General features: G+C 65.9%; 59 protein-coding genes (2 of these 59 running past the window's edge). 30 read left to right on the forward strand and 29 right to left on the reverse strand.

Annotated elements, in window-relative coordinates; translation table 11 throughout:
- The 10 genes from V6D91_RS05985 to V6D91_RS06030 all read left to right on the forward strand — a co-directional run.
- On the forward strand, positions 1-65 hold the 3' portion of the coding sequence (locus V6D91_RS05985) for a cytochrome ubiquinol oxidase subunit I (RefSeq protein WP_347318677.1). 1330 nt of this gene lie to the left of the window's left edge; the window shows 65 of its 1395 coding nt (coding positions 1331-1395); its start codon lies beyond the left edge, outside the window; it ends in the stop codon at positions 63-65.
- On the forward strand, positions 65-1294 hold the full coding sequence (locus V6D91_RS05990; protein WP_347318679.1) for a hypothetical protein: 1230 nt from the start codon (positions 65-67) through the stop codon (positions 1292-1294). Before V6D91_RS05985 ends, V6D91_RS05990 begins: the two co-directional genes overlap by 1 nt.
- A 21-nt stretch (positions 1295-1315) precedes the next feature.
- Positions 1316-1615 carry a cytochrome c gene (locus V6D91_RS05995; RefSeq protein WP_347318681.1) on the forward strand — a complete coding sequence of 100 codons (300 nt, stop codon included), beginning with the start codon at positions 1316-1318 and terminating at the stop codon, positions 1613-1615.
- Between the two features lie 292 nt (positions 1616-1907).
- Entirely contained in the window at positions 1908-2555 is a 648-nt protein-coding gene (pdxH, locus tag V6D91_RS06000) for a pyridoxamine 5'-phosphate oxidase (RefSeq protein WP_347318682.1), read from the forward strand.
- 23 nt (positions 2556-2578) lie between these two features.
- Positions 2579-3259 (forward strand): uracil-DNA glycosylase, encoded by a 681-nt coding sequence (gene ung / locus V6D91_RS06005; protein WP_347318684.1) that lies wholly within the window; start codon positions 2579-2581, stop codon positions 3257-3259.
- Between the two features lie 66 nt (positions 3260-3325).
- Positions 3326-4162 (forward strand): TOBE domain-containing protein, encoded by an 837-nt coding sequence (locus tag V6D91_RS06010; RefSeq protein ID WP_347318686.1) that lies wholly within the window; start codon positions 3326-3328, stop codon positions 4160-4162.
- Positions 4163-4185: 23 nt separating this feature from the next.
- Entirely contained in the window at positions 4186-4953 is a 768-nt protein-coding gene (gene modA / locus V6D91_RS06015) for a molybdate ABC transporter substrate-binding protein (RefSeq protein ID WP_347318688.1), read from the forward strand.
- A 3-nt stretch (positions 4954-4956) separates the two neighbouring features.
- Positions 4957-5649, forward strand: coding sequence for a molybdate ABC transporter permease subunit (gene modB, locus V6D91_RS06020; protein WP_347318690.1), 693 nt, complete (start codon positions 4957-4959; stop codon positions 5647-5649).
- 7 nt (positions 5650-5656) lie between these two features.
- Positions 5657-6772 carry a molybdenum ABC transporter ATP-binding protein gene (modC, locus tag V6D91_RS06025; RefSeq protein ID WP_347318692.1) on the forward strand — a complete coding sequence of 372 codons (1116 nt, stop codon included), beginning with the start codon at positions 5657-5659 and terminating at the stop codon, positions 6770-6772.
- Complete coding sequence (locus V6D91_RS06030; protein ID WP_347318694.1) at positions 6769-7563, forward strand: sulfite exporter TauE/SafE family protein; 795 nt, start codon at positions 6769-6771, stop codon at positions 7561-7563. The genes modC and V6D91_RS06030 overlap by 4 nt, the downstream gene beginning before the upstream one ends.
- Before the next feature lie 102 nt (positions 7564-7665).
- Here V6D91_RS06030 and soxX read toward each other — a convergent pair whose 3' ends face one another.
- From soxX to V6D91_RS06050, 4 genes are all read right to left on the reverse strand, one after another.
- Positions 7666-8334 carry a sulfur oxidation c-type cytochrome SoxX gene (gene soxX / locus V6D91_RS06035; protein WP_347318696.1) on the reverse strand — a complete coding sequence of 223 codons (669 nt, stop codon included), beginning with the start codon at positions 8332-8334 and terminating at the stop codon, positions 7666-7668.
- A 27-nt stretch (positions 8335-8361) separates the two neighbouring features.
- Positions 8362-9198, reverse strand: coding sequence for a sulfur oxidation c-type cytochrome SoxA (gene soxA, locus V6D91_RS06040; RefSeq protein ID WP_347318698.1), 837 nt, complete (start codon positions 9196-9198; stop codon positions 8362-8364).
- Positions 9199-9218: 20 nt separating this feature from the next.
- The gene (locus V6D91_RS06045) at positions 9219-10247 is read right to left on the reverse strand and encodes an MBL fold metallo-hydrolase (RefSeq protein ID WP_347318700.1); all 1029 of its coding nucleotides are present in this window, start codon (positions 10245-10247) and stop codon (positions 9219-9221) included.
- Positions 10248-10720: 473 nt separating this feature from the next.
- On the reverse strand, positions 10721-12085 hold the full coding sequence (locus tag V6D91_RS06050) for a sigma-54 dependent transcriptional regulator (protein WP_347318702.1): 1365 nt from the start codon (positions 12083-12085) through the stop codon (positions 10721-10723).
- A gap of 296 nt (positions 12086-12381) precedes the next feature.
- Between V6D91_RS06050 and glnA the strand changes: the two genes are divergently transcribed.
- The 6 genes from glnA (at position 12382) to V6D91_RS06080 (ending at position 19585) form a co-directional block, all read left to right on the forward strand.
- Positions 12382-13791 (forward strand): glutamate--ammonia ligase, encoded by a 1410-nt coding sequence (glnA, locus tag V6D91_RS06055; RefSeq protein WP_347318704.1) that lies wholly within the window; start codon positions 12382-12384, stop codon positions 13789-13791.
- Positions 13792-13870: 79 nt separating this feature from the next.
- Positions 13871-14482, forward strand: coding sequence for a DUF4124 domain-containing protein (locus tag V6D91_RS06060; protein ID WP_347318706.1), 612 nt, complete (start codon positions 13871-13873; stop codon positions 14480-14482).
- Between the two features lie 154 nt (positions 14483-14636).
- Positions 14637-15728, forward strand: coding sequence for a nitrogen regulation protein NR(II) (glnL, locus tag V6D91_RS06065; RefSeq protein ID WP_347318708.1), 1092 nt, complete (start codon positions 14637-14639; stop codon positions 15726-15728).
- Positions 15729-15742: 14 nt separating this feature from the next.
- On the forward strand, positions 15743-17233 hold the full coding sequence (glnG, locus tag V6D91_RS06070; RefSeq protein WP_347318934.1) for a nitrogen regulation protein NR(I): 1491 nt from the start codon (positions 15743-15745) through the stop codon (positions 17231-17233).
- A 196-nt stretch (positions 17234-17429) separates the two neighbouring features.
- A complete protein-coding gene (locus V6D91_RS06075; protein ID WP_347318710.1) occupies positions 17430-17663 on the forward strand; it encodes a hypothetical protein in 234 nt (77 codons plus the stop codon).
- Entirely contained in the window at positions 17660-19585 is a 1926-nt protein-coding gene (locus V6D91_RS06080; RefSeq protein ID WP_347318712.1) for a S8 family peptidase, read from the forward strand. Before V6D91_RS06075 ends, V6D91_RS06080 begins: the two co-directional genes overlap by 4 nt.
- A gap of 118 nt (positions 19586-19703) precedes the next feature.
- Here V6D91_RS06080 and rrtA read toward each other — a convergent pair whose 3' ends face one another.
- The gene (gene rrtA, locus V6D91_RS06085) at positions 19704-20315 is read right to left on the reverse strand and encodes a rhombosortase (RefSeq protein ID WP_347318714.1); all 612 of its coding nucleotides are present in this window, start codon (positions 20313-20315) and stop codon (positions 19704-19706) included.
- Positions 20308-22095, reverse strand: coding sequence for a long-chain fatty acid--CoA ligase (locus tag V6D91_RS06090; RefSeq protein ID WP_347318715.1), 1788 nt, complete (start codon positions 22093-22095; stop codon positions 20308-20310). The genes rrtA and V6D91_RS06090 overlap by 8 nt, the downstream gene beginning before the upstream one ends.
- A gap of 76 nt (positions 22096-22171) precedes the next feature.
- Between V6D91_RS06090 and V6D91_RS06095 the strand changes: the two genes are divergently transcribed.
- Complete coding sequence (locus V6D91_RS06095) at positions 22172-22909, forward strand: ParA family protein (RefSeq protein WP_347318716.1); 738 nt, start codon at positions 22172-22174, stop codon at positions 22907-22909.
- Positions 22910-23085: 176 nt separating this feature from the next.
- On the forward strand, positions 23086-24447 hold the full coding sequence (gene glmU, locus V6D91_RS06100; RefSeq protein WP_347318718.1) for a bifunctional UDP-N-acetylglucosamine diphosphorylase/glucosamine-1-phosphate N-acetyltransferase GlmU: 1362 nt from the start codon (positions 23086-23088) through the stop codon (positions 24445-24447).
- 522 nt (positions 24448-24969) lie between these two features.
- Here glmU and V6D91_RS06105 read toward each other — a convergent pair.
- From V6D91_RS06105 to V6D91_RS06135, 7 genes are all read right to left on the reverse strand, one after another.
- A complete protein-coding gene (locus tag V6D91_RS06105; RefSeq protein ID WP_347318720.1) occupies positions 24970-25611 on the reverse strand; it encodes a GspH/FimT family pseudopilin in 642 nt (213 codons plus the stop codon).
- Between the two features lie 72 nt (positions 25612-25683).
- Positions 25684-26091 (reverse strand): type IV pilin protein, encoded by a 408-nt coding sequence (locus tag V6D91_RS06110; protein WP_347318722.1) that lies wholly within the window; start codon positions 26089-26091, stop codon positions 25684-25686.
- A gap of 106 nt (positions 26092-26197) precedes the next feature.
- Positions 26198-28315 (reverse strand): hypothetical protein, encoded by a 2118-nt coding sequence (locus tag V6D91_RS06115; RefSeq protein WP_347318724.1) that lies wholly within the window; start codon positions 28313-28315, stop codon positions 26198-26200.
- A gap of 580 nt (positions 28316-28895) precedes the next feature.
- Positions 28896-29447 (reverse strand): PilX N-terminal domain-containing pilus assembly protein, encoded by a 552-nt coding sequence (locus V6D91_RS06120; protein ID WP_347318726.1) that lies wholly within the window; start codon positions 29445-29447, stop codon positions 28896-28898.
- A 138-nt stretch (positions 29448-29585) separates the two neighbouring features.
- A complete protein-coding gene (locus V6D91_RS06125) occupies positions 29586-30587 on the reverse strand; it encodes a PilW family protein (protein ID WP_347318728.1) in 1002 nt (333 codons plus the stop codon).
- A 14-nt stretch (positions 30588-30601) separates the two neighbouring features.
- Positions 30602-31045: a type IV pilus modification protein PilV gene (gene pilV, locus V6D91_RS06130; protein WP_347318730.1), complete on the reverse strand. Its 444-nt coding sequence runs from the start codon at positions 31043-31045 to the stop codon at positions 30602-30604.
- Positions 31035-31529 (reverse strand): GspH/FimT family pseudopilin, encoded by a 495-nt coding sequence (locus V6D91_RS06135; protein WP_347318732.1) that lies wholly within the window; start codon positions 31527-31529, stop codon positions 31035-31037. The genes pilV and V6D91_RS06135 overlap by 11 nt, the downstream gene beginning before the upstream one ends.
- Before the next feature lie 51 nt (positions 31530-31580).
- On the opposite strand from V6D91_RS06135, the gene V6D91_RS06140 reads away from it, so the two are divergent.
- The gene (locus tag V6D91_RS06140) at positions 31581-32693 is read left to right on the forward strand and encodes a histidine kinase (RefSeq protein ID WP_347318734.1); all 1113 of its coding nucleotides are present in this window, start codon (positions 31581-31583) and stop codon (positions 32691-32693) included.
- Here V6D91_RS06140 and V6D91_RS06145 read toward each other — a convergent pair.
- Positions 32674-32898, reverse strand: coding sequence for a hypothetical protein (locus V6D91_RS06145; RefSeq protein WP_347318736.1), 225 nt, complete (start codon positions 32896-32898; stop codon positions 32674-32676). The two genes, V6D91_RS06140 and V6D91_RS06145, sit on opposite strands and share 20 nt — an antisense overlap.
- Before the next feature lie 37 nt (positions 32899-32935).
- Here V6D91_RS06145 and V6D91_RS06150 point away from each other — a divergent pair, with 37 nt between their 5' ends.
- The 3 genes from V6D91_RS06150 to tsaA are packed head-to-tail and all read left to right on the forward strand — an operon-like array spanning position 32936 to position 34841.
- The gene (locus V6D91_RS06150) at positions 32936-33649 is read left to right on the forward strand and encodes a LytTR family DNA-binding domain-containing protein (RefSeq protein ID WP_347318738.1); all 714 of its coding nucleotides are present in this window, start codon (positions 32936-32938) and stop codon (positions 33647-33649) included.
- Positions 33649-34113, forward strand: a complete 465-nt coding sequence (gene trmL / locus V6D91_RS06155; protein ID WP_347318740.1) for a tRNA (uridine(34)/cytosine(34)/5-carboxymethylaminomethyluridine(34)-2'-O)-methyltransferase TrmL — start codon at positions 33649-33651, stop codon at positions 34111-34113. Before V6D91_RS06150 ends, trmL begins: the two co-directional genes overlap by 1 nt.
- A complete protein-coding gene (tsaA, locus tag V6D91_RS06160) occupies positions 34110-34841 on the forward strand; it encodes a tRNA (N6-threonylcarbamoyladenosine(37)-N6)-methyltransferase TrmO (RefSeq protein ID WP_347318742.1) in 732 nt (243 codons plus the stop codon). Before trmL ends, tsaA begins: the two co-directional genes overlap by 4 nt.
- On the opposite strand, the gene V6D91_RS06165 is transcribed toward tsaA, so the two are convergent.
- The 8 genes from V6D91_RS06165 to V6D91_RS06200 all read right to left on the reverse strand — a co-directional run bounded on the left by V6D91_RS06165 (position 34828) and on the right by V6D91_RS06200 (position 39827).
- On the reverse strand, positions 34828-36450 hold the full coding sequence (locus V6D91_RS06165; protein WP_347318744.1) for a phosphoethanolamine transferase: 1623 nt from the start codon (positions 36448-36450) through the stop codon (positions 34828-34830). The genes tsaA and V6D91_RS06165 overlap by 14 nt on opposite strands.
- Positions 36451-36519: 69 nt before the next feature.
- Positions 36520-37557, reverse strand: coding sequence for an NAD(P)H-dependent glycerol-3-phosphate dehydrogenase (locus tag V6D91_RS06170; RefSeq protein WP_347318746.1), 1038 nt, complete (start codon positions 37555-37557; stop codon positions 36520-36522).
- 30 nt (positions 37558-37587) lie between these two features.
- A complete protein-coding gene (gene secB / locus V6D91_RS06175; protein ID WP_347318748.1) occupies positions 37588-38067 on the reverse strand; it encodes a protein-export chaperone SecB in 480 nt (159 codons plus the stop codon).
- Positions 38068-38088: 21 nt separating this feature from the next.
- Positions 38089-38529, reverse strand: a complete 441-nt coding sequence (gene trxC / locus V6D91_RS06180; RefSeq protein WP_347318750.1) for a thioredoxin TrxC — start codon at positions 38527-38529, stop codon at positions 38089-38091.
- Entirely contained in the window at positions 38522-38824 is a 303-nt protein-coding gene (gene grxC / locus V6D91_RS06185; protein WP_347318752.1) for a glutaredoxin 3, read from the reverse strand. The genes trxC and grxC overlap by 8 nt, the downstream gene beginning before the upstream one ends.
- A 5-nt stretch (positions 38825-38829) precedes the next feature.
- Positions 38830-39252: a rhodanese-like domain-containing protein gene (locus tag V6D91_RS06190; protein ID WP_347318754.1), complete on the reverse strand. Its 423-nt coding sequence runs from the start codon at positions 39250-39252 to the stop codon at positions 38830-38832.
- 6 nt (positions 39253-39258) lie between these two features.
- Positions 39259-39471, reverse strand: coding sequence for a DUF2892 domain-containing protein (locus V6D91_RS06195; protein ID WP_347318756.1), 213 nt, complete (start codon positions 39469-39471; stop codon positions 39259-39261).
- 23 nt (positions 39472-39494) lie between these two features.
- Entirely contained in the window at positions 39495-39827 is a 333-nt protein-coding gene (locus V6D91_RS06200) for a metalloregulator ArsR/SmtB family transcription factor (RefSeq protein WP_347318758.1), read from the reverse strand.
- 48 nt (positions 39828-39875) lie between these two features.
- On the opposite strand from V6D91_RS06200, the gene V6D91_RS06205 reads away from it, so the two are divergent.
- From V6D91_RS06205 to V6D91_RS06215, 3 genes are all read left to right on the forward strand, one after another.
- Complete coding sequence (locus V6D91_RS06205; protein ID WP_347318760.1) at positions 39876-41111, forward strand: peptidoglycan DD-metalloendopeptidase family protein; 1236 nt, start codon at positions 39876-39878, stop codon at positions 41109-41111.
- A gap of 88 nt (positions 41112-41199) precedes the next feature.
- Positions 41200-42525, forward strand: coding sequence for a S41 family peptidase (locus V6D91_RS06210; RefSeq protein WP_347318763.1), 1326 nt, complete (start codon positions 41200-41202; stop codon positions 42523-42525).
- Positions 42526-42535: 10 nt separating this feature from the next.
- Positions 42536-43084, forward strand: a complete 549-nt coding sequence (locus V6D91_RS06215) for a DJ-1 family glyoxalase III (RefSeq protein WP_347318765.1) — start codon at positions 42536-42538, stop codon at positions 43082-43084.
- Between the two features lie 66 nt (positions 43085-43150).
- Here the strand turns inward: V6D91_RS06215 and V6D91_RS06220 are convergent, their stop codons facing one another.
- From V6D91_RS06220 to V6D91_RS06235, 4 genes are all read right to left on the reverse strand, one after another.
- Positions 43151-44341, reverse strand: coding sequence for an ammonium transporter (locus tag V6D91_RS06220; protein ID WP_347318767.1), 1191 nt, complete (start codon positions 44339-44341; stop codon positions 43151-43153).
- A gap of 220 nt (positions 44342-44561) precedes the next feature.
- Positions 44562-45920 (reverse strand): ammonium transporter, encoded by a 1359-nt coding sequence (locus V6D91_RS06225; RefSeq protein WP_347318769.1) that lies wholly within the window; start codon positions 45918-45920, stop codon positions 44562-44564.
- A 12-nt stretch (positions 45921-45932) separates the two neighbouring features.
- Entirely contained in the window at positions 45933-46271 is a 339-nt protein-coding gene (locus tag V6D91_RS06230; RefSeq protein WP_347318771.1) for a P-II family nitrogen regulator, read from the reverse strand.
- A gap of 13 nt (positions 46272-46284) precedes the next feature.
- Positions 46285-47064, reverse strand: coding sequence for a TorF family putative porin (locus tag V6D91_RS06235; RefSeq protein ID WP_347318773.1), 780 nt, complete (start codon positions 47062-47064; stop codon positions 46285-46287).
- 413 nt (positions 47065-47477) lie between these two features.
- Between V6D91_RS06235 and V6D91_RS06240 the strand changes: the two genes are divergently transcribed.
- The 5 genes from V6D91_RS06240 (at position 47478) to V6D91_RS06260 (ending at position 51804) form a co-directional block, all read left to right on the forward strand.
- Positions 47478-47738, forward strand: coding sequence for an accessory factor UbiK family protein (locus tag V6D91_RS06240; protein ID WP_347318775.1), 261 nt, complete (start codon positions 47478-47480; stop codon positions 47736-47738).
- A gap of 108 nt (positions 47739-47846) precedes the next feature.
- Entirely contained in the window at positions 47847-49334 is a 1488-nt protein-coding gene (locus V6D91_RS06245; protein ID WP_347318777.1) for a YifB family Mg chelatase-like AAA ATPase, read from the forward strand.
- Positions 49335-49471: 137 nt separating this feature from the next.
- Positions 49472-50254, forward strand: a complete 783-nt coding sequence (locus V6D91_RS06250; protein WP_347318778.1) for an N-acyl homoserine lactonase family protein — start codon at positions 49472-49474, stop codon at positions 50252-50254.
- On the forward strand, positions 50251-50892 hold the full coding sequence (locus tag V6D91_RS06255; protein ID WP_347318780.1) for a hypothetical protein: 642 nt from the start codon (positions 50251-50253) through the stop codon (positions 50890-50892). Before V6D91_RS06250 ends, V6D91_RS06255 begins: the two co-directional genes overlap by 4 nt.
- 33 nt (positions 50893-50925) lie before the next feature.
- Positions 50926-51804, forward strand: a complete 879-nt coding sequence (locus V6D91_RS06260; protein WP_347318782.1) for a DMT family transporter — start codon at positions 50926-50928, stop codon at positions 51802-51804.
- Between the two features lie 60 nt (positions 51805-51864).
- On the opposite strand, the gene glnT is transcribed toward V6D91_RS06260, so the two are convergent.
- The 3 genes in view from glnT to V6D91_RS06275 are tightly spaced (at most 27 nt apart) and all read right to left on the reverse strand, a layout consistent with a single transcriptional unit that may run on beyond the window.
- On the reverse strand, positions 51865-53229 hold the full coding sequence (gene glnT / locus V6D91_RS06265) for a type III glutamate--ammonia ligase (RefSeq protein WP_347318783.1): 1365 nt from the start codon (positions 53227-53229) through the stop codon (positions 51865-51867).
- A gap of 27 nt (positions 53230-53256) precedes the next feature.
- Positions 53257-54045 carry a creatininase family protein gene (locus V6D91_RS06270; RefSeq protein ID WP_347318785.1) on the reverse strand — a complete coding sequence of 263 codons (789 nt, stop codon included), beginning with the start codon at positions 54043-54045 and terminating at the stop codon, positions 53257-53259.
- Positions 54020-54399: the end of an ABC transporter ATP-binding protein gene (locus tag V6D91_RS06275; protein WP_347318787.1), read on the reverse strand. The gene runs 421 nt beyond the window's last position; only the last 380 of its 801 coding nucleotides appear in the window; its start codon lies off the right edge, out of view — the gene reads right to left on this strand; it ends in the stop codon at positions 54020-54022. Before V6D91_RS06275 ends, V6D91_RS06270 begins: the two co-directional genes overlap by 26 nt.

The raw sequence follows: 54399 nt of genomic DNA on the forward strand, positions 1-54399 counted from the left end.
CGCTCTCCAAAGGGGCCGCGCCCATGCTCGCCGCCCATGACGCCCTGCAACAAGGAGCACACTGATGGATGCCGCTACGACCGCAGCCATGCTGCACGCACTGCGCGATCCGACGGGCGTGCCGTCGCATCCGCTGATCTTCCAGGTGCTGATGGTATTCACCTGGATTCCGCACATCCTGTTTGTCAACCTCACTCTGGGCTCCGCGCTGATGGCCTTGTACGCCTTCATGCGCCGCAATGAGCCCCACTGGCAGCGTCTGTCCGAGGCCATGACCAAGGTTGCCAAGGTAGGCGTCTCCCTGCTGGTGGTGCTGGGCGTTGCACCCTTGCTGTTTACTCAGACCATCTACGACCCGCAGTGGTACGCCTCCAATGTCCTGTCGGCCGCCTGGGTGATTGGCTTTATCTTCACCCTGACTGTGGGGTACCTCGCCTGGTTCACCTTCTACTTCAAGAACCACGGTGAACATGCCCCCGCCTGGGCGGGGTGGCTGGGGGCCTTCGGCCTGGCCATGTTCCTGCTGGATGGTTTCATCATGCATGTCCTCTCCTACCAGGGGTTGCTGCCCGACCAGTGGTTCAACTGGTACGTGCCGCACGGACAGGTCGACATGTCGGGTACGGTGATCCACGCCTGGCAGGCGCCGCGTTTCGGCTTCTACCTGGCCATGAGCGCGACCCTGTTCGGCATTTTCCTGATGGCCTACGCAGACTACTTCCGTTCCCGCCCGGATCGTCCGGCCGACTACCTGGCCTTCGCCCGCCGCATGGGGGCACGTATTGCCGTCGTCGGCGCGGGGGCGCAGCTTGTCCTGCTGCTCTGGTGGCTGCTGGATGTGCCATCCCATCTCGGCATGTGGGCTCATCCGATGAGCTGGGCCCTGATGGCCTTCATCGCGGTCTTGGCTGCGGCCGTGTGGCTGGCGCGCACCGGTGAGCCCGGGGCGGGCTACCGGTTGATGGCCATGGGGGTGGGGATGGCGGCGTTGGTGGCCATCTTCCGCGAGGCGCTGCGCATGGCCTATCTCCAGCCCTTCGCCTACAGCGCCATTGAGTACAAGGTGCTGTGGGATGTGCCCCCCTTCGTCATGTTCTTGCTCACCCTCGTCGGTGTGGGGGGGCTGATGGGGGGCTTCATCATCACTGCGGCTTACAAGTCCGGGCGGGTGCAGGGCATGTACGAGGCGGATGCAACCCTGCGGCGTCTGGCCGTCGGGTCACTGACATCCACCATCGTCTGGGTTGCCGCCTTCATTGGCACGGGCATCTGGATCTGGCTGCGCAATCACTGAAAACCACACGAGGATCCCATAATGAAACGATGGATCATCATCTCCACCATGCTGATGGTGCCTGCTATGCATACGCTGGCCGCTGATGTAGCGGCAGGGGAAAAGAAGGCTGCGGTATGTTTTGCCTGTCACGGCAAGGACGGACATGCTTCGATGAAGAACTATCCCAATCTTGCAGGACAGAACCGTGAATATCTCGTCATCGCCTTGAGGGGCTATCGTGACGGCACGCGCACCGATCCGGTCATGGTGCCCATGGCCAAGGCGCTTACGGATACGGACATGGAGAACATTGCGGCTTATTTTGCGCGCTTTAAGTGACCATCGCGCACTTTCTGATGTGGAAGCCCAGCCTAGTGCTGGGCTTCTTTCTTTCAGCTTCCGCCCTGCCAGAATGTTGAAAAAGGGCTTCCTGCCCTTTTTCAACTCGCCTCGTCGCAGCACATGTCCGCGACGGGGTCCGAAGATCAATCACTTAGCGTGATTGATCTTCGCGCAAGCCTTCCATGGCTTGCTAGCGGCGGCGGGCAAAGAAACACAAATCGGTTGTTTGTACCCGTGCACGATGGTGATTGGCGGTAACATCGGCATATATCCGAAGTGAGGCGCTCCTATGGATTTTGAAATCGACCACCGCAGCACCCGGCGCGAGTTCCTGCACGGCGAGCTGCACCGCCGCGATTTGTTGCCCGAGCCGCACGCCATGCTGGCGTGTTGGCTGAAGGATGCCGAGGCGGCTGGCAATTTCGATCCCACCGCCATGGCCCTCGCCACGGCTACACCGGACGGCCGGCCATCGTTGCGCTGGGTCTTGCTCAAGCACTTTGATGCCCGCGGGCTGTGCTTCTACACCGACCGGCGCAGCCGGAAGGGCGGGGAGCTTGCCGCCAACCCGCGGGCCTCGGTTGCCTTCTACTGGCCGGAGAACGACCGCCAGGTGCGGGTCGAAGGAAGGGTCGAGCTGCTGGGCGACGAGGCGGACGAGGCCTACTTCAATCAGCGCCCGCCCGGCAGCCGTCTCGCTGCTGCCGCCTCGCACCAGAGCCAGCCGATCGAGAGTCGCGCTGTGCTGGAGGCGCGCATTGAGGCGCTGAAGCGGGAATACCCTGCGGGCGATGTGCCGCGCAACCCCGACTGGGGGGGCTTCCGTCTGGTGCCGGAGGTGTACGAATTCTGGCAGGGGCGGGAGAGCCGCCTGCATGACCGCTTCACCTACACCCGTACTGCGGATGGCTGGGCCATCCAGCGCCTGATGCCGTGAGCATGGTCATCCCGGAGTGGCTCATGAACCCCGACCGCATCCAGCTCGAACCCTCATGGAAGGCTGCCCTGGCGGACGAGTTCGCGCAGGATTACATGACCGACCTGCGCGCCTTCCTGCTCGCCGAGCTGAAGGCTGGCAAGCGCATTCACCCGAATCCGGACGAGTGGTTCAATGCCTTCAACCACACCCCCTTGGATAAGGTGCGCGTGGTGATCCTCGGGCAGGATCCCTACCCCACGCCGGGGCATGCGCATGGCCTGTGCTTCTCGGTCCGGCCTGAGGTCCGGCCGCTGCCCAAGTCGCTGCAAAACATTTTCAAGGAGCTGGAGGATGACCTGGGGATTCGCAATACCTGTGGCAGTCTGATTCCCTGGGCTGACCAGGGTGTGCTGTTGCTCAATGCCGTGCTCACGGTGGAGAGCGGCAGGTCCGCGAGCCATCACGGCAAGGGCTGGGAGCGCTTCACCGACCGTGCCGTGCAGGTGCTCAACGGCCAGGAGCGGCCGCTGGCTTTCGTCCTCTGGGGGCGCCCAGCGCAGCAGAAGGGGGCGCACATCGACCGCTCGCGCCATCGGGTGCTCGAGGCCCCGCACCCCTCGCCCCTGTCCGTTCATCGCGGCTTCTTCGGCAGTCGGCCTTTTTCCAAGATCAACGCCTTCCTTGAGGGGCAGGGGCAAGCGCCGATTGACTGGCGGACTTGAGCATTCGCCCGTATGAGCACCCACTAAAATTCTGTTGCAACCAAGATTTACCTAGGTATATTTCGCATGTCGTCATCACCCGAACAACATATCGCCTCCCTGGCCGAGGCCTTCGCTGCGCCGCTGGTGCTGCAGCTCGGCGGCGGTGAGGTCTCCGCCCGTCGTCTGGCGCTGCTTTCCGCGGTGGCCGAGGCCGGTTCGATCAGCGGTGCGGCGCGCAAGGTCGGCATGACCTACAAGGCCGCCTGGGATGCGATCGAGGCGATGAACAACCTCGCCGGACAGCCACTGGTGCAGAGCCAGCACGGTGGCAAGCACGGTGGAGGGGCGCGCCTGACGCCCTTGGGCGAGCGCATCCTGGCGACCCAGCGGCGTCTCGAGCGCGCCCTTGGGGCGGTGCTCGAACAGTTCCGGGGGGAGGACGGCGGACTGGAAACCATGGGCGAGAGCCTGTCGATGCTAAGGAGCCTGTACATGAAGACCAGCGCACGCAACGCACTGCGTGGCACCGTCGAGGAGGTCCGCCACGGGGCAGTGAACAGCGAGGTCACGCTCCGTCTGCAGGGCGAGGATTGCCTGCATGTCATTGTCACCAAGGAATCGGCGCAAGCCCTGGGGCTTGGGCCTGGCAAGGCGGCTACCGCCATCATCAAGGCGTCCTGGGTGATCCTGGCGGCGGCCGATGAGGGGGTGCGCGTCTCCGCCCGTAACCGCCTCTGCGGCACCGTCAAACGGGTGCAGGAGGGCGCGGTGAATGCGGAGGTGGTGTTGGAGCTGCCGGGGGGGAACACGCTGGCCGCCATCATCACCGAGGCCAGTCTCGAGGATCTCGGTTTCAAGGTCGGCGATCGTGCCTGTGCCCTGATCAAGGCCAGCCACATCATCCTGGCCGTGGACGATTAACCCTTCAAAACGAGTTCAAAACCATGCGTATGCTCAAAACCCTGGCCCTGGTTGCAGGGCTTGGTCTCTCCTCCCTTGCCATGGCCGACGAGGCCAAGATCGCCGCCGCCGCCGACCTCAAATTCGCCTTCGATGAGCTGAAGGTGCTGTTTGAGAAAAAACATCCCGAGCACAAGCTCGAGATGATCATGGGCAGCTCAGGCAAGTTCAAACACCAGATCGAAAACGGCGCACCGTTTGACGTCTATTTCTCGGCGGATGTCGAATTCCCGAAGGCCCTGGTGGAGAGCGGCCATGCCGTGGCCCCCGTCACGACCTACGCCTTCGGCCGCGTGGTGCTGTGGAGCGCGAAGCATGACGCCACCAAGTTGACCCTGGAGGATCTGCCCAAGGATACCTTCCGCAAGGTCGCCATCGCGGCCCCGGATCACGCACCCTATGGTCTGCGCGCCAAGGAGGCCCTGCAGCATGCCAAGGTTTGGGACAAGGTCGAGGGCAAGATGGTGTACGGCGAGAACATCGCCCATACCGCCCAGCTGATCGAAACCCAGGCGGCGGACATCGGCATCATTGCCCTCTCGCTTGCGGTCAACGACAAGCTCAAGAGCAAGGGGGGGTATTACCTCATCCCGGATAACTTCCACGAGCCGCTGGAGCAGGCCTACGCCGTGACCAAGCACGGCGAGAACAACAAGGCCGCGCACGCCTTCGCCGAGTTCATGCGCACCGAGGATGCACGCAAGGTCATGCGCCATTACGGCTTCCTGCTGCCGGGCGAGAAGGTGGAGTAAGTCATGCTGGGACTGACCCCGGGTGAATGGCAGGCGATCGGGCTGACGGCCAAGCTCGCCGGCCTGACGACGGTCATCCTCCTGCTGCTGTCCGCCCCCCTGGCGTGGTGGATGGCGCATACGCAGAGCCGGATGGGCAATGTGGTGGCGGCCCTGGTGTCGCTGCCCTTGGTGTTGCCGCCCACGGTGATCGGCTTCTACCTGCTCATCGTCCTCGGCCCGCAAGGCTTCGTGGGCGGCTCGCTGGAGAAGCTCGGGCTGCATCATCTGGCCTTCAGTTTCTGGGGCATCCTGATCGGTTCGGTCATCTACTCCCTGCCCTTCGCGGTGCAGCCCCTGCGCGACGCCTTTGCCGCCATTGGCAGCCGCTATCTGGATGCAGCCTCCACTCTTCGCGCCTCCGCGCTGGATCGGTTCTTCACCGTGGTGATGCCTCTGGCGCGCAGCGGCATCCTCACCGCCGTAGTCATCACCTTCGCCCATACCGTGGGGGAGTTCGGCGTGATTGCCATGCTCGGCGGCAGCATCGCCGGGGAGACCCGGGTGGTGTCGATCGCCATCTATGACCATACGCAGGCGATGGAATATGAGCAGGCGCACCGCTTGTCCGCCATCCTGCTCGGCTTTTCCTTCCTGACCCTGTTCTTGTTCTATGCCATCAATCAGCGGGTCTTAAGCCCGCTCAAGCCAAACTGATCACGCCATGCTCAAGGGAAACCTCACGCTCCGGCAGGGCAGCTTCTTGCTCGAATCGGGCCCGTTCGAGATCGAAACAGCGGGCATCACCGCGCTGTTCGGGCGCTCAGGCTCGGGCAAGAGCACGCTGTTGCGTGCCATCACCGGGCTTGATCGGCACACGCGCGGCACGCTTTCATTCAACGGTGAGCGTTGGCAGGATGGTGCGTGGCAGTTGCCCACGCCCAAGCGCGACATCGGCTTTGTGTTCCAGGACGCCGCGCTGTTTCCGCACCTGACGGTGCGCGGCAATCTCGAATACGCCCTCAAGCGAGTGCCCAAATCGCCCTTCTCCCTTGAGGGGAGAGGGGCAGGGGGAGAGGGTGAGAAACGTCCGCTCCTGACCTCCTTGCACGAGGTGGCCGAGCGGGTGGGGATTGCCCACAAGCTTGATCAGTCGGTCACCACCCTCTCGGGGGGGGAGCGCCAGCGGGTGGCCATCGCCCGCGCCCTGCTCGCCAAGCCGCGCCTGATGTGCATGGACGAACCTCTCTCCGCCCTCGACTGGCGCGCCAAGGCCGAGCTGTTGCCACTGATCGATGAGCTTGCGCATGAGACCGGCATCCCCGTGCTCTTCATCACCCATGCCCCCATCGAGGTGGAGCGGTTGGCTTCACGGGTGGTGTTCATGGCCCAGGGGCACATCGAGCGTATCGAAACCCTCCGCGAGGCGCTCGCCCGCCCCGATTCGCCGCTGTTCGACGAGGAAGGGCCGGTCTCCGTGCTGGAAGGATGCATGGGCGAGGTCAATCAGGATGGCCTGACCCCCTTTGGTCATGAGCATTGGCATGTCTTTCTGGCCGACCCTGCGGCACGGCATAGCTCGGCCACCCGCCTGCGCATCCTGGCGCGGGATGTCTCCCTGGCACTCGAGGATCCGCAAGGTCTGAGCATCCTCAACCATCTGCCGATGACCATCGAACGGGTGGATGAGGCTCATGATGGCCGTGTCACCGTCGCAGGGCGCCTGCGCGATGGGCAGATGCTCTTGGCGGAGATCACCGCGGTGTCCGCGCGCCGCATGAAGCTGACCGTCGGGCAGCCCGTGTATGCCTTGATCAAGTCCGTGGCGTTGATGGAGTGAGCGCGCAACGCCATGGCCTTGGACTGGCCTCGGGTGGGCTGATCGGCGCGCTCGGTGGCTTGGTCGGGCTCGGTGGAGCCGAGTTCCGTCTCCCTCTGCTCAAGGGCATGTTCCGCCTGGCGACCCTGGAGGCGGTCATCTTCAACAAGGCGATGAGCCTCCTGGTGGTGGCCACCGCCTTGCTGGCGCGCTCAGGAAGCATTCCGTGGGCCGAGGTGGGGGGGCATGGCACGATCATCCTCAACCTGCTCGCGGGCAGCCTGTTTGGCGCCTGGTTCGCGGCAGGGCGTGCCATCCGCCTGCCCGAGAAGGTGCTCAATACCATCATCATGCTGCTGCTGGTGGGGCTGGCGATCCTGCTGATCGTTGAGCACCTCCATCCGCTGACCCCCGTGGGGCAGGCGTTGCTGACCAACCCCTGGGCGCAGGCGGCGCTGGGCGTGGGGGCGGGCTTCTTCATTGGCGTGGTTGCGGCCTTGCTCGGGGTGGCAGGGGGCGAGTTATTGATCCCCACCATCGTCCTGCTGTGGGGTGTGGATATCAAACTCGCAGGCAGTCTGAGTCTTGCCGTAAGTTTGCCGACCATGATCGTCGGCTTCATGCGCTACCGCGAGGCCGCGGCGTTTGGGGTCCTCGGTCGCGAGCGGGGGCTGTTTTTGTTCATGGCCTTGGGCTCCATGCTCGGAGCCACGCTCGGCGGATGGTCGCTGGGCTGGGTGCCCACGGACTGGCTCGTGCTGGGGCTGGCGGTGATTTTGCTGGTGTCGGCGGTCAAGGTGTTCAAGCACTGATCCCAGCCAGATGGCGGGATGTCCTGGAGGATAGGCTCGCTTGGCTGAAAGCGCCGCATCCCACGGATGCGGCACGGATTGGCATGAGGGCGCTGACCAACCTTACTTGGTGGTGACGGGGGGATTGTTGACCGGTGAATCCGGGTCGAGCAGGAAGGCCACCACGTCGGCCACTTGCTCCGGGGTGATCAGGTGTTTCGGCCCGCCGTAGCGTGGCATCAGTGAGCAGGGGTTGGTGGCCTTGCTGTTGTAGACCTTGTCATAGGTGTATTTCACCATGGCGTCGGTCTTCGGGCGGAGCTTGCCGTAGTTGGTCAAAGGCGGTCCCATGTTGCCGGCCTGCGGGAAGTTCGGGTCGATGGCGTGGCAGGCATAGCAGTTGGCGCCGTTGGGGTGCTTGGGGTTGTCGGCGTCGGCGAAGCCGGGGTAGCCGATGCGTCCGCCGTGAGCGTCCTCCACCACGATCTTCCCTTTCTTCCAGTCGCCGTAGAGTTTGCCGTCCTTGGGGTAAACGATGGTCTTCTGTTCGCGCTCAAGAATGGCCTTGGTTTGCTCGGCACTGGGGCGGTTCTTGGTGGCGTTGCAGACCTCCAGGGTTTCGTCCCGCAAGCGGTCGAACTCCTTCGGGTCATTGAGGTAGAAACTGCGTTTGGCGGCCTCGAGGAATTCCTTTTCGCTGATCTTGTCACCCCAGTCGGGCGTGGGGTCGGCGTGGGCCGTGCCAGCCATGGCCAGCGCAAGGGCAAGGGTCAGGTAGTGTTTCTTGTTCATGCGTGTCTCCATGCGTGACGTGTTCGATCAGGCGCGGGGCTTGATGCCCGGAACCTGGATCTTCTCCTCGCTCTGGCTGGCGAAGTTGAGCATGTAGAGGGTCAGGGCGGCGTCGATCTCCGAGCCGGTCTTCAGCCACGGCAGGCGCATGGCCAGCACGCAGCGCTCGTTGCGCCACCACTGGCCGCGCACGTTGGAGTCCTTGAGCACGTAGGCCGGGAAGGCGGTCATCACCTTGCCGGCCGTCTTGATGTCGGTCATGTCAGGCAGGTCGACGCCACGCAGCTGCTTCCCTTGGGTGTTGGCATGACAGTCGGCGCACGCGAGGTCCATGGCCCCTTGCCGGCGCCAGAACATCTTCTTGCCGAGCTCCAGGGCGTGCTGTTCCTGGGCGTTGCGCGGCTTGACGTCAAACTTCATGCCATTTGACTGCGCGGCGATGTAGGTGGCGATCTTGGTCAAATCGTCCGGCCGGCTGTCCTCCTCGGCCGCATTGAGGTAGGTCATCTTCACCGCTTCCTCGGGCTTGATGCCTTGCAGCTTTTCCATGCAGGTCAAAATGCGTCCCTCAAGCGTTTCGACTTTGTTGGTGTCTTTGAAATAGCGCGGAAGTTGGGCGTAGGCACCCTTCAATACGCCGGGCCCCAGGCCAAAGTCGCATTGCTCCAGACTGGCCTTCTTGGGGCCGCGCTTTTCGAAAAACAGCTTTTTGCCGTCATCGATCCAGAATTCGCCGGGGTTGTCACCCGCCAGTGCGTCTCGGTAGGCCGCGAATTTGTCGTCGCTGGCCAAGACCTGGGTTGCGGCGAGCGCACCGGCGAACAGCGAGATGCCAAGGGCCAGGCGCTTGGTTGTTGTTTTCATGAGGCTCCTCCTGGGGGAACTTAGAAAGCCTTTTGCTCGGCTTCGACGTAGGCGATGCTGGTGAACTTGCCGATGCTCTCGTTGAAGCCGACCGTATCGTTGGCGTACTTCTTCACATGCGGATCGGCGAGCACCATGGCCTTGGCCTCTTCGATGTCCTTGCCGCTTTGCACCGCCTTGAGGGCGTTTTCATAGATCCCTCCGAGCAGTTCACGGTTTTTGACCAGCAGGTTGCGGTCGGGCTTGCCGTGGGCGGGCACCCAGAGGCTGCCGACGGCGTTCTTCTCCAAGCCGTCATAGACCTTGAAGGTGCCGGTGAAGGAGCCGTCCTCCATATTGGCGATGCGCTTGTCCATGGCGACATCGCCCACGTGAACGGTCTTGTCGCCGACGATTTCGACCATGATGTCCACCGGGGTGTGGGCCTGGCCGTAGTGGTGAACACGCAAGGTCACGCCGCCAAAGTTGAGTTCCTGGCCATGCTGGACGGGGTGGTCCGGTGGGGTGATGCGGGTGCCTTCGATCATGCCTTCGGTGGCGCCCATCATCTGCTGGAGCCATTGCGGTCCCGTGGCGGTCTTGATCGATGCGATGCAGTTCGGGTGGGCGTAGATCGGGGCCTCTGGGAAGGCCGTCTTGAAGGCGTCGTTGCCCAGCCAGTGGTCGCCGTGGAAATGGGTGTTGAAGACGGCGAGCACGGGCTTGTCGGTCATCTTACGGATGGCGCGGATGGCCATTTCGCCGATCTGTACCGAGGTGCCGCTGTCGATCACCACCACGCCCTTGGGGGTCATGACGAAGCTGACGTTGGCGAAAAAGCCCTGGTTTTCCTTGTTGGGGAAACCGCCCCGGGCATAGAGCACGTAGAGGTGCTCGCTCACCTGGACGGGCTTCTGGTCAGGGACGGCGGGGCCACGATCGGCGGCCAGGGCCGAGAGCGGGGTCAAGGCAGGCAGGACGGCGGCGCCTGCCGCGAGGCCGAACAGGCGACGCATGAGGTCGCGGCGGACGGCATCCACCAGTTCCTGTTGGCGAAGGTCATCGTTCATCGACAAATCTCCGTGTGGCTCGAAAAAAAGGCTGCCGTGCAGGCGGCAGCCCAAGATCCCCGGATGCAGTATCCGGGGTGGAGGACCACGCCTGGCGAGGTGCTGTGCGACACATCGCCGGGCGTTTTCGCAGGTCAGGACGACCTGATGCGGGGGGCAGGAGCGGAAGCCTCCCGCATTCCGTCCGGAGACGCGTCCCCGGACGACCGAAAAGGGCATGTCCCTATGCGTTGTTTAACGCCCTGGCCTCATGCCTCAGGCGTCCCTTGGTGGTTGGGTGGGAAGGGAGATAGCAAACGCCGTGCCCGTTATGTTTTTCGGGATATAACGATGGTGGTTGGTTTTTTATGTTTTTGAATATTCTGAATTTTTGTGGGGAAGGTCTCGCCGGCGGAAGGGCTCAGGTAGCCGTCTGAACGCGATGCCTTATTGCAAAATGCAAGGGTGCTTGCGAAATGCAAGGAGGTGGGGGATCAGGTTTCGCGGGCGCTCTTCAGCTTGCGCCAGAGGGTTGAAGGGTCGATGCCGAGGCGTTCGGCAGCGAGGGTGCGGTTGCCGTTGCAGGCGGCGAGGGTTTTGCGGATCCACGCGCGTTCCACGTCGTGCAACGTCGCGGAGGAGGGCAACTCGATGGCGGTGGAGGTGTCGGCGCGGCGCTGCAGCGGGGGGTGAATGATCTCCGCCGGCAGGTCGCACAGTTCGATGCGTTCGCCGCGCGCCAGCACCAGCGCCCGCTGGATGATGTTTTCCAGTTCGCGTACGTTGCCGGGCCAGGGGTAGCGCTGCAGGGCTTCGAGCACGCCCGGTCCGCAGGCATGCACCTCCTTGCCGAGCGCAGGGGCCAGCCGGGTGAGGATGTGGGCGCCCAGCGCGGGGATGTCCTCCACCCGCTCGCGCAGCGGGGGCACATCGATGGGAAAGACATTCAGGCGGTAGAACAGGTCCTCCCGGAACGTACCGGCCTCGACCAGCGGTCTGAGGGGCTGGTTGCTGGCCGTGACGAGGCGCACGTCCACCTCGATGTCGCTCACGCCGCCCACGCGCATGAAGCGTTTTTCCTGGATGAAATGCAAGAGCCGCACCTGGACCTCGGGGGGCGCGCTGTTGATCTCGTCGAGAAAGAGTGTTCCGCGATGCGCGGCCTCCAGCAGGCCGATGCGCCTGCTCTGGGCGCCGGTGAAGGCCCCTTTCTCGTGACCGAATAGTTCGCTCTCGATCAAGGTCGGGGCGAGGGCGCCGCAGTTGATGGCCAGGAAGGGGCCATCGCTGCGTGGGCTGAGCGCATGAAGGTGGCGGGCGAGTACGCCTTTGCCGGTGCCCGTTTCGCCGGTGAGCAGGACGGGCAGGGGGGTGGGCGCAACGCGTTGGAGGAGGGCCATGGTCTGCCTCATGGCCAGGCTGAGGGCAATCGGTTCCTTGGGGGAGAGATGCTCGTCGTTGCTTCCTTGAGACAGGCGGCGGCGATGCAGGGCCTGTTCGGCTGCGCGCGCGAGCACCTGGCGCATCTCGTCAGGATTGGAGGGGTGCAGGAGCACATCGTAAACCCCCTGGCGAAAGGCCTCGGCGACCGCGGCCCCTTCCTCGCATCGGACCACGGCGATCGTGACCGCCCTGGCCTGGCGTGCGCGCAGACCTGCCTGCATCTCGGGGGGATAGATGTTTGGCAGGGGGTGCTCAATCAGGAGGATGTCGTCCATGGCCGGCTCAAGCCATGCCGTGTCCAATGCCTCAGGCGCATGGAAACAGGTGACGTTGGCGAATTCGGCCAGGATGGGGCGCAGCCGGAGAGCGGTTTCATGCCGGGCCACGAGGCAGGCAGAGAGGTGGGAGCGGGACATGGATTCGACGATGCTGCAAACTCGATATGTCCGATAGGATATAACGCTGAGCGGTGCTCGTGGATTGGGTCGCACCTGCACGTGGGGTTGGTCGTCGTGCGGTGGGCAAAAATGGTGCCCCATTTTGGTGCTTATGCTCCAAGATGGAGCGACCCCGGACTCAGGAGAGGTGAGAGGGTGGCATGAGTGAGCGCTTGGTGCATGGCATGCTTCATGCTTCAATTGCGAGCAGCGCCCGCAAGGGTAAACTTGGTTAGGTTTTCTACTTCTCTCGGCCACTCTGGAGGCAGATCCTCATGACCCCCGCTGACGTCATCAAGATGATGCAGGAACACGGCGTCAAGTTCGTTGACTTCCGTTTCACCGATACCCGTGGCAAGCAGCAGCATGTCACTTATCCCGCCTCCCGCGTCGACGAGGAAGCCTTCGAGAACGGCGTGATGTTCGACGGTTCGTCCATTGCCGGTTGGAAAGGCATCCAGGCCTCCGACATGATCCTCATGCCGGACCCGGCCACCGCGGTCATGGACCCGTTCTCCGAGGAGCCGACCCTGATCGTCGTCTGCGACGTCATCGAGCCGGACACCATGCAGGGCTACTCGCGTGACCCGCGCTCCATCGCCAAGCGCGCTGAGGCCTACCTCAAGAGCACCGGCGTTGCCGACACCGCCTTCTTCGGTCCGGAAAACGAATTCTTCATCTTCGACGACATCCGCTGGGCCCAGGACATGTCCGGCTGCTTCGTCAAGATCGACTCCTCCGAGGCCGCCTGGAACACCGGCAAGGAGTACCCGGACGGCAACATGGGCCATCGCCCGGGCGTCAAGGGCGGCTATTTCCCCGTCCCGCCGGTCGACCAGCTGCACGACATCCGTCAGGCCATGTGCCTAGTGCTGGAGGACATGGGCCTGAAGGTCGAGGTGCACCACCACGAAGTGGCCACCGCGGGTCAGTGCGAGATCGGCGTGGCTTTCAACACCCTGGTGCGCAAGGCCGACGAGGTTCAGACCCTCAAGTACGTGATCCAGAACGTGGCCCACACCTACGGCAAGACCGTGACCTTCATGCCCAAGCCGATGGTGGGCGACAACGGTTCCGGCATGCACGTGCACATGTCCCTGTCCAAGGACGGTAAGAACACCTTCAACGGCGACGGCTACGCTGGCCTGTCCGAGACCGCGCTGTACTACATCGGCGGCATCATCAAGCACACCCATGCCCTGAACGCCTTCTGCAACCCGTCCACCAATAGCTACAAGCGCCTGGTGCCGCACTTCGAGGCCCCGGTGAAGCTGGCCTACTCTGCCCGCAACCGCTCCGCCTCCATCCGCATCCCGTTCGTGTCGAGCCCGAAGGCCCGCCGCATCGAGGTGCGTTATCCGGACTCCACTGCCAACCCGTACCTCGCCTTCGCCGCCCTGCTGATGGCGGGCCTGGATGGCATCAAGAACAAGATCCACCCGGGCGAGGCCGCCACCAAGAACCTGTACGACCTGCCGCCCGAGGAGGAGAAGGCCATCCCGGAAGTCGCCTTCTCCCTGGAGCAGGCCCTGGAGGCCCTGGATAAGGACCGCGAGTTCCTCAAGCAGGGTGGCGTGTTCACCGATGAGCTGATCGACGCCTACATCGAGCTCAAGCAGGCCGAGGTCCAGCGCGTGCGCATGGTGCCGCACCCGGTCGAATTCGACCTGTACTACAGCCTGTAAGGCTTGCCCGACGGGCACCTCAAGGCCCCGCCCCGCGCGGGGCTTTTTCTTTCCTGCGGCATGGCCTAATGTAAGGTTTATGCGCACCTTCATCCTGTTGGCCCTTGCCCTTTCCATCCTCACCGCCCAGGCGGCCGAGGTGTACCGTTATGTCGATGAGAAGGGCAACACCGTGTTCACCGATCAGCCGCGCGCGGGTGCGCAGCGCATGGTGGTCGAGCCTGCCCCGGCGACCAGCGTGGTGGTGCCGGTCCTGCCCGCTGCTCCCCAGGCCCCGGCCAAGGCGCCCAGTAAACCCGGCACCGAAGCCTTCGCAGGGTATCTTGATCTGCGCATCACCCAACCCGCGCCCAACGAGGCCCTGGTCAACACCGGAGGTGATGTGGACGTGAGTCTCAATCTCCACCCCCCTCTGCGCGCCGATTTGGGGCACGGCCTGACCGTGCTGCTGGACGGCGCGCCGGTGGCGCAGAACAGCACCCGGATGAACCTCGTGCTCAATAACGTGGATCGCGGTGACCATGTGCTCGAGGCCTACGTCCAGGATGGAGCGGGAGCCGTGCTGATCCAGTCCGCTCCCGTGCGCTTCACCCTGCAGCGGCCGAGCCTGTTGCAGCCGGGACGCCAGGCGCCGGGGGCTCCGCTCAGTCCTATCCCGCCGCCGGTGCCGCAGCTTCGCCCCGCGCCCTGAGGGGGGTAGGGCCGCGCCCGCGTAGGAGCGACGCCCTCGTCGCGATGGGAGGCATCGGCCCGCGGGCGGGCCTCCTACAACCTAAGCCTTGACGGTGCGACGGGCCCTCTCGCCTAAAAACAGGGGCTGGCCTGACTCTTGCTTCGCTCTGGACATGAATCAGACTCCCGAATGCGCCCTCCTCGCGCGCCTGCTCGAACACCAGACGGTGGCCCTGCTTTGGCTGGATGCCGGCTTGCAGGTCGTCTACCTCAACCCTTCCGCCGAGAATCTGCTCGGGTTGAGTCTGCGTCAGGCCCGGGGCTTGCCGGTGCGCTCCATCCTGCCGGGTGAGGCGAGCCTGCCGGAGGTGCTGCGCCAGTCGTTCGAGAGCGGCCATCCCTGCACCTTCCGCGAGATGCCCCTGCACGCCGCGGGGCGTGACGTGATGGTCGACTGCGCGATCAGTCCGCTGATCGATCCGGATCTGGGCGAGGGGGTGCTGGTGGAGATGATGGACGTCGAGCGCCATCTGCGCATTGCCCGGGAGGAGCAGTTGCTGGCGCAGCAGCAGGCCACCCGTAGCCTGCTGCGCGGGCTGGCGCACGAGATCAAGAATCCGCTCGGTGGCTTGCGCGGCGCGGCGCAATTGCTGCATGGCGAACTCAAGCAGATGGAGCTGCGCGAGTACACCGCAGTGATCATGCGCGAGGCGGACCGCCTGCGCGCGCTGGTCGACCGCATGATCGGCCCGCGCGTGCTGCCGAAGAAACGGATGCTCAACCTCCATGAGCCGCTCGAGCACGTGCGGCGGCTGGTGAGCATGGAGATGCAGGATGGCCGCGTGCGCCTGGTCACCGACTACGACCCAAGCATCCCCGAACTGTACGCCGACCCCGATCTTTTGATCCAGGCCGTGCTCAACATCGTGCGCAATGCCATGCAGGCCCTGGCCGGTCAGGCCGATGCCCGCATCGTCATCCGCACCCGCGTGCTGCGTCAGTTCACCCTGGGCAATACCCGTCACCGGCTGGTGGCGCGCATCGACATCGAGGACAACGGTCCCGGCATTCCGCCGTCCCTGCAGGATACCCTGTTCCTGCCCATGGTCAGCGGCCGGCCGGGCGGGACCGGGCTTGGGCTTGCGATCAGCCAGTCGCTGATCGCCCAGCACGGCGGTCTGATCGAGTTCGCCAGCCACCCCGGCCGCACCCTGTTCTCCATCCTCCTGCCCATCGAACCATCCGCTTTGGAGAGTGCTCCATGAACAACGACGAAGGGATGGGCGTCAGCCCGCATCGCGATCCCCGAAGGGTGGAATCCAGGGAAGGATTCCGCAACGCCGCGCAAGAGGTCTGGATCGTTGACGATGATCCCTCCATCCGCTGGGTGCTCGAACGGGCGATGAGCAAGGTCGGCTGGCCGTCGCGCCTGTTCGAGTCGGGCGAGGAGGTGCTCGCGAGCCTGCGCCGCGAGCAGCCCGGGGTGCTGGTGAGCGACATCCGCATGCCGGGGATCGATGGCCTGGCGCTCATGCGTGAGGTGCGCGAGCGTTACCCGAGGCTTCCGGTCATCATCATGACCGCACACTCGGACCTCGATGCCGCAGTGAGTGCCTTCGAGAGCGGCGCGTTCGACTACCTGCCCAAGCCCTTCGACATCGACGAGGCGCTGACCCTTGTGCGTCGCGCATTGGACAGCCGTGCCGAGAGCGGCGGGGCGGGGGAGGTGGAGGCCGAGGAGCCGACCGGGATCATCGGCCAGTCGCCGGCCATGCAGGAGGTCTTCCGCGCCATCGGTCGCCTCTCGCGCTCCAGCATCACCGTGCTCATCACCGGTGAATCCGGCACCGGCAAGGAGCGGGTTGCGCAGGCCCTGCACCGGCACAGCCCCCGTGCCAACGGCCCGTTCATCGCCCTCAATACCGCCGCCATCCCCAAGGATCTACTCGAATCGGAGCTGTTCGGCCACGAACGTGGCGCGTTCACCGGCGCCCAGGCCCAGCGCCGCGGGCGCTTCGAACAGGCCGATGGCGGCACCCTGTTCCTCGACGAGATCGGCGATATGCCCTTCGACCTGCAGACCCGTCTCTTGCGCGTGCTGCAGGAGGGCGAGTTCTACCGCGTCGGCGGCCATACCCCGGTCAAGGTGGACGTGCGCATCATCGCCGCGACCCACCAGGACCTTGCCGCCCGCGTGCGCGACGGCCTGTTCCGCGAGGACCTGATGCACCGCCTCAACGTCATCCGCCTGGCCCTGCCGGCCCTGCGAGAGCGGCGCGAGGACATCCCTCTGCTGCTTGAGCACTTCCTCAAGCGGGCGGCGCGGGAGCTGGGCGAGCCGCCCAAGATGCTCACCCCGGAGGTGCTGGCCCTGCTCAAGGCCTACGACTGGCCCGGCAATGTGCGCCAGCTGGAGAACACCTGCCGCTGGCTGACCGTCATGGCCAGCGGGCGCGAGGTGTTGCCCTCCGACCTGCCGCCGGAAATCCTGCGCACGGGCGGGCAGCCGCCGGCCGTGGCAGGCGCAGCCCGGACCGTCCTGTCCGCACAGGTCCCGGAGGAGTGGCCCGCCTTGCTGCGTCGCTGGGCCGATGCCCGCCTCGCGTCCGGCCAGCGTGACCTGCTTGACGAGGCGCTGCCGATGTTCGAGCGGGTGATGATCGAGTCCGCCCTGGCCCAGACCCACGGCCTCAAGCAGGACGCCGCGATGCTCCTGGGGTGGGGGCGCAACACCCTGGCGCGGAAGATGAAGGAACTGGGGATGGAGTGAGGCTTGCAAGCCTGCCTGGGGAAGATGAATATCACCGCATCCAACCTGTGGTGACCCCGCCATGCCCACATTACGCCCCGTCCTCCTTGGCGCTCTGGCATTGCCGATTTTGAGCGGCTGCCTTGGCGGCGATTTCCCCTCCATGGCCACGCCGCCGGAGTCTGTCGCGGTGCATCCGCAGGCAACGGAGCAGTTCATGCTCAAGTTCAAAGATGGCCGTGACGAGGGCGCGGTGCGCGCGAGCCTCGCCAGGCTCTCGCAGGCAGCGGGGCTGGAGCTGGTCTACCTGCGCCCCATGGCCGGTCAGGCCCATGTCCTGCGTTTCCCCGCCGCAGCCACACCGGCGCAGGTCGAGGAGGCGCTGCGCGCCCTGCAGGCCTTGCCGGAGGTCGAATACGCCGAGTTGGATCAAAGGGTGACGCGCCCATGAAGACGTATCCGCTCACCCTCGCCCTGCTCGCTGCCGGAGTGGGCCCCCTTGCCCAAGCCGCCGCCCCCATGGCCGAGGCGATGGTCACCCAGCTGATCGTCCAGCCCGCGAGCTTCCATGCGGCGCACGCCGCGCGCCTGGATGCCGCAGGGCTAGCCCCCTTCATCCAGGCAGCCGGGGTGGTCATGGAGCATGCGCGTCCCCTGCCCGGGCAGGCGCAGGTGCTGAGGTTGCCTTACCCCATGCGTCCGGATGAGGCGCGGAGCCTGGCCGCGCGGCTGGTCGAGTCCGGCGTGGCGCGCATGGCGGAGCCGGATGTGCGCGTCTACCCGAGCCTGGTGCCCAATGACCCTCTGTTCCCCCGGCAATGGCATCTTGCTCCGCTTCGGACGGGGCGTCCGTATGGTCAGAACATATACAGCCTGAATTTGCCTATCGCTTGGGACAGGACGACCGGAGAGAGACGCACAGCCGTAGCGATCATTGATACTGGATTGGTCCCGCACTCGGATATCGGGGGCGGCGGACGTATTCTGCCGGGTTATGACTTCATCGCCGACCCGTTCAATGCCAATGACGGCGACGGGCGAGATGCGGATCCGACCGATCCGGGGGACTGGATCTCGGCCGATGACCGCAAGCTTCATCCCGAATGCGAGCTGTCGGACAGCTCCTGGCATGGCACCCATATCGCTGGCATCATCGGGGCATCGACCAACAATGCCTTGGGTGTAGCAGGCATCGACTGGAGTGCCAGGCTGTTGCCGGTGCGTGTGCTGGGCAAGTGTGGTGGCCTGCTGTCCGACATCATCGATGGCATCTACTGGGCGGCCGGCCTGCCTGTCGCCAATGTGCCCGCCAACACCAATGCCGCGCGCGTGCTTAACCTGAGCCTGAGCGGGAGCGGCGTATGCCCGCAAAGTCTGCAAAATGCACTTACTGCCGTCCAAGCCACGGGTAGCGTCGTGGTCGCAGCGGCCAGCAACAATGGCGGGAGCGCGGCTGGCTACTTTCCCGGCAATTGCAGCGGCGTGATCACCGTTGCCGCAACGGACAGCCAAGGTCAGCGTGCCAGTTACAGCAGCGCCGGCAACGTCGTCAGTCTAAGCGCGCCAGGCGGAGACAAGGAGGTGGACAGCGGTATCCTCTCCACTTACAACAGCGGCAAGACTCATCCTGCAGGGGAGATCTACGAGCCCTTGTATGGCACGAGCATGGCCGCTGCGCAGGTTTCGGGGGGTGTTGCCCTCATGCTTGCCGTCAATCCTGACCTGAGGGTTGAGCAGATTCTGACGGCCCTACGCGCCACGGCCACGCCCTTCCCGCAATATGGCACCAGCAAGGACTGCTCCATCGCGACCTGCGGTGCAGGCATCGTGCGGGCGGACTGGGCCTTGCTGGCCGCGCAGGGCGTGGATTTCGTGCCCGACTCGTTCAGCATTCCGCCCCGGAGCGATGTCCCCTTGGCAACCGCCGTCACCTCCGAGCCCATCGTCATCCGCGGCCTGGGGCATGCCACCCCCATCAGCGTCCAGAATGGCGAATACAGCCTGGGCTGCACGCAGAGCTTCACCCGCAACCCTGGGGAGGTGAGCGACGGGCAGAGTGTATGCGTGCGCCATACCTCGGCCGTGGCGTACAGCACCTCGGTGACAAGCACCCTGACGGTGGGCGGGGTGAGCGCCGGCTTTACCAGCACCACCCAGGCCGCTCCAGCACCGACCTCTGGCGGAGGCGGGGCGCTCGGGGCTTGGGCGCTGCTGGGGCTGGCGGGCTTGGCTCTTGGGCGGCGCATGCGCGCGGACAGCTGGCAGGGGGGCGTAGGAGGCCCGCCCTCCAGGCTGTGTCAAAAGCCTTTGACACAGCCTGGATTGGCGAGCCATGGATGGCTCGCGCGTGAATCAATCACGATAAGTGATTGATTCACGGAGCCCGTCGCGGGCGTGTACCGCGACGAGGCGAGTTTCAAAAGGGCAGGATAGCCCTTTTGAAACTCGCCTCGGGCCGATGAAACCGCATGTCGCGGCGAGGGCGCCGCTCCTACCCTCGCCCCACGGGCCCTGCGGCTTGCGATGACCGACGGAGCAGCCGCCAGGCCAGAGCGCTCACCACCCCACCGAAGGCGCCAAACTGGTGCGCAGCATGGATGACCGGCGCCCCAATAAGCTCCGCGGTTCCAGGATTTAGCTGACCTTCCAGCACCAGCTTTAGCAGTAGGCCCAGGGCAGCGGCAGCCCGCAGCCCAAGGCTTGCGCGCGTGGCCAGCATGATGCCAGCCGCGAACAGACCGTGCAGGACGCCGGAGGCCCCGGCGTACCAGCCCACCTCCGGGACAAGCCACCACAGGCCAAGGCCCACCACACAGGCGCTGCCCAACACCATCCCGAGCAGGGTCAACGGTGGCGATAGTTCCCGCGTCCACACCGCCATCACCCCGGCCAGTCCGAGCAGGTTGAGCACAAGATGCACCGCATTCAGGTGGACGAACTGGCCGCTCAGCAGACGCCAGACCTGCCCCTCCCCGATGGCCTGGCGGTCATAGCCCCAGAGGGCAGGCCCGCCGAGCGCCTGCAGTACGCACCAGAGCCCGCCGAGCAGGAGGACGGCCCACCACGGACGCAGAAGCGGCCGCCAGGCCCATGGCTCAGTCATGCCGGGCATAGAGGGCGTCGATCCCTTGGGCGTAGCGCGCCAGGAGGGCCGGCCGCTTGAGCTTGAGCGTGGGGGTGATGAGCCCCTCCTCCACCGTCCACGGCCGGTCGAACAGCAGGGCGCCGCGCAGCCTGGCATGGCCGGGGAAGGCGTACAGCGCCCGGTTGGCGCGGGCCAGCACGGCCTTTTCCAGCCGCCGGTCCTGGAGCACGTCGGGCGCAGTAGGGTCGAGGCCCGCGGCGCGGATCAGCGGCTCGCACGCTTCCGGGTTGAGCACGGCCAGCAGGATGAGATACGGCCGCCCTTCACCGACCACCATCACCTGCTCGAACAGCGGGTCGCCGAGCAGGGCCAGCTCCATGTCTGCGGGCGCTACCTTCTCGCCACTCGCCAGCACCAGGATGTCCTTGAGCCGGCCGGTGATGAAGATGTGCCCCGCCTCGTCGATCCGCGCCTGATCGCCGGTGCGCAGCCAACCATCTGCGGTGAACAGGGCACGGGTGGCGGCCGTGTTGTGCCAGTAGCCGAGCATCACGTTCGGGCCGCGCACCTGCAGCTCGTCCTGCTCGCCCAAGCGTACCTCCACCCCGGGCAGGGGCTGGCCCACGCTGGCCGGCAGATTGTCCTCCGGGCGGTTGACGCTGATTACCGGCGCGGTCTCGGTCAGGCCGTAGCCTTGCAACAGCGGCAGGCCAAGACCAAGAAACAGACGGGCGATCTCCGCCGGCAGCGGCGCCCCGCCGCAGATGGCCAGGCGCAGGCGGCCGCCAAGCCGCTCCAGCACCGGCCGGCCGACCACGCGTTGCAGCAACGGCTGCAGCAGCAGGGCCGGATGCCAGCCTGCGCGTCCCTGTCGGTGTTCAAAGGCCCGCCAGCCCACGTTCACCGCGGCATGGAACAGGCGCTGCGCCAGCCAGCCCTTGCGTGCCAGCCCGGCCTGAATGCGGCGCGCGACCCGCTCGTAGATGCGCGGCACGGAGATCAGCACGGTCGGACGCATCGCCCGCAGGTCCTCGCCGAGCTGCTGGATGGAGCGGGCAAAGGCCACCTCGGCCCCACAGAGCATGGGCAAGATGCAGCCCGCCGTGCGCTCCAGCATGTGGGAGAGCGGCAGGAAGGAGAGAAAGCGATCCTGCGGCCCGATATCGACCAGGCTCGCCGCCGCGCGGGCGTTTTCGAGGATATTGCGGTGGCTGAGCATGACCCCCTTCGGCCGGCCCGTGGTGCCGGAGGTGTAAACGATGCTGGCGAGGTCGTCGGCGGCCACGGCCAGGGCCGGGGGGGCTGTGCCTTCGGCCGCTGTGAGCCATGCCTCTAGGGGCACCACGCGGGGGTCCTCGCTGGCGAGCGGGCGGAGGGTGACGATGCGCTGCAGGGCCTCCAGTTCCTCCTCCGCCAGCAGCGGGCCCAGCCGTGACCACTGCTGACCGTCCTGCAACAGCAGGACGCGCGCCCCGGTTTCGCGCAGGATGAAGGCCACGTTGTCCGGGCGGTCATCCACGTACAACGGCACGCTGACCAGCCCGAGCGACTGCGCGGCGAGGTCGAAGGCGATCCAGTCCGGGCCATTGTCCAGCATCAGCGCTACGCGCTCACCCGGGGCAAGCCCTTCCTTGGCGAGTGCGGCGCGCAGACGGCTTACGCGCGTATCCATCACGCGCCAGCTCAGAGCGACCCAGTCCCCGCGCCCACGGTCAAACACCCAGTAGGCAGTCGCCTCTGGCGTCTTGGCAACGCGCGTCTGGAACAGCTCAACCAGGGTGGTGGGCGTGGTGGTCATGCTCGGCCTCCTGGGTTCGATTTTTGTGCGGCGGATGCATAGTATGGACAGGTCTTCACCTTCCGGGAGAGGCGCCATGCGCGTCCTGGCCTTGTACAGCGTCAAGGGCGGGGTGGGCAAGACCACCACCGCCGTCAACCTCGCCACCCTCTCCGCCCTGCAAGGGCGGCGCGCTTTGCTGTTCGACCTCGATCCCCAGGGGGCGGCGACCTGGATGCTGGAGGGGACGGTGCCGGAGGGCGGGGGGCGTCGCGCCCTCAAGGGCAAGGACCTCGAGGAGCGGCTGACTGCCACCCGTTACCGTGGCCTCATGCTCTGGCCCAATGGCCCCCAGCTCGCCGATCTGGTGCTCGACCTGGCGGAGATGAAGCATGCCGGCCAGCGCCTCGCCCGTCTGCTCGAGCCGCTGGCGGAGCGCTTCGATCATGTGGTGCTCGACTGCCCGCCGGGGCTGGGGCTGGTGGCCGACAACATCTTCGCGGCGGCGGACGAGGTCCTCGTGCCGCTGATCCCCGCGCCGCTGTCCCTGCGGGCGGCCCTGCAGGTGCGCGAGGCGCTGGCCGCGCGGGCCAAAGCGCCGAGGATGCACGCCTTCCTGAGCCAGGTCGACCGCCGCCGCGCCCTGCACCGTGACTTTCTCGAGCAGCACGGCGAGGCGCTGCCCGAATTGCTGCCCGAGGTCATCCCCGCGAGCAGCGAGATCGAGCGTCAGACTGTCAGCCGTGTGCCGGTGGTCTATGGTCAGCCGCGCTCGGAGGCCGCGCAGGCCTACTACCGCCTGTGGCGGGCGCTGCACGCACCGCTGGCGGATTGAGGGGGAGGCTTGCGCATGATGTCTGCCTGGTCGCTCTTGTAGGAGCGCCGCCCCCGGCGCGATAAGCCCACCCATCGGCCCGAGGTCGGGCCTCCTACAAGGTTCGGTAGGGGTGTCGTTGTCGCTCTGGCCTCAGGCCGCGATAATCCTCCTTTCTGTTGCACACGCCCACCACCATGCCCCTACACGTCATCATCCTCGCCGCGGGTCAGGGCACGCGCATGCGCTCGTCCCTGCCCAAGGTCCTGCACCCCATCGCCGGCCGCCCCATGCTCGAGCACGTGCTGGACGCAGCCGCCGTACTCAAACCCGAGCAGGTGCACGTGGTCATCGGCCACGGCGCGGATCAGGTGCAAAGCTGCCTGGCCCACCGTGCGGTCCGTTGGGCGCTGCAGGAGCAGCAGCTCGGGACCGGTCACGCGGTGATGCAGGCCATGCCCGCGATTCCGGATACGGCCGAGGTGCTGATCCTGTACGGCGACGTGCCGCTGATTAGCCCCAGCACCTGCCGGGCACTGGTCGAGGGGCTGGCCCATGCCGACCTCGCCCTGCTCACCGTGGAACTGGCCGATCCGCACGGCTATGGCCGCATCCTGCGTGAGGACGGCGGGCGGGTGGTTGGCATCCGCGAGGAGAAGGACTGCACGCCCGCGCAGCGCGCCATCCGCGAGGTGAATACCGGCCTCATGGCCGTGCGCGCCGGAGCGCTGCGCGCCTGGCTGGCCAACCTCTCGCGCGACAACGCGCAGGGCGAGTACTACCTGACCGACGTGGTTGGTATGGCGGCTCAACAGGGCGGGGTGGCGGCGGTTGTCGCGGGCGATGTGGATGAGGTGGCGGGGGTCAACAACCGTGCCCAGCTCGCCCATCTCGAGCGGGTCTATCAGGCCCGTCAGGCCCGCCGGCTGATGGACGAGGGCGTCACCCTGGCCGATCCGGCGCGGCTGGACGTGCGGGGGCGGGTGACCCCGGCGCGTGATGTCTTCATCGACGTCAACGTGGTGCTGGAGGGCGAGGTGGTGCTCGCCCCGAACGTCACCATCGGTCCTGGCTGTGTCCTCAAGGACGTGGTCTTGGGGGAGGGGGCCGAGATCCGTGCCCACAGCCTCCTCGAGGGGGCGCGCATTGGCGCGGGCAGCATCATCGGCCCCTTCGCCCGCCTCCGTCCTGGCACCGAGCTGGCCGACCACGTGCACATCGGCAATTTCGTCGAGGTCAAGGCCAGCCGCATCGGACCGGGCAGCAAGGCCAACCACTTGAGCTACATCGGCGATGCGGAGGTCGGCGCCGCCTGCAATATCGGCGCGGGCACCATCACCTGTAATTACGATGGGGCCAACAAGCACAAAACCATCATTGGCGATGATGTCTTTGTCGGCTCCGACACCCAGCTCGTCGCGCCCGTGACCGTGGGCTCCGGCGCGACCATCGGTGCGGGCAGCACCATCACCAACGACGTACCCGAAGGGGTGCTCGCCCTCTCGCGTAGCCCGCAGGTGGCCCGTGAAGGCTGGCGGCGGCCGCGTAAGCAGCGATAGCCGAGGAGCGTATCGCCGCGACACGCGGCTCCCACAACCGGCATGCCCTCCTTGCGCCCCTCCCCCTTGAGGGGGGAGGGGATGGGGGAGAGGGTGAAACCCACCTGGTCTGGAAGGAGCGCAGCAAAAGCCATTAAAGCCCCACGATCCAGATTGTTTCAAAAGGGCTGTCCTGCCCTTTTGAAACTCGCCTCGTCGCGGTACACGCCCGCGACGGGCTCCGAGAATCAATCACGTGCTGTGATTGATTCTCGGGCGAGCCGTCCTTGGCTCGCCAATCCAGGCTGTTTTAAAGAGTTTTGAAACAGCCTGGATCGCGGCCTTCGACCTTCAGGGCACCTCGACAAACCTCCTGAACGCGAAGCTGGCGCAGCCTGCGGGGCCGATGGCTGCTTCGCTCACCCCCTCCCCAACCCTCCCCCCTCAAGGGGGAGGGAGTTAAACCGCGGGAGCGGCGTGCCGCCGCGATCGAGTGTTGATGCCGTAGGAGGCCCGCCCCGGGCCGATGTTCCTTGGGGCCGTCTACCAGCACACCTCGCTGGGCTGGATGACCGTCCCCGACGGCGGCGCCGGACAACTGGACGGCACACCGCGCGGGCAGGCGATCACTGCCCGGCCGACCGCATTGATGACGATGTCCCGGGCGCGCTCATCGTCGCCCAAGGCCCTGGAGGTCGAACACACCCGCAGCCGCCCGGCCAGAAAACCGCCGTTCATCAGCCTGCTCATGCCATCGGCGGTGTAGGACACGAACAGGCTGGTGGCACTGCTGGAGCGGCCGAGGATCTTGAGACCCTGCGGCGCGGTTCCCTGAAGGCGCAACACCGCCCCCTCCGCCTCCCGCACCGGCGGGGTCTGGGGCTGGGGGTCCACAAACAGCATCCACCCCTGATCCCAGCCGGTGGTCGAATTCGGATGGGCGCATTGCCGGGCCTCGGAGGACGGCAGACGGCAGAGCGTCACCCGCCGGCCGAGCCGGATGGCCTCAAGGCGTGCCAGGTGGATCTCCCCCAACAGATCGTTGGCCGTGCTCACCAGGCGCTGCCGGGCGAGCATGGCCTCAAAGGAAGGAACTCCGACGATCAGCAGGATGCCGCTCACGGCGAGCGTCACCAGCAACTCAAGGAGGGTCCCGCCTAGGGAAGGATGGATGCGGGGCGACATCGAGCACCTCCTTGTGCTGTGCGAACTCCTTAGTACATAGGACATCCTGTCCCATTCAGCAAGTTTTGCGGCTCAGTTCCGCCAGCAGCCCGCCGTGGTCGGGGTGCGTACTCCGGCCTGGTTGAGGGTGAGGGTACCGCAGTTGTCGCTCGCCTGCGAACCCTGCGGTACGGCCTGGAGGGTGAAGGCTGTGGCGGTGGGGTTGCCCGAGAAGGAGATCGTGTACCGGGCGGCAATGTCCGTGCGGCACTGTGTCTGCGGCAGGGTCACGGCCACCCCGCCCGTGGTCTGGTCATAGCGCAGGTTGGTGGTGTAGAAGCGTTCCATCCACTGCGCCAGTTCCATCAGGCAGCCCTGCGCCGCCGTGCGGTGGGTGCGCAGGACATGGTCGCGGTAGCTTGGGTAGGCAATGGCCGCCAGGATGCCGATGATCGCCACCGCGATCATCAGTTCGATCAGGGTAAAGCCGCGCATCTTCATGATGAGTGTTCCCTTGGGTAAGGTCTTTACGAAACGCTCTCCCCTCCCCCTTGGAGGGGGAGGGGACGTGCCTAGCTCTGAAGTTAGAGTGTTTCCACGGCGCGGGTCAATTCACCAGCACCTCGCGCCAGCTCTTACGTCCCGGGCCCTTGTTGGGCGGAATGGGGACGAACTCCAGCGGGTTATCCAGGCCCTCGGCACCGGTGAGGTTCTTCTCACTGTGCCCCTGCATCATCATGCGGCCATCGAGGTACATGCCTTGCGCCGAGAGGGCATTGCCGGTACCCAGGGCCAGATAGGGGTCGCTGAAGGACTGGCCGAGATAGTAGATCGCATAGTAACTCAGCGTGGGGTCGAGTGGCGCGAGATACAGGCGCGCCGTGCCATCGCAGCTATCCCCGCTGGCCGGGATGGTGAAAGGGATGCCGATGTAGCCGCCGAGACTCGTGACGCGATCAGTAATCTCCCCTGTGCCCGGCAGGGCGGGAACGGTCGTGGTGCCTTTGCTGGTACCGGTCGCAAAGTCCCACTCCGAGGCTGAGCCCAGCGTGGTGGACCAGATCTTGGTCCAGTTGTTGGTGGTGTTCACCCGGCGCTTGAAGGTGGTCACCCGGGTCTTGGACTGGGCGGTGACGTATTCATAGTCCACCGTCTTGGTGTAGACCACATAGGTGATGGCCTCGTTGAATCCGGTGTAGCCGACCTGGTTGAAGCTGCCGAGGTTGCCGTTGCTGGCGAGCGAGGCGGTCATCACATAACCATTGCTGGTGCCCACCAGCAGGTTGTAATTGGTGCCGGTCTGAACGATGGTGGGCGAAGACTTGATCGTCCCGCCGCCGACATTGGGCGCGCTGTTCGGGTCGGTATCCGGGTTGCCGCCCGCGACCGGGCGGACGATGACCTTGTCGTCCACCACATACACGGCCCGGTCGAGATACACCACGGGCTTTTCCGCATTGGGCGAGGTCTTGCCCGCCCGCACGTCGTACCAGACCCGCGCAGGCAGGCCGGTGGTGGCATTGAGCTGCAGGCCATAGTGGATCTCGCCATTCTTCGCCGTGCCCATGACGTAATCCACGCCGTTGATCGTGACGGCGTTGATCTGGCCTTTCATGCCCTCGCCGGCCAGTTGCGCCTCATAGGCGCTGTCCGAAACGAAACCGCCCACCAGATCCTTGGGCACCCAGCCCCAGCGCAGGGCGCCGGTCTGCCTGTCGAGGGCATAGAGGATGCCTTCGCTGGTGGTGAACAGCACCATGTCCTTGAAAATCACGGGCTGGGTCGCGTTCGGCTTGCCGAGCATGCCCTGCCACTTGCTGGACAGGATGGCTCCGGGGCCTTGCGCGATGCGGTTCTGCACATCAGTGATGGCGAGCCCCGTGGTGGACAGGCCGATGGTGGTGAGGTTGGCGAGGGTCAGACTGCCGACGGCCACGGCCGTGCCATTCACATCGACATAGAGCTTGCTGCGTCGGTCGCTTTCGGTCATCAGGTTGTTGGCATCCCAGGCGGCCGTCGTCTCCGTCGTGCCGTCCGCACGCAGGGCATACGCGCGCAGGGTGCCGTAGTTCTTCTGGTTGGCGCTGGAGGAATAGTCGCTCTGGTAGGCGATAAAGCTGTAATCCCCGATGCTGGCCACCTGGGGTACGGCCGGGCGGGCAGGGCTGTAGAGGCCGGTGCGGCCCGAACCGAAGGTGGGGTAGATCAGGTTGAAGGCGCCCGTGTCTTGATATTGCATCCGCACGCCACTGTTGTTGGTGACGGCGATATTTTTGGCTACGGCCTCGCCAATGAAGGAGAAGTTGGAGTTGGCGTTCAGCTTCAGGTCGCCGTCGTGCACGTAAATTGAGGCGGCAATTTGAGTGCGATCCTGAAGGGTCAGGTCGCCGTTGTAAACATAGATGGCGAGTTTCTCGGGGTTTTGTCCGGTCAGGGTGACCGAGCTGTTGTTTCCATCACAGTTGCCGTTGATATTGATGCACGAGCCATTGCCGTTCATCTTCTCAACTTGGGAGATGTACAGTCGGGCACCGGAGGTGCCACTGACGGTCAGTTTGTAGTTGTCGTTGAGTTCGAGTTTACGGACGAAATAGCGTTTCCCTCCGGGCAGGTCAATCTTCGCCTGGTTTTGGCTGAAGAGGTGGTCGATGAGGATATCTCCGGTGCCGGAGAAGGAGGCTGGGGCTGACCAGAGCTCGATCTTGCCGAAGCTGTTGCCCGTCAAGGTGAAGTATGCGTTTGCATCACCAGCCGTGGGGAAGTTCACGACTCCGTTGGAGGTAACTTCGTTTTGTTTCTTGCATTGCTGTCCGTTGACCACCCAAAATTTCAGGAGGGTTTGGCCCTGTGTGTCGGTGCAATAGTTGTAATTATAATCTGTGCCGTTATACGTGAGTGAGAACCCAGATGTGGGGCCATTCCAGTTGTAAATCTTGATGTTGGGCGTTTGAGCAGTCGTTGGAAAGCTAGGCAGAGAGAGCTTAGAGACATACTGATCAGTGGCCTGCAGCGGGCATGTTTGTTCATTGGCGTTCTGGGCCAGGGGGCCGTAAAGATCGCTCGAGCCTACATTGGCCCACGAGCTGCCCGAAAAGCTGACATTGCAGGTTCCAGAGCTGTTTGCGTAGCTGAGCGATTGGTTGATTGCGACCTTGCCGTTTTCAAACACGTTGAAAATACCTGGCCCACCCCCGCAGCTGGTGGCCCAGGCTTGGGATAGCAGCGCGCCGAGGGTGAGCGAGGCGAAGGCGATGTGGCGTAAGGACGGCATGATGTTCATGGCAAAACTTTCCTTGCTGCTCGCCTTAGTTAGGCCAGACGAATGTGCTTTGCAGTAAGACCTGGGCGCGGCCGTCCTGAACGGGGTTGCGCGCGGTCACGCGGAAGGTGGTGCAGGTACCGGAGAGGTCCTGCACGATGATGTTCGATTCACAGGGAGTGCTGCGGGAGGCAACCTCAATGAAATACTGGGGCGTGACGCTCTGGCTGCCGGAGGTCACCGTGGGACCATTGACCCAACCGTTGAAGCTGGAGTCCAGCCAGCGCTCGGTACACTGCGCATCAGGCCGGGCGCAGACACCGTTGGTATTGCAGGTGGAGGCGTTGCAGTTGTTGTCCGTGTATAGGCTTGCTGCCAGATCCGCAGGGATGGCATTGGGGGTGGCACGCAGGTTGGGGATCTGGTTCTCGGCAAACCGTAAGGCCGCTTCCGCCGCCTGGAAGGCCAGGCCGCGGTCGTAGGTATTGGCGGACATGCGCTCTTCCAGCTGGCCGGTGCGCAGGCCGCTGAGTCCGACAATGGTGATCAGCAAAAGCAGGATCAGAGCGACAATCAGGGCGGCGCCGCGAGGTTTCATGGAACAGCCTTGAAAGGTTCGATCGCGGCGGCACGCCGCTCCCACAGGGGATGGGGCAAGTTGTAGGAGCCGCGTGCCGAGGCGATCGGCTGAGGCATGTCGAGGACTTGGGGTGTGAGGAGCTGGGGTGTACATGGCTCAAAGCTCCGTCTGGTTGCGCAACTGCACCACGTGGGTGATCTGGCGCTGCAGGGTTTGCGTTTGCAGGGTGGTGGTGCCGCCAATGCCGACCCGCTCATTGCCCGCAAGGGTGAGGGTGATGCGCGCCGCCATGACCTGGGGCCAGTTTGTGATGCTGCCCGCGGCGACGTAGTCCGTGCCTTGGAAGGGCAGGTAGCGCAGCTCCATATTGGTTACGCCCTCGGCAATCTCTTGCACCTGGGTGGTGGTGTTGCCGGTCATGCTCATGCGGTAGAGCGAACGCCCGCCGCGACCATTGTTGCCGATGTACCAGAAGCTGCCATGGAGCTTGACCAGAAAACCGCCGTCCTTGAAGGTCTTGGGCGTGCCGTTGGTGCTGCAGTCCACCGGGTTGGCATAGCCTAAACCCTTGCTGCAGTTGCCCGGGGTGCCGGTCCCGGTGTTGTGGACGATGGTGACATTGGTGGATTGGGCATTGGTCACTTGGAAGATGGCGGCGGACTGGTCGTCGCAGGCCATCATGATGTCCCCATCCTGAATGCCGTGATTGGTCGAGCGAACCTTGAATTGGGCCGAGGTGGGGTTGTGCTCGGTGATGGTCAGGGCACTGTCTCCTGTGGCCGAGCGGATCTCCACCGCCTCGGTGCCACTGACCCTTTGTCCCTGGCCCGTGCCAAAGGCGACCGGTGCCCCCGTTTGCGTGGGGCCATAGCCGACCAGCCCTCCCGCAGCCCAGTTGCTCCACCAGTTGCTGCCGGGGTTGTTGAGCACGTTGACAATGAGCGAGGTGCCGCAGGCATTGGCCCCGGCCTCGCGCACCTCGCGCGCCATGAGCTCGAAGGCCACCCGGGCGTTGTCCATGATGCGGGCGAGGTTCTGCTGGGTGCGGTAGGCCTCGCGGTTGGCGAGGAAGATGTTGATCACCCCGCCGATGATGACCAGCCCCAGCACCAGGGCGATCATCAGTTCGACCAGGGTAAAGCCGCGTGTGCGTTGCATGATGGGCGCCCTCATCAAATCTGACTGCTTATGGCAATGCTCTGGTTGCTCTGCCCGCCAATGGCGCGCTCCTCGCTCCACTGCACGGTGACGGTGCAGACCCCGGCGTTGGTGCAGTTGATGGCGCCGCAGGTGGTGGCGTGGTTGCCCAGGGTGTCTTTCAGCGACTGGAACCAGTAGTGGCGGTCATTGGCGACCAAGGTGGCGCTGGCGTCCGGCACGGTGCAGGTGAGGGTGGTGTTGTAATTACCGGCCGTGGCCGCATTGCGGTTGGCACGCAGGGCATCGAGCATGGCATAGGCGAGGATGGTGGCCTGGGTGCGTTGCAGGCTGCTTTCGGCATTCTTCAGTGCCTGGGTCTGCAGGGCGGCCAGGCCCAACAGGCCGATGGAGAGTACGAGCACGGCAATCAGCACTTCCAGCAGGCTGACGCCGCGCTGCATGGCTTTACTGGGCATAGATCCCCCCGAGTTGAATATTCACCGTACGGCTGCGGCTATTGAGGGTCAGGGTGAGGCTGCCGTTGGTGAGCAGCGCGGGCGTGGCGTTGTAGGGCAGGCCGTCGCTTCTAAAACGCACGCAGCGTTGGTTACCGCTGCTAATGAGGTTGGCGGCCGTGATGGCAATCCCGGGGTTGATCTGACCCTGGCGGAGGATGGCGTTGTTGCTGTCCAGCACCTGCCAGGCGCGGGTCGTGGTGTCCACGCAGAACTGATGGGTGGCATTGCGCTTGATGGCCTCGCTGCGCGCCGCCTGCAGGGCGCCGACCAGGTCGTTGGCGGCGGTGGTCAGCCGGCTGTTGGTCAGGCTGCTCTGGAAGCTCGGCACGGCAATGCCGAGCAGGATCCCCAGCACGGCGAGGGTGACCATCAGCTCCAGCAGGGTGAAGCCGGTGGCGCGTGGGTGGGCGGCGTGTTTCATGGTCGCGTAGGGATGCATCATGTTTTGCATGGATTATGGTGTGTGAGGATGCATGCCGGTGGGAGGCGGGGGATGAGCGGTGATGATTCTGCGATGAGCGGTGCACGCTGTGTGGCCTGCCGCGAGGAGGTGGTGTTCCATGGCCTGATCCTCGGGGTGGGGGTGGCCTTGCTGCTGGCCTTTGCGCCCGGGGCCGGGGGCGCCCCATGGGTGCGGTTGGGTCTGTTGGCGCCGCTGGTGACCTGGGTGGTGGTGTTGTGGCTTGGGTCGTTGTGTGTCTGGTGCCGCAGGGGCTGGGCAGGGTCCGGGCATCCGGCGCTGTGGTTTGGGCTCTTGCTGTTCTGGGCGGAGACCACGGCCTGGGGTACACATGGCGTGCTTGTGCCGCTGGATGTGCCTTTGCCCGAGCTCTCGGTTTTTTTGCTGCACACGGGGTTGCTCGCAGGGGTGGTGGGGGGCATGGGGTGGCTGGTGGTGGAGGGCTATGCGCGGCTGCTGGCAAGCAAAGCGCAGGCGGCACAGGCGGAGCTGGCTGCCCTCCAGGCCCGGGTGCGGCCGCATTTTCTGTTCAATGCGCTGAACACCGCCGCAGCCCTGGCCCATGAGCGGCCGGACCTGGCCGAGGAGGTGCTGGAGGATCTGGCCGGGCTGTTTCGTGCGGCGCTGGAGCGGCCGCGGTTGGTGCCTTTGGAGGATGAATTGGCTTTGACCCGGCGTTATCTGGTCATTGAATCCTTACGCATGGAGGATCGGCTGCGGGTGAGGTGGGAGGTTCCGCAGCCTGTGCCCGGGGTGGCGGTGCCCTCGCTTGCCATTCAGCCCTTGGTGGAGAATGCGGTACGCCACGGGGTGGAGGGCCTGCGTGCGGGTGGGGAGGTGGTGATTGCCGTGCGCGAGGAGGAGGCGCAGGTGGTGATTTCGGTGCGCAATCCAGTGAGGTCGGTCGAGGCCGAGTCTGATCACCCTCACCCCAACCCCTCTCCCCTCAAGGGAGAGGGGCTTTTGGAGGCCAAGAAGGGGTATGGGGTGGGCGCCTATCCGGGGTGCAGGCGCGGCTTGTGGCCTTGCTTGGCGAGCGGGCGCGGCTGGAAACGCGCATCGAGGACGGGGTGTTCGAGGCGCGGGTGGTCGTGCCGCGCTCGGCGGGGGGAGAGGATTTTGACAATCAGCTCGGCGCACGGGTGAGGTTGGCCTCTTCGGGTGGGTAGCAGACCACCAGGAGGTCCGGCCGGACGATGGTCTCGCTCGAGAACCGCACATCACACTCATACAGGGCCTGGCACGCCGGGCTCATGGCATAGGGGCGGCCTTCGATCAGCTCCCAGTCGCCTTCCCAGTGCTGGTAGTCTTCCACGGTGTAATGTTCGGGTTCGAGGTCAAGCCTGCTCATGGGCTCCACTCCGAAAGGCGTGCAGGGATTGTAAGTCATGAAAGTGGTGATTGCGGACGATGAGCGTCTGGCGCGTGAGCGCCTGGCGCGGCAGGTTGCGGCCCTCGGGCATGAGGTGGTGGGGGAGGCGGCCGAGGGGGCGGCCCTGTGGCCTTTACTCGAGCGCACCCAGCCGGAGGTGGTGCTTTTGGACATCGCCATGCCGGGGGAGGATGGCTTAAGCCTTGGGGCAAGGTTGAGCCGTCTGCCGCTGCCGCCGGCGCTCATCTTTGTGACCGCCTACCCCGAGCATGCCCTGCACGCCTTCGCGGCACACCCGGTGGATTATCTGCTCAAGCCGGTGAGCCTTGCGCGGCTGCAAGCCGCGCTGGAGGCGGCCGGCAGGAGCAATCGGGCACAGCAGGCGCGCTCGGAGGTGCCCATGCACCTTGCGGTGCGGGTGGGACGTGAGCTCAAAGTGGTGCCCATCGAATCGGTGCGGTGTTTTCTGGCAGAGGAGAAATACGTCACGGTGTGCACGACGGAAGGGGAATACGTGCTCGATCAGTCCCTGCGCCAGCTCGAGGAGCAGCAGGGCGAGCGTTTTTTGCGTGTGCATCGCGCGGCCCTGGTGGCCAAGGCGGCCATCCAGGGGCTGGAGCAGGATGGCGAGGGGCGGCACTGGGTGCATCTTGCGGGCGGGCGGCGGATCGAGGTCAGCCGCAGGCAGCTGTCTCGGGTGCGTGAGTGGTTGGACGGGGGGCGCCCTTGATGATCGATGTGGTCTTGTTTGAGCCGGAGATCCCGCCGAACACCGGCAACATCATCCGCCTGTGCGCCAATACCGGGGCCGCCCTGCACCTGATCGAGCCCTTGGGCTTTCGCATGGAGGATGCGCAGCTGCGGCGCGCCGGGCTGGATTACCACGAGTATGCCGAGGTGCGCGTGCATCCTTCGCTGGAGGCCTGGCTTGCGGCGTGCCGTCCCAGGCGGGTCTTTGCCCTGACCACCAAGGGCGAGCGGAGCCCCTTCGAGGTGCGCTTCGCAGCCGGTGATGCCGTGCTGTTCGGCCCGGAGTCGCGCGGGCTGCCGGAGATGGTACGCGAACTCTTTCCGCGCGAGGACTGGCTGCGCCTGCCGATGCGCGAGGGCTCGCGCAGCCTGAACCTGTCCAATGCGGTGGCGGTGACGGTGTACGAGGCCTGGCGGCAGCTCGGCTTTACGGGGGCGGCGTGAGCGAGCCGGTCTTGGGGCTGCGCCCGATCGGGGTGGTGCGTACGCCGTTTCGGGAGAAGTTCGGCATCCCGCGCCAAGGAGGCTTGGTGGACGAGGTGCGGGCCACCCTCGAGCTCAGCCCGCCCTATGACCGCGCGGAGGCCTGGCGCGGCATCGAGGGCTTCAGCCATCTGTGGCTCATCACCTGGTTCCACGCCGGCAAGGGCGAGGCGGGCCTGACCGTGCGGCCGCCGCGCCTGGGCGGCAATGCGAGGCTCGGGGTGTTCGCCACCCGCGCGCCCTACCGCCCCAATCCGCTGGGCCTCTCGCTGGTGCGGCTGGAGGCGGTGGAGCAGACCGGCTGCGGGGTGAGATTGGTGGTGCGTGGGGCGGATCTGCTCGACGGCACACCGCTGCTCGATGTCAAACCCTATCTCCCCTACGCCGACGCGGTGCCGGAGGCGCGGGGTGGGTTCGCGATGGATGCGCCCGGGGCGCGTCTTGAGGTGGTCTGGAACGAGGCGGCACGGGAGCAGTGTGCCCGGTGGGCGGGGGTGTACCCCGATCTGCCTGCGCTGGTCGAGGCTGTGCTCGCGCGTGACCCGCGCCCGGCCTATCAGCAGGAGGCTACAGGAAGGGTCTACGGGGTCCGTCTGTACGATCTGGATGTGCGCTGGTCGGTGGCCGACGGGGCAGCTCTTGTCCTCGAGATGGTTGCGCAGGATGGGGCGAGCCCTACGGCGTCTTGACCTGAACCTGTGACTCCGTAAAGGCCCCGCCGGGGCGGCGTTCAACCTCCATCCAACCCATTCCACCGCCGAGGTCGGCGCCGCTGACGAACACCGTGCGGCCATCGTCGTTGGGGTTGTCGATGTGAAAGCCCAGCATGCGGGCGAGCAGGAGCCCGATCTCGTAGTGGCTCGGCTCTTCCAGCTGCCGGGCCGCCCGCAGCCACACGGACTGCTCGTCCGTGGTGTAGAACAGGAAGGGCACCCGGGCGACATCCGGCTCCAGCAGGGTATGCCCGTATCGGCCATGCTCGCCCATCATCTCGCCGTGGTCGGCAGTGAAGATGAAGTACGCCGGCAGGCGGCTGCGCTCGCGCAACTGGTGCAGGATGTCATCGAGCAGCGCGTCGGTATGGCGGATGGCGTTGTCGTAGCTGTTGACCGTGTACTCATGGCGCAGCAGGCCCTCAATGGGCCAGACCCAGTAGTGCGGCAGGGAAGACTTCTCGTAGGGATGATGGGAGTTGCGTTGGTGCAGGACGATGAGGGCCGGTTCGTCCAAGGGAAGCCGCGCGAGTTGTTCCAGCAGGATGTCGTCCTTCTTGCGCTCGTAGTCCGGCAGCAGGTCTTCCTGGGTGAGGAGCAGGTCGGCGTGCTCGCCTCCCGTATGGGCCACGAGGTCGGCGGTCTGGACGGAGATGTAGTAGGTCTTCATGCCGTGCGCCTGGGCCAGGCGGATGAGGTTGGTCTCGCCGCGGGTGATCTGTGGCAGGTTGCCGGGTTCGCGCACGATGTTGAAGAAGTGCGGCAGGCTGACCCGGGTGCTCACCCCGGCGGCGATGGCGGGGCGGTAAACGAAGGAGGGGGCGTCGCGCCAGGTCATGAGCCGTGGGGTAGTCTCGCGCGCATATCCGAACAGCTGCATGTGCTTGTAGGTCAGGCTCTCGCCCATGACGAGCACGATGATCGCCGGCTCCGGCGTATGGGTCTCGTGCACGGCATAGGGTGCGTAGTGGGGCGACGGGTCGGCGGCGGCCAGGTTGCGGCCGATGAAGAACGAGACGGCGTACAGCGCATTGCGCAGGGAGGTTTCAGTCGGCTGCGGATAGAAGTCGTGGGCCGCCGAGGTGTGATAGGCCTGGTAGGGAAGGATGGCCAGCAAAAACAGCAGGACGAGGGGCGCGTGAATGGACGAGAACACGTGGCCGCGGCTGCGGTGCCACAGCCAGGTGTTGATCAGGGCGGAGGCCAGCACGAGCCCAAGGGGGAACCAGAGGTGCTGGATGAAGCTGCTCAGGGTGAGGCCGATCTCGTCGAGCTCGGAGAGCAGCAGGCCCAGGGTCTGGGGATGGAAGTGGGTGCCGAAGTAGGAAAAATACAGCAACTGGCCCAACTGCAGATGGGCGATCAGCGCGATGATGGCGTAGGCCACGGTTTTCCATGGGGTGCCCAGCAGCAGGAGGCTGGCCAGCCACAGGGCGACCCCGTCCATGAAGCTCAGGTGTGCGCTGTACTGGCTGTTGACCAGTCCGTACAGCGCGTCCGGCAGGTAAATACAGGCAGAGAGCACCAGCCCCAGGAGGATGTGCGCCAGCGGTTTGCCCAGGCGTGGGGTGGACGGTGTCTGCATGTTGCGGGGTCCGGCGCCAGGAAGGGGCGGTGAGCAGCGACATGGCTTGCCCGTGATGGGGCAGATGATTTACCCGTCCTGCTCCTGGCGCAAGTTTCGCCGCAGCAGCTCGTCCACCGCTGCCCTGGCGGGGAGGTCTTCGTACAGTACCTTGTACACGGCGTGGGTGATGGGCATCTCCACACCCAGGCGTTCAGCCAGGCGCCAGGCCTCGCGTGCGGTGGGCTGGCCCTCGACGGCCTGGTCGATGATGGCGAGCGCCTCGTCGACGCACTTGCCTTCGGCCAACAGCAGGCCGAAGCGGCGGTTGCGCGACTGGTTGTCGGTGCAGGTCAGCACCAGATCGCCGAGGCCGGCGAGACCCATGAAGGTCTCCTTACGGGCACCGGCATGCACGCCGAGGCGCATGATCTCTGCCAGCCCGCGGGTGATGAGGGCGGCGCGGGTGTTGGCGCCAAAATGCAGGCCGTCGGCGATGCCGGCGGCGATGGCGAGTACGTTCTTGAGCGCGCCGCCCAGCTCCACCCCGATCACGTCATCGACCCGGTAGGCGCGGAAGCGTGGGTTGTGCAGCCAGCCGGCCAGCCGCTCGGCGAAGTCGCCATCGTGGGAGGCCACGGTGACAGCGGTCGGCAGGCCGGCGGCGACCTCGGCGGCGAAAGTCGGGCCGGAGATCACCGCGGGGGGGGCAAGGTGGGGCAGTTCCTCGGAGACGATCTCGTCCAGCCGCTTGGCGCTGTCGACCTCGAGCCCCTTGGAGGCCCAGGCCAGCCGGGTGGGCTGGCGCAGATGGGGGGCCAGGTCGCGCAGGAAGGCGCGGAAACCCTGGCTCGGCACGGCGACCAGTGCGAGGTCGGCCGCGTCGAGGGCGGTCTCGATGTCGCCGGTGGCGGTCAGGGCGTCGGGAAAGAGGGCATCGGGCAGGTAGCGGCGGTTGCAGCGCTCCGCCTGCATGCGCGCCATGGTCTCGGGGTGGCGCCCCCACAGACGCACGCGGTGGCCGTTGCGGGCCATCAGAATGGCGAGCGCAGTGCCCCATGCCCCGGCGCCGAATACAGCGACGGAGATGGAGCTGGCCGGGGTGTTCCCCGTCATGGCCTGGCTCATGGCGCAGCTCCCGTGGCGCGCAGGCGCGCGTCAGTGGGTGAGGGGCTGGGCCGCTTGGGCCTCGCGCTGCTGCAGGTGCTGGAGGTAGAGCGCGTCGAAGTTGATCGGCTGCAGCAGCAGGGGCGGGAAGCCGCCTTTGGACACCAGGTCGGCCACGGTCTCGCGCACGAAGGGGAACAGCTGAGTCGGGCAGACGCTGCCGAGGATATGGCCGAATTCCGCGCCGTCGAAGCCTTGGATGGTGAAGATGCCCGCCTGCGCGACCTCGGCGAGGAAGGCCGTCTCGTCCTTGCCCTCGATCGTCTGCGTCGCCGTGGCGGTGATGGTCAGGGTGACCTCGTACACGTCATCCGCGAGCTTCTGGGTGGCGTTGCCGACCTGCACGTTGATGTTCGGCTGCCAGTCGGCGAGCTGGAAGATGCTCGGTGCGCGGGGGGACTCGAAGGAGACGTCCTTGAGGTAGATGCGTTGCAGGAAGAAAGCGCGCTGGGGTTGCTGGGCGTCGGTCATCGGGCTGTCCTTGGAAGGCGTTCAAAGAGGGATATGCTGGCGCAGCCACTGTACCAACTGGGGCAGGGGCATGGCGCCGCTCTGGTGGGCGATCTCGCGGCCGCCCCGGAACAGGGCCAGGGTGGGGATGCTGCGGATGCCGAATTGCTGACCGATCATCGGTTCGCTTTCGGTGTCGACCTTGGCGATGCGCAGGCGCGGCTCGAGCGTGCGCGCCGCCTCGTCCAGCACCGGGGCCATCATGCGGCAGGGGCCGCACCACGGTGCCCAGAAGTCGACCAGCACGGGCAGGTCGTTGCGGCCGACGAAGCGCTCGAAGGTGGCCGAGGTCAGCTCGACCGGGTGGCCGGTGAACAGGGGCTTGTGGCAGCGGCCGCAGCTTCCGCCTTCGCCCAGGCGGCCGGCGGGCACGCGGTTGACGCCGCCGCAGTGCGGGCAGACGACATGCAGGTTGTCACTCATGCGGGATCTCCTTCATGGGCGTGTCCGGCCAACGGGCGGGGAACAACAGGTCATCGAGCACGCCCTCGCTGTCGAGCGCGAGCAGGTCGGTGTAGCCGCCAACCGGGCGGCCATCGATGAAGACCTGAGGGACGGTGGAACGGCCGGAGCGTTCCTCCATCTCCTGCCACAGGTCGGCATCGCCATCCACGACGATGGGCTCGAACTTTACCCCCTTGGTGTTAAGGAGGCGTTGCGCCATCGTGCAGTAGAAGCAGGCGCGGCTGAGGTAGACGGTGACGTCCGCCTGGGCCATGGGGCTTACTTCTTTTTGACCGGCAGGCCGTCGTGCGTCCAGGCCATGATGCCGCCTGCCAGATTGTAGAGCTTGGTGAAGCCCTGCTTGGCGAGGAGGTTGCAGGCCATGCCGGAGCGGTTGCCGGTGCGGCAGTAGACGATCACCGGCTTGTCTTTCCAGGACTCGATCTGGTCGATCTTGCTGCCCAGCTGGCCGAGCGGGATGTGCTTCGCATCGCGCAGGTGGCCTTCGCGGTATTCGTTGATCTCGCGCACGTCGAGCAGTAGCGGCTCCTCGTGGCTCATCATGCGCGAGGCCTCGGCCGGGCCGATTTCGGCATACTTGCGGGTGAGGCGCGAGATCTCGGAGGCGATCAGCATGAACAGGATGCCGACCGCGGCCGCGGCCAGCATCCAGTGGCGCTGGAGAAAGTCGAGAAAATCCATGCGTGCTTACTGGGGACGGCGCACGCCCATCTTCTCGCAGATGGTATCCAGCGGGCAGAAGCGGGTGAAGCCGCTCTGGAACAGGTTCAGGCCGACGAAGGCGGTCAGCCACAGCCAGCTCATCTTGCTCATGTCGACCTGGCCGGTGAAGTGGGCGAGGGCCAAGGTCAGCAGGATCATGAAGCCGGCGACGATGCGTACAATGCGGTCGGTGGTCATCTTCTGGACTCGTTGAAAGAGGTTCAGGAGGAATGGGGACAGAACACTTCCTGCATCATGCCGATCAGGCGCAGGGTGCGCGCGTCACTGACGCGGTAGTATACCCGGTTGGCGTCCTTGCGCGAGGCGAGGATGCCCTTGTCGCGCAGGATGGCAAGATGCTGGGAGATGTTGCTCTGCGTGGTGCCGACGGCATCGACGATGTCCTGCACGCTGACCTCGCGGTCACCCAGCACGCACAGTATCTTGAGCCGCAGGGGGTGAGACATGGCCTTGAGGGAGCGCGAGGCGCGGTCGATGTCTTCCATGCGGGTCATCAGGCGCGGGGCGCAGATATCGGTATCGTCATGCACCATGGTTATGTTCCTGGCGTGGCCACAGGTTAAATCAGAATATTGTGATAAATGGTAAACCTTTTCCCGCGAACTGCCCATGTGCTCGTCGTGCTCGTCCTTGTGGGGGGCTTCGCGGCTTCGGCCGAGGCGGATGATGCCGCGCAGAAGGCCAAGGAACTCAAGGAGTTGCAGAAGGCCCTCGAGTCCGCACGGTCCGAACTGAACAGCCTGAGCGCGCTGCGCAACAACGAGGAGCGGGCCCTGCGCAACCTTGAGAACCAGCAGGCCGGCGCGGCCCGGGCCCTGCACGAGGCGCGCGAGGCGCTGCTTGCGCAGCAGGCCGACCTCGAGGCATTGCGCGCCCGCCAGGCGGCGCTGGAAGGCTCGATCGCACGCGGCCGGGAGGGGCTGGCCGCGAGCGTGCGCGCACTGTATGCCCTGGGGCCGGACTCGACCCTGCAGGGGATGCTGAGCCCCGGGGGGCGTGCCGACAAGATGCGGATGGAGGGGTATCTCGCGGTGTTGCGCGACCGCCATGCCCGAACTTTGTCTGGCCTGCGCGCGGATCTGGACGAGAGTGCGCGCGTCGTGGCTGAACTCGAGAGCGGGTTGGCCCATCTAATCGCGCTGGAGCGTTCGGCGCGCGAGGAGCAGCAGCGTCTTGACGAGCTTCGGCAGAAGCAGTCTCAGGCCATCGAAACCCTGGAGGCCCGCATGAAGGCGGGCGAGGCAAGGGTTGAGCAGATCAGGAGCGATCAGCGCGATCTCGCGCGGCTGGTACGAAAGCTGGAAGAGGCGGCAAAGCAGCCACCTCCCCCCCCTCCGCCCAGCGCTCAGCCGCCTTCGATGCGCAGGCAGGCCACGGACAACGTGGAGGCGGCGGCACCCAGGGGCGAGCAAGCTCCGGTCCCGGTGGGCGTGGCGGGAGGCATTCCGGTGGCTGGGCGCCTGGCGCGCAAGTATGGCGACCCGACCGGGCTGGGGGAGTTGCGTTCCGACGGTCATTTTTACGCCGCGGCGGAGGGGACGCCGGTGCGTGCGGTCGCCGATGGCCGGGTCGTGTTTGCCGACTGGATGCGTGGCTATGGCCAATTGGTCATCCTGCAGCATGCGGGGGGGTACCTGAGCCTCTACGCGCACAACGAGGCGATCTACAAACCGGTGGGCGCGAGCGTGCGGCGAGGCGAGGTGATCGGTGCGGCGGGCCGCAGCGGTGGAGCACGCCAGACGGGGCTGTATTTCGAGGTCCGGCATGGCGGTCAGCCGATCAACCCCGCCCGCTGGGCCGCCATGAAGGGCGGGTAGGGTCGGGACAGGTTTAGCCGCCGCTGATAGACTCTCGGCAACAGGTTTTTCGCGCGGGCATGGCCCGCGCCCATGAGGAGTGAATTCCATGCAACAGCGTATGCGTGCCGCGGCCCTGGTGGTGACCGGTGTCGCCCTCGGCTTCGGGTTGACCTTCGGCGCAGGCGTGCTGGCGGAGCGCGAGGCCCCGGCCGCCGCGGTCGAGTCCCTGCCGATCAACGAGCTGCGTACCTTCACGGATGTCTACGCGCGCATCAAGGCGGACTATGTCGAGTCGGTGGACGACAAGACCCTGCTGACCCATGCCATCCGCGGCATGCTCGCCGGCCTGGATCCCCACTCCACCTACCTCGACCCCGAGGAATTCAAGGAGCTGCAGGCGGGGACCAGCGGCACCTTCGGCGGTCTCGGGATCGAGGTTGGCATGGAGGATGGCTTCGTCAAGGTCATCGCGCCCATCGACGACACCCCGGCCCAGCGTGCCGGCCTGCAGGCGGGCGATTTGATCATCCGCCTGGACGACAAGCCGGTGCAGGGGATGAGCCTGAACGATGCGGTCAAGCTGATGCGCGGCGAGCCGGGCACCAAGATCAAGCTGACGGTGGTGCGCAAGGGCCTGGAAAAGCCGCTGGAGCTCACCCTCGAGCGCGCCGTGATCCGGGTCAAGAGCGTCAAGAGCCGCATGCTTGAGCCAGGCTACGCTTATGTGCGCATCACCCAGTTCCAGTCGCAGACCGGTGAGCAGCTGCGTCAGGTGCTCGAGGATCTGCAGAAGCAGGCGGGTGGCAAGCTCAAGGGGCTGGTGCTGGACCTGCGCAACAACCCGGGCGGCGTGCTGCAGGCCTCGGTGAGCGTGGCCGATGCCTTCCTGGATGACGGCCTGGTGGTGTACACCGATGGTCGGGTGAAGGACGCCAAGCTGCGCTACAGCGCGCATCCGGGCGACCTGCTCAATGGCGCGCCAATGGTGGTACTGGTCAACGGCGGTTCGGCCTCGGCCTCCGAGATCGTTGCCGGGGCCCTGCAGGACCACAAGCGCGCGATCATCATGGGCAGCAAGACCTTCGGCAAAGGCTCGGTGCAGAGCATCCAGGAGCTGGCCAACGGTGGCGCGGTGAAGCTCACCACCTCCCGTTATTACACCCCGTCCGGCCGCTCGATCCAGGCCGAGGGCATCGTCCCGGATATCCTCCTGCCGCAGATCACGGTCGACAAGGTCGAGATGGATGATCATCGCCTCAAGGAGGCCGATCTTTCCCGCCATCTCGACAACGGCAACCGGCCGGGCAACGGCGCGGCGAAGCCCGCCGACGTGGTCAACGGCGAGGACGGCAAGCCGCTGGCGCAGAGCGACTTCGCCCTGTTTGAGGCCCTGAACATGCTCAAGGGCATGGTCATTCTCGGCACCCGCTAAGGAGGTCGCCATGCCACGCGTCCTGGTACCCCTCGCCCCCGGCTTCGAGGAGCTGGAGGCCATCTCCATCACCAACATCCTGCGCCGCGCCGGGATCGAGGTGCTGACCGCCGGGCTGCAGCCGGGGCCGGTACGGGCGGCGCGTGGCACGGTCCTCGTGCCGGATACGAGCCTCGACCAGGTGCTGCATGAGGACTTCGACCTGGTGGTGCTGCCCGGCGGCCTGCCGGGGGCGGACAACCTGCGCGACGACCCGCGGGTGCTGCACATCCTGCAGCGCACCCATGCCGAGGGGCGGCTGGTCGGGGCGATCTGTGCCGCGCCCAAGGTGCTGGCCCATGTCGGCCTGCTGCATGGGCGTCGGGCGACCCATTATCCCGGCGCCCTGAACGCCGAGGAGCTGGCCGGCATGACGGACAGCTCCGCCGCGATCGAGCTGGATGACCGCATCATCACCTCGCGTGGTCCCGGAACGGCCATGGACTTCGCCCTGGCGTTGGTCGAGCAGCTCATGGGGCGCGCCAAGCGCGACGAGGTGGAGGCCGGACTGGTTCGCTGACCCCGGCCTGCGTCTGAAACACAACGCCCCGCACGATGCGGGGCGTTGTCGTTTTCGGCAGGGCGGTCAGCGGTTGGTCGGGGGGGTGGCGCTGATCTTGTGGATGGCAAGATCTGCCCCCTCGTATTCCTGTTCCTGGTCCAGCCGCAGGCCGACCATCTTCTTCAGCGTGCCATAGACCGCAAGGCCGCCGAGCAGGGCGAGGGCGATGCCGAGCAAGGTCCCGATGAGCTGGCTCATCAGGCTGACGCCGCCTGTGCCGCCCAGCGCCTCCAGGCCGAAGATGCCGGCGGCGATGCCGCCCCAGGCCCCGCACAGGCCATGCAGTGGCCATACGCCGAGCACGTCGTCGATCTTCCAGCGGTTCTGGGTGATGGTGAACAGGGCCACGAACAGGCCGCCTGCGATGGCGCCGGTCATCAGTGCGCCGAGGGGGTGCATCAGGTCGGAGCCCGCGCAGACGGCCACCAGGCCCGCGAGCGGACCGTTGTGGACGAAGCCGGGGTCGTTCTTGCCCGCGACCAAGGCCGCGAGGATGCCACCCACCATGGCCATCAGCGAGTTGAGCGCGACCAGGCCGGAGACGGCCTCCACGGTCTGCGCGGACATCACGTTGAAGCCGAACCACCCCACGGTCAGGGTCCAGGCCCCGAGCGCAAGGAAGGGGATGCTCGACGGCGGATGGGCAGTCATGCCGCCCTTCTTACCATAGCGTCCCATGCGCGGACCGAGCAGCAACACGGCGGCGAGCGCCACCCAGCCACCGAAGGCATGCACCACCACCGAGCCTGCGAAGTCATGGAACTTGGCGCCGAAGCTCGCCGCAAGCCACTCCTGCACACCGTACGCGCCATTCCACATCATGCCTTCGAACAGCGGATAGAACAGGGCGACGAGGATGAAGGTCGCCCCAAGCTGAGGGTAGAAGCGTGCGCGCTCGGCAATGCCGCCGGAAACAATGGCGGGGATGGCGGCGGCGAAGGTCAAGAGGAAGAAGAACTTGACCAGGCCATAGCCGTGCTCGGCGGACAGCGCCTGCGCGCTCTGCCAGAAGTCCACGCCGTAGGCCAGCGGGTAGCCGATGAAGAAATAGGCGAGGGTCGCCACGGCGAAATCGCCCATGATCTTCATCAGTGCGTTGACCTGGTTTTTCTCCCGCACGGTGCCGACCTCGAGGAAGGCGAAGCCTGCGTGCATGGCCAGCACCATCGCGGCGCCGATCAGCAGGAAAAAGACGTCCATACCGGTGGGTGTCATGGGCAACCTCATGAACAAAAACAACGAGGGGGCTGCTTAAGCAATAAGCGCGCCACCCAAAGGAGGATCGGAAAAAGCCTTCCCGGGCTTTTTCAGATCGGCATGTTGCGAAATGAATTCGCGAAGGGGACGCCTTGAGAATATAGCGCGCACAAAAAAGGCGCCCACAAATGGGGCGCCTGCATCATTGCGGGGCTTTCGAGCCCGTGGGGTAGGGAGGTTACTCGACGCGCTCGCCGTGCAGGGCGGTGTCGAGGCCTTCGCGTTCCTGCTCCTCGCTGACGCGCAGGCCCATGACCATGTCGATCACCTTGAGGATGACGAAGGTCAGTACCGCGACGTAGACGACGGTGATGGCGACACCCACAATCTGGGTCATGACCTGGCCCATGCCGCCGGCCACGCCGCCGATGGACTCGACGGCGAAGAAGCCGGTCAGGATGGCGCCGACGATGCCGGCCACGCCATGCACGCCGAAGGCATCCAGCGAATCGTCATAGCCGAGCATGCGCTTGAGGCTCGTGGCTCCCCAGAAGGCCGCTACCCCACCGATCAGGCCGATGATCAGGGCGCCGACCGGGCCGACGAAGCCGGCGGCCGGGGTGACGGCCACAAGGCCCGCCACCGCGCCGGAGACGATGCCCAAAAGGCTCGGCTTGCCCTTGGCCAGCCACTCGGCAAACATCCAGGCGAGCGCGGCACCCGAGGTGGCGACCATGGTGGCGAGCATCGCCATGCCGGCACGGCCATCGGCGGCGACGGCGGAGCCGGCGTTGAAGCCGAACCAGCCCACCCACAGCAGGGCACCGCCGATCAGGGTCAGCACCAGGTTGTGCGGTGCCATCGGCTCCTTGCCGTAGCCCAGGCGCTTGCCCAGCATGATGGCGGCGACCAGTCCCGCCACGCCGGCATTGATGTGCACCACGGTACCGCCCGCGAAGTCGAGCACGCCCATGTCCCAGAAGAAGCCGCCCACGCCGCTCCACACCATGTGGGCGATTGGCACGTAGACCAGGAACAGCCAGGCGGTGATGAACACCAAGAGGCTGGAAAACTTCATCCGCTCGGCCACGGCACCGGTGATCAGCGCGGCGGTGATGATGGCGAAGGTCATCTGGAAGACGACGAACACGGATTCGGGGATGACCCCGGTCAGGCTGTCCTTCCCGATCCCGGCGAGGAAGGCCTTGTTCAGGGTGCCGATGAAGGAGTTGAGATTGGTGACCCCCTCCTCCATGCCGGTGGTGTCGAAGGCCAGCGAGTAGCCGAACAGCATCCACAGCACACCGACGAGGCCGGTGATGGCGAAGCTCTGCATCAGCGTGCCGAGCACGTTCTTCTTGCGCACCATGCCGCCATAAAACAGCGCCACGCCAGGGATGGTCATCATCAGCACCAGCACGGTGGAGGTCAGCATCCACGCGGTGGCGCCGGAGTCCAAGGTGGGGGCCGCCTCGGCGGCGGCCGTCACCGTCTCGGTGACCACCTCGACCGCGGGGGCGGCCTCTTCGGCCAGGGCCAGCGACCCGGTGGCGAGGGTACCGAGCATGAGCATCGATTTGAGAAGCATCGGATTCATCGTGCGCCCTCCTTACAGTGCGCTAGGGCCGGTCTCGCCGGTACGGATGCGGATGGCCTGCTCGATGGGGGAGACGAAGATCTTGCCGTCGCCGATCTTGCCGGTCTTGGCCGCGCGGGTGATGGCCTCGATCACCGTGTCGACCAGCGGATCGTCCACGACCATGTCCAGCTTGATCTTGGGCAGGAAGTCCACGACGTATTCCGCGCCGCGGTACAGTTCGGTGTGACCCTTCTGGCGGCCGAAGCCTTTCACTTCGGACACGGTCAGGCCCTGGACCCCCACCTCGGCGAGGCTCTCGCGAACCTCGTCGAGCTTGAAGGGTTTGATGATGGCGGTGATGAGTTTCATCTCGTCCCTCCGATCAGAACGACTTGAGGAAGGACAGATAGACGCGGCCGTCCGCGACATCCTTGCCTGCCCAAGTGTAGGCAGCCTTGTCGGCATTGGTGTCCGAGTAGGCCAGGGTCACGACGCCAAAGCCGACATCCTTGGTCACGCCCACCTTCCAGTCGGTGTAGGACGCCAGGTCGTTGTCCTTGACGCTCTGGTAGCCGACATGGCCGATCACGCCCCAGCCGTCGCCCAGGTCGTAGGTGGCGGAGAGGTCGGCGTAGTAGCTGCCGCGGGTCTTGGCGAAGAGGTCGGTTTCTGAGCCCCAGCCTACGAAGTGGTCGGACACCACGTAGTTGACTTTGGCGGTGAGGATCCCGTAGCTGAGGCCGGCATAGACCTCGGTGGTGTCGGGCGTCGGGCCGGCGGCCTGGGCCGTCTCCGTGCGATCACCGGGATAGTAATAGGTGATTACGCCTACATCGAAGCCAAGATCCTTGGTGATGGAGCCCTTAAAGCCACCGTACAGGTCAATCTCCATGCTGTTGCTTTCTTTCAGGCCGAGTGCACTCACCCATTCGACGTTGGAGCCCCAGGTGCCCACGTAGAAGCCGCTTTCATGGGCGAAATCGAAACCGCCCTGGATGGCCGGCTTGTGCTGGGTTTGCGAAATGCCGCGGAAGAGGTAATCGCTGGTCAGGCCGATGTTGGCGCTCAGGGTGTAAGGGGACTTGGCCTCCTCGGCCATGGCGGGGGCGTGGGCGGCGGCGAGGCCCAGGGTCATCAGAACACCGGCAGTGACTTTTTTCATGGAAACGTGCATGGAAGCATCCTCTTGGTATGGGGCGGTTGTTGCAGGATCGCAGGAAGTCTCTAGCAGGAGCAGTGCCAATTTGATATTGGCTTGAAAATCAATGTCTTGTTGAATGGTCTGGGCCCTTGCCAAGGGCGCGGAGGCGTGGTGCACCAATATGGTGCGCAGCGGTGCCCAGTTAAGAGGCGTTCACGAGCGGACTCCTGGGCTAGCAGGCCGTTGAAAAAAAGGGTTTCAACGGCCTGCTAAGGCAAGCCATGGAAGGCTTGCACGAAGATCAATCACGTTAAGTGATTGATCTTCGCAGCCCGTCGCGGACATGCGCCGCGACGAGGCGAGTTGAAAAAGGGCAGGAAGCCCTTTTTCAACACCCTGCTAGACTTGGTCCGGTCAGACAATGAGGTGCCCCCATGCTCGACCCTAAACAACTGGATGATTTCGCCCGCCGCCTGGGCGAGGCCCTGCCTGCCGGCCTGACCGAGCTGCGCGCCGACCTCGAAAAGACCGCGCGCCTCGGATTGCAGCAGATGCTGGAGAAAATGGATCTGGTCACGCGCGAGGAATTCGAGGTGCAGAAGGCCGTGCTGGAGCGCACCCGCGCCAGGCTCGAGGCGCTCGAGCACCGCGTGGCCGCGCTGGAGGCCGCGGCCCACGGGGCCGACCGGGAGTAAGCTAGGGAAAACGATGAGCACGAGATTCTCCCCTCCCCCACCAGGGGGGAGGGAACGAGCCACAATCAAGGTTGCATCGTTTCCCAAAAAGAGCCCAGGAGGGGCACCATGTCTTTGGCCATCACCTACGCCCGTGCCCAGGTCGGTATCGAGGCCCCGCTGGTCAGCGTGGAGACCCATGTCGCCAACGGACTGCCCAGCTTCGCCCTGGTCGGCCTGCCGGAGGCTGCGGTGCGCGAAAGCCGCGAGCGGGTGCGCGCCGCCCTCTTGACCTGCGGCTACGAAATGCCGCCGCGCCGCATCACCGTCAACCTCGCGCCCGCCGACCTGCCCAAGGAGGGCGGCCGCTTCGACCTGGCCATGGCCCTCGGTCTGCTGGCCGCCACGGGGCAGCTCGCGCCGGATCGCTTCGCGCCCTACGAATTCCTGGGGGAGCTGGCCCTCAGCGGTGCACTGCGCCCGGTGCCCGGCGTGCTCCCGGCGGCCATGCGTGCGCGGGATGCCGGGCGCGCGCTGATCCTGCCGCATGGGAATGTCGCCGAGGCTGCGCGGGTGTCGGGGGGGCAGATCTTCGGTGCGGGGCATCTGCGCGAGGTGGTGGCCCACCTGCTCGGGGCCGAGCCCCTGAGCCCGGCGTCGCCGGGCTCAGGGGGCGGCGTGCCGGCCGTGCCCGACCTGCGCGACGTGCGTGGTCAGCACCGCGCCAGGCGTGCGCTGGAGATCGCCGCCGCCGGCGGGCATAACCTGCTGATGATCGGTCCGCCCGGGGCGGGCAAGAGCATGCTGGCGCACCGGCTGGCGGGCATCCTTCCCGCCATGGGGGAGGAGGAGGCCCTGGAGAGCGCCGCCATCTGGTCGGTCAGCAGCCAGGGCTTCGATGAGGCGCGCTGGGGCGTGCGCCCCTTCCGCGCCCCGCACCACACCGCCTCCGGCATCGCCCTGATCGGCGGCGGCTCGAGCCCGCGCCCGGGCGAGATCTCCCTCGCCCATCACGGCGTGCTGTTCCTGGACGAGCTGCCCGAGTTCGACCGGCGCGCGCTGGAGGTGCTGCGCGAGCCCATGGAGACCGGGCGCATCGTCATCTCCCGCGCCGCGCGCCAGGTCGAATTCCCGGCCGCCTTCCAACTGATCGCGGCCATGAACCCGAGCCCCAAGGGCGATGATTCCGACCCGGAGGCCGGGCGCCGCTACCGGGCGCGCCTGTCCGGCCCGCTGCTCGACCGCATCGACCTCCAGCTCGAAGTCCCCCCTGTGGCGCGGGAACACCTGCGACTGGACACTCCGCCGGACGGCGAGCCGAGCGCGGTGGTGCGCCAGCGGGTGGAGCAGGCCCGCGCGGTGCAGCGGGCCCGCTCGGGCCGGCCGAATGCGCGTCTGGGGGCAGCGGAGCTGGCTTGCCATGCCCGGCTCGGCGTCAAGGAGGCCGAGTTGCTGGAGCAGGCGATGGAGCGGCTCGGCCTCTCCGTGCGCGGGCGCGACAAGGTGCTGCGCGTGGCGCGCACCATTGCCGACCTGGCCGGCAGCGAGTCGATCCGCGCCGAGCATCTGGCCGAGGCGATCGGCTACCGCGACCTGGCGCGCTACGGCTTCGGCTGACTCCGCATCGCCCAAGGGGCCTCCGGGTTGAATGCCTGCGGCGCATGGCGCGGCTCTTGCTTGAAGGAGAGGCCACCCTTCATGGAGTAGCGAGCCATGCCCCATCTCACCCCTTGCATGCGCCAGAGGGGTGCACCATGACCCAGGTGCACCGTTTCTGGCCATTGCTGACCGGCACCCACCGTTACGACAAGAGCCTGTCGACCCGTGGGCGGGGCCAGGGCGTCATGATTGAGGCGCCGATCCTCGCCTATCTGATCGAGACCGCAAACGGCCGCATCCTCTACGACGTGGGCTGCGACTACGCCAAGATTGCTGATCCGGTGCAGCGGGCGCGGCATTACGAGGGGCTGGACTTTCCCTTCGGCCCGCCGGTAATGACCGAGGAGCAGCGCCTGCCGAACCGGCTGGCGCGCCTTGGCCTGACGCCGCTGGATGTCGACCTGGTGCTCGTCGGCCATCTGCACTTCGACCACGCCGGCGGGCTGTGCGAGTTCTGCCACAGCGAGATCCATGTGCATGCCCGCGAGCTGGAGGCTGCCCGCGCCGGCGCGGATGGGGCCTATTTCGCCGAGGACTTCGCTGGCGACTACCGTTGGCGCGTCGCGCAGGGCGAGTACGACCTGCTGCCGGGCGTGCGCGCGATCGAGTCGCCCGGCCACACCGCCGGCCACATGTCGCTGCTGGTCGAGCTGCCCAAGGGGCCGCCCATCCTGCTGGCGGGTGATGCCGCCGACCTGCGTGAGAACATCGAGGACGAGGTGGCGCCCGGACTGTGCTGGCAGGAGCGCGAGGACCTGGCCCTTGCGAGCATCCGCAAGCTCAAGTCCTTGGCGCGCGAGGCGGGCGCGCAGCTCTGGCCCAACCACGACATGGCCTTCTTCCGTGCGTGCCGGCCGTTCCCGGAGCCGTACGCATGACGCCGCGCGTTCCTCAGCGCTTCGTCGGCCTCTGGCACCGTCGGCTGCTTGAAACCCCTGCGGTGCGCGACACTTCGACCGAGGTCTTTTGGCTGCAGACCCCAACCCTCTACGTCGACCTGCGCGTGCCCCTGGGGCGGCAGGCCCCGTGCGAAGGGTTTGCCGGGAGGCTGACGGTGGACGGTGATGTCCTGACCTGGCAGCGCTGGCTGGACCTCTCGCCGCCATCCCCCTGGCCGGACGTGGGCACCATGCACGGGGAGGGCGACCTGCTGGAGGAGTTCGGCGTGTACCAGCCCTACCGCGAGGTGTGGCAACGCGTGGCCCACGGAGGGGACAGCCTTGCCCTGGTCTGGGAAGGCGAGGGGGCGGGCCGGGGGATCTGGGTCATGCTCGGGCGCTATTTCATGTGGGCCCTGTTCCGCCACGAGGGCCTATCGCTCCACCGGGAGATCAGCTACGGGCTGCGCGGGGAGGAGGGCGGCGCATGGACCATCCTCCGTTCGAGCGAGGCCGCCCTGGTCGGGACCTCGCTGGCCGATCGCTACCACATCAGCATGCCGAAGGCGGCGCTGGGGGATTGCCTCCTTTGCGACCGGGGCACGGGCCAGCGGATGCGCTGGCGGCCCCATGCATGATTGCCCTCAACGAGCACAGCACAGGACGGATGTATGACCTTGCCGACGAGCGCCCCGCTCATCGCCCTGCTCCTGGCCGCCATCCTGTGGGGGCTGAGCTGGATACCGCTCAAGCACTTCGCCGCGTATGACGTGCACGGCGTGTCGCTCAACCTGGTCGCCTATGGCGGCCTGGCCCTCCTCTTCCTGCCCCTCCTGTGGCGGCAGCGAGCGGCCTGGCGCGGTCAGGGGCTGACCCTGCTGGGCATCGCCCTGCTCGGCGGTTACGCCAATTTCGCCTTCACCACAGGGATGGCCCTCGGTGAGGTGGTGCGGGTGATGGTGCTGTTCTACCTCGTCCCGGTGTGGGGCGTGCTGGGCGGGCGTCTGTTCCTGGGCGAGGTGATCGATCGGCCGCGCCTGCTCGGGGTGGTGTTGGCCCTGACCGGGGCGCTGCTGATCCTCGGTGGACCGGCGGTCCTGCAGGGTGAGGTGTCCTGGCTGGACCTGCTGGCCATCAGCTGCGGCCTGGCCTTCGCCGGCAACAACATCGTATTCCGCGCGCGGCCTCAGCTGCCGATGGGAAGCAAGCTTGCGGCCATGTTCCTGGGCTGCGCGGCCATGGCCGCCGCAGGGCTGGAGGCCGGCGTTCAGGACTGGCCCGCGGCTCCCGCGGCGATCTGGGGCGGGGTGCTGCTGTTCGGCTTTGGCTGGGTGCTGCTCGCCACCCTTGGCACGCAGTGGGGGGTGACCCATATGGAGGCCGGACGCGCGGCCATCCTCATCATCCTCGAACTGGTGGTGGCGGTGGTGTCCGCCATGCTGCTCGGCGGGGAGCGGATGAGCCCTCTGGAGCTGGCCGGCGGCGCGCTCATCCTTGGCGCGGCCCTGCTGGAGGGTTGGCGCGAGGGGAAGCGGCCGGTGGCAGGCTGAGCGAAGAAATAAAGAACGGGGCTCGTGGCCCCGTCCTCAGGTCCCTGTCGTTCGCCCTGCTCAGAACAGGCGCAGGTAGCGATTCCGCTCCCAGTCGGACACGTGGCTGTGGTAGTCCAGCCATTCCTGGCGCTTGAAGTCGGCATAGGTGCGGAACATCAGCGGCCCCATCACCTCCTCGGACAGCGGGTCGGCTTCGAAGGCATCCACGGCCTCCTCGAGGTTGCGCGGCAGCAGCTCGATCCCGCGCGCCTTCAGCTCGGCGGTCGGCAGCTGGTACATGTTCTCGGTGTTCGGTGCGCCGGGGTCGAGCCCCTCGCGGATGCCTTCCAGCCCGGCAGCCAGCATCATCGCCGCGCCCAGGTAGAAGTTGCCGGAGATGTCCGCCGCGCGACATTCGACCCGGCCGCCGCCGAGCGGGATGCGCATCATGTTGGTGCGGTTGTTGTTGCCGTAGCAGACGTAGACCGGTGCCCAGGTGAAGCCGGACATGCTGCCCTTGCGCACCAGTCGTTTGTAGCTGTTGACGGTCGGGGCGATCACGGCGGCGATGGCCCTGGCGTGGCGCAGGATGCCGGCGGTGAACTGGTAACCGAGCGCCGACAGGCCGCAGCCGCGCGGATCATGGTCGTCCTCGAACAGGTTGGCGCCGGTCTCGTGGTCGGCCAGCGACATGTTGTAGTGCGCGCCGGATCCGGTGCGGTTGGCGAAGGGTTTGGGCATGAAGCTGGCGAAGAAGCCGTGCTTCTTGGCCAGCTCGCGCACCATCATGCGGAAGAAGGTGACGCGGTCGGCGGTGGTCAGCGCGTTGGCATACATGAAGTCGGTCTCGAACTGGCCGTTCGCATCCTCGTGGTCGAAGGAGTAGACGTCCCAGCCGAGTTTGTTCATGGCCTGCACAAGCTCGTCCACCAGCGGGTAGCTGTCGAGCAGGCCCTCCACGTCGTAGCAGGGCTTGGCCAGGGTGTCGCGCGGGCTGGCTGGCACGGGGCGGCCGTCTTCGCCTTCGCGCAGGATGAAGAACTCGGTCTCCACGCCGAGGTTGAAGGTGAACCCCATCTCGGCCGCCTTTGCCAGCTGGCGCTTGAGGATGCCGCGTGCACAGGCCTCGAAGGGCTGGCCCTGATGGTAGAGGTCGCTGGCGAACCAGACGACCTCGGGATTCCACGGCAGCACGGTGGCGGAGGACGGGTCGGGGCGGGCGGAGACCTCCTCGTCGCTGATCGCCTGCGGCACGCCGTCCAGCGCCGCGCCGGTGTACAGCTCGGAGCCGCGCAGCATCTGGTCGATGTGGGCGAGCGGCACCGCCTTGGCCTTGGACACGCCGTGGATGTCGACGAAGCTGGCGAGGGCATATTTCACGCCTTCGTTCTCGAGGGCGCTGTGGAGGGCCTGGATTTCAGGTGAGCGGGGGTGTTTGGCCATGGTGGAGGTTCCTGGTCGGGGGTGGGGTTAAATCAGGGCGTCGTGCCACATCTCGAGGGGCGTGGTCTCGTGCAGGGCCTTTTCGAGCTGGGCGGCAAGCGACCTGACGCAGCGCTCTAGCAGCTCGCGGCCTTCGGTAGCGCTGGCCCGGCTTGGCTGGCCGACCACGCCGTGCAGGCATTCCTGGTCGACCCGGTAGCTGAAGAAGCAGCCGGCCGAGCGGTCGGGTTCGTCAACGGCCTTGTCCATCCGCACCAGCTCCGGATGGAGCGCCAGCATCAGCGAGGTCTCGGCGCAGTTGGCGTGGAAGTTTTCCGCATCCTGGTGGTACTGCCGGCGGACCTCGGTGGAGATGTCCCACAGCGAGCGCAGGGAGATGCGCATCGTTGGGATGTCGTGACGGATGTTCTCCAGTGCGCAGCGCAGCGGTGCCCAGTTGGTCACGTGGCCGTTGAGCAGCAGCAGGCGGCGGAAGCCAGCGGCATGCACCCACTCGGCAATCTCGAGGACCATCCGGGACAGCGTTTCCGGGCGCAGGGAGAGGGTGCCGGCCCACTGGGTGGAATGACCGAGAGAACACCCATAGGAGAGGGCGGGCAGCACCGGGATGCCGGTCAGGGTGGATGCGCCTTCGGCCACTGCGACGGCGGAGAGGGTGTCCACGCCGACCGGCAGGTGGGGGCCGTGCTGCTCGGTGGCGCCGACCGGAAGGATCGCCATGTCGATGCCTGCGGGGGGCAAGGCGGCAATATCTTCCCAGCGCAGCTCCGCCCAGCGGACGGGGGCGCCGTCAGGCAGGGGGTACGAGTTCGTCATGGAAGCGCTCCGTGCGGCTGGTGGTCTCGACCAGCTCCGTGTACAGCTTCTTGTGGGTCACCCCGAGCGGGATGTCGTAGGTGATGGTGGCGCCGTAGGCCCCCGGCGCCTGGGGGTCGAGACGCACCTTGTCGAACACCAGCAGGCGGGTGCCCAGCTCGAAACCTTCCTTGATGTCGTGGGTGATCATGAAGATGTTCATCTTGTGCTCGTCCCACAGGCGCAGGATGAGCTGGTGCATGTCGGCGCTGATGCCCGGGTCCAGCGCTCCGAACGGCTCGTCCAGCAGCAGCACCTTGGGCCGCTTGATCACCGCCTGGGCGATGGACAGGCGCTGCTGCATGCCGCCGGACA

Source organism: Thiofaba sp. EF100 (assembly GCF_039822285.1).
In the GTDB taxonomy this organism is placed as follows: Bacteria; Pseudomonadota; Gammaproteobacteria; order Halothiobacillales; family Halothiobacillaceae; genus Thiofaba.

Coding starts and splice junctions, on each gene's coding strand:
- V6D91_RS06195 (WP_347318756.1), bottom strand. CDS start 39,471: ATGACCACCGACCGCATTGTACGCATCGTCGCCGGCTTCATGATCCTG.
- V6D91_RS06110 (WP_347318722.1), bottom strand. CDS start 26,091: ATGAAGATGCGCGGCTTTACCCTGATCGAACTGATGATCGCGGTGGCG.
- glnG (WP_347318934.1), top strand. CDS start 15,743: ATGGGCGTCAGCCCGCATCGCGATCCCCGAAGGGTGGAATCCAGGGAA.
- V6D91_RS06170 (WP_347318746.1), bottom strand. CDS start 37,557: ATGAGCCAGGCCATGACGGGGAACACCCCGGCCAGCTCCATCTCCGTC.
- ung (WP_347318684.1), top strand. CDS start 2,579: ATGAACCCCGACCGCATCCAGCTCGAACCCTCATGGAAGGCTGCCCTG.
- V6D91_RS06080 (WP_347318712.1), top strand. CDS start 17,660: ATGAAGACGTATCCGCTCACCCTCGCCCTGCTCGCTGCCGGAGTGGGC.
- V6D91_RS06135 (WP_347318732.1), bottom strand. CDS start 31,529: ATGATGCATCCCTACGCGACCATGAAACACGCCGCCCACCCACGCGCC.
- V6D91_RS06010 (WP_347318686.1), top strand. CDS start 3,326: ATGTCGTCATCACCCGAACAACATATCGCCTCCCTGGCCGAGGCCTTC.
- V6D91_RS06105 (WP_347318720.1), bottom strand. CDS start 25,611: ATGTCGCCCCGCATCCATCCTTCCCTAGGCGGGACCCTCCTTGAGTTG.
- V6D91_RS06240 (WP_347318775.1), top strand. CDS start 47,478: ATGCTCGACCCTAAACAACTGGATGATTTCGCCCGCCGCCTGGGCGAG.
- V6D91_RS06220 (WP_347318767.1), bottom strand. CDS start 44,341: ATGACACCCACCGGTATGGACGTCTTTTTCCTGCTGATCGGCGCCGCG.
- soxX (WP_347318696.1), bottom strand. CDS start 8,334: ATGAACAAGAAACACTACCTGACCCTTGCCCTTGCGCTGGCCATGGCT.
- V6D91_RS06260 (WP_347318782.1), top strand. CDS start 50,926: ATGACCTTGCCGACGAGCGCCCCGCTCATCGCCCTGCTCCTGGCCGCC.
- glnA (WP_347318704.1), top strand. CDS start 12,382: ATGACCCCCGCTGACGTCATCAAGATGATGCAGGAACACGGCGTCAAG.
- V6D91_RS06150 (WP_347318738.1), top strand. CDS start 32,936: ATGAAAGTGGTGATTGCGGACGATGAGCGTCTGGCGCGTGAGCGCCTG.
- V6D91_RS06140 (WP_347318734.1), top strand. CDS start 31,581: ATGAGCGGTGATGATTCTGCGATGAGCGGTGCACGCTGTGTGGCCTGC.
- V6D91_RS06090 (WP_347318715.1), bottom strand. CDS start 22,095: ATGACCACCACGCCCACCACCCTGGTTGAGCTGTTCCAGACGCGCGTT.
- V6D91_RS06075 (WP_347318710.1), top strand. CDS start 17,430: ATGCTCAAGTTCAAAGATGGCCGTGACGAGGGCGCGGTGCGCGCGAGC.
- V6D91_RS06255 (WP_347318780.1), top strand. CDS start 50,251: ATGACGCCGCGCGTTCCTCAGCGCTTCGTCGGCCTCTGGCACCGTCGG.
- V6D91_RS06125 (WP_347318728.1), bottom strand. CDS start 30,587: ATGCAACGCACACGCGGCTTTACCCTGGTCGAACTGATGATCGCCCTG.
- modA (WP_347318688.1), top strand. CDS start 4,186: ATGCGTATGCTCAAAACCCTGGCCCTGGTTGCAGGGCTTGGTCTCTCC.
- V6D91_RS06120 (WP_347318726.1), bottom strand. CDS start 29,447: ATGAAACCTCGCGGCGCCGCCCTGATTGTCGCTCTGATCCTGCTTTTG.
- glnT (WP_347318783.1), bottom strand. CDS start 53,229: ATGGCCAAACACCCCCGCTCACCTGAAATCCAGGCCCTCCACAGCGCC.
- modC (WP_347318692.1), top strand. CDS start 5,657: ATGCTCAAGGGAAACCTCACGCTCCGGCAGGGCAGCTTCTTGCTCGAA.
- glmU (WP_347318718.1), top strand. CDS start 23,086: ATGCCCCTACACGTCATCATCCTCGCCGCGGGTCAGGGCACGCGCATG.
- pilV (WP_347318730.1), bottom strand. CDS start 31,045: ATGCCCAGTAAAGCCATGCAGCGCGGCGTCAGCCTGCTGGAAGTGCTG.
- modB (WP_347318690.1), top strand. CDS start 4,957: ATGCTGGGACTGACCCCGGGTGAATGGCAGGCGATCGGGCTGACGGCC.
- rrtA (WP_347318714.1), bottom strand. CDS start 20,315: ATGACTGAGCCATGGGCCTGGCGGCCGCTTCTGCGTCCGTGGTGGGCC.
- V6D91_RS06210 (WP_347318763.1), top strand. CDS start 41,200: ATGCAACAGCGTATGCGTGCCGCGGCCCTGGTGGTGACCGGTGTCGCC.
- V6D91_RS06245 (WP_347318777.1), top strand. CDS start 47,847: ATGTCTTTGGCCATCACCTACGCCCGTGCCCAGGTCGGTATCGAGGCC.
- trxC (WP_347318750.1), bottom strand. CDS start 38,529: ATGAGTGACAACCTGCATGTCGTCTGCCCGCACTGCGGCGGCGTCAAC.
- V6D91_RS05995 (WP_347318681.1), top strand. CDS start 1,316: ATGAAACGATGGATCATCATCTCCACCATGCTGATGGTGCCTGCTATG.
- V6D91_RS06250 (WP_347318778.1), top strand. CDS start 49,472: ATGACCCAGGTGCACCGTTTCTGGCCATTGCTGACCGGCACCCACCGT.
- V6D91_RS06050 (WP_347318702.1), bottom strand. CDS start 12,085: ATGTCCCGCTCCCACCTCTCTGCCTGCCTCGTGGCCCGGCATGAAACC.
- V6D91_RS06145 (WP_347318736.1), bottom strand. CDS start 32,898: ATGAGCAGGCTTGACCTCGAACCCGAACATTACACCGTGGAAGACTAC.
- V6D91_RS06060 (WP_347318706.1), top strand. CDS start 13,871: ATGCGCACCTTCATCCTGTTGGCCCTTGCCCTTTCCATCCTCACCGCC.
- grxC (WP_347318752.1), bottom strand. CDS start 38,824: ATGGCCCAGGCGGACGTCACCGTCTACCTCAGCCGCGCCTGCTTCTAC.
- secB (WP_347318748.1), bottom strand. CDS start 38,067: ATGACCGACGCCCAGCAACCCCAGCGCGCTTTCTTCCTGCAACGCATC.
- V6D91_RS06205 (WP_347318760.1), top strand. CDS start 39,876: ATGGTAAACCTTTTCCCGCGAACTGCCCATGTGCTCGTCGTGCTCGTC.
- V6D91_RS06045 (WP_347318700.1), bottom strand. CDS start 10,247: ATGAACGATGACCTTCGCCAACAGGAACTGGTGGATGCCGTCCGCCGC.
- V6D91_RS06215 (WP_347318765.1), top strand. CDS start 42,536: ATGCCACGCGTCCTGGTACCCCTCGCCCCCGGCTTCGAGGAGCTGGAG.
- V6D91_RS06225 (WP_347318769.1), bottom strand. CDS start 45,920: ATGAATCCGATGCTTCTCAAATCGATGCTCATGCTCGGTACCCTCGCC.
- V6D91_RS05990 (WP_347318679.1), top strand. CDS start 65: ATGGATGCCGCTACGACCGCAGCCATGCTGCACGCACTGCGCGATCCG.
- V6D91_RS06200 (WP_347318758.1), bottom strand. CDS start 39,827: ATGGTGCATGACGATACCGATATCTGCGCCCCGCGCCTGATGACCCGC.
- V6D91_RS06230 (WP_347318771.1), bottom strand. CDS start 46,271: ATGAAACTCATCACCGCCATCATCAAACCCTTCAAGCTCGACGAGGTT.
- V6D91_RS06165 (WP_347318744.1), bottom strand. CDS start 36,450: ATGCAGACACCGTCCACCCCACGCCTGGGCAAACCGCTGGCGCACATC.
- V6D91_RS06190 (WP_347318754.1), bottom strand. CDS start 39,252: ATGGATTTTCTCGACTTTCTCCAGCGCCACTGGATGCTGGCCGCGGCC.
- V6D91_RS06270 (WP_347318785.1), bottom strand. CDS start 54,045: ATGACGAACTCGTACCCCCTGCCTGACGGCGCCCCCGTCCGCTGGGCG.
- trmL (WP_347318740.1), top strand. CDS start 33,649: ATGATCGATGTGGTCTTGTTTGAGCCGGAGATCCCGCCGAACACCGGC.
- V6D91_RS06235 (WP_347318773.1), bottom strand. CDS start 47,064: ATGAAAAAAGTCACTGCCGGTGTTCTGATGACCCTGGGCCTCGCCGCC.
- glnL (WP_347318708.1), top strand. CDS start 14,637: ATGAATCAGACTCCCGAATGCGCCCTCCTCGCGCGCCTGCTCGAACAC.
- soxA (WP_347318698.1), bottom strand. CDS start 9,198: ATGAAAACAACAACCAAGCGCCTGGCCCTTGGCATCTCGCTGTTCGCC.
- pdxH (WP_347318682.1), top strand. CDS start 1,908: ATGGATTTTGAAATCGACCACCGCAGCACCCGGCGCGAGTTCCTGCAC.
- V6D91_RS06095 (WP_347318716.1), top strand. CDS start 22,172: ATGCGCGTCCTGGCCTTGTACAGCGTCAAGGGCGGGGTGGGCAAGACC.